This is a genomic window from Streptococcus sp. 1055 (assembly GCF_013276815.1).
Classification (GTDB): domain Bacteria; phylum Bacillota; class Bacilli; order Lactobacillales; family Streptococcaceae; genus Streptococcus; species Streptococcus pseudopneumoniae.
Genome location: NZ_VMLT01000065.1, coordinates 1 through 40,579, shown reverse-complemented (window position 1 = coordinate 40,579; position 40,579 = coordinate 1). Strand labels below are relative to the sequence as shown.

General features: G+C 40.9%; 33 protein-coding genes, 3 pseudogenes and 1 riboswitch. Of the genes and pseudogenes, 16 read left to right on the top strand and 20 right to left on the bottom strand.

Features of this window, described 5'->3' with window-relative positions:
- Positions 1–145: 145 nt before the first annotated feature.
- The 16 genes from HT699_RS06535 to HT699_RS06460 all read right to left on the bottom strand — a co-directional run bounded on the left by HT699_RS06535 (position 146) and on the right by HT699_RS06460 (position 15,038).
- Positions 146–961 carry an endonuclease/exonuclease/phosphatase family protein gene (locus HT699_RS06535; protein ID WP_000670821.1) on the bottom strand — a complete coding sequence of 272 codons (816 nt, stop codon included), beginning with the start codon at positions 959–961 and terminating at the stop codon, positions 146–148.
- A gap of 51 nt (positions 962–1,012) precedes the next feature.
- Positions 1,013–3,193, bottom strand: a complete 2,181-nt coding sequence (locus HT699_RS06530; protein WP_138702667.1) for a PTS transporter subunit IIBC — start codon at positions 3,191–3,193, stop codon at positions 1,013–1,015.
- Positions 3,194–3,599: 406 nt separating this feature from the next.
- Complete coding sequence (ftsX, locus tag HT699_RS06525) at positions 3,600–4,526, bottom strand: permease-like cell division protein FtsX (protein ID WP_000625541.1); 927 nt, start codon at positions 4,524–4,526, stop codon at positions 3,600–3,602.
- Positions 4,519–5,211, bottom strand: coding sequence for a cell division ATP-binding protein FtsE (ftsE, locus tag HT699_RS06520; protein ID WP_000022265.1), 693 nt, complete (start codon positions 5,209–5,211; stop codon positions 4,519–4,521). The genes ftsX and ftsE overlap by 8 nt, the downstream gene beginning before the upstream one ends.
- 17 nt (positions 5,212–5,228) lie before the next feature.
- Positions 5,229–6,324 (bottom strand): peptide chain release factor 2 gene (gene prfB / locus HT699_RS06515; protein ID WP_100127798.1). Its coding sequence is split into 2 segments (ribosomal slippage): positions 5,229–6,251 and positions 6,253–6,324, totalling 1,095 coding nucleotides; the frame shifts between segments, so codons are not numbered across the junction.
- Positions 6,325–6,431: 107 nt separating this feature from the next.
- Complete coding sequence (locus HT699_RS06510) at positions 6,432–7,088, bottom strand: CBS domain-containing protein (protein ID WP_000268665.1); 657 nt, start codon at positions 7,086–7,088, stop codon at positions 6,432–6,434.
- A 414-nt stretch (positions 7,089–7,502) separates the two neighbouring features.
- Positions 7,503–8,213: an ABC transporter ATP-binding protein gene (locus HT699_RS06505; RefSeq protein ID WP_000062201.1), complete on the bottom strand. Its 711-nt coding sequence runs from the start codon at positions 8,211–8,213 to the stop codon at positions 7,503–7,505.
- Positions 8,213–8,977 (bottom strand): ABC transporter ATP-binding protein, encoded by a 765-nt coding sequence (locus HT699_RS06500; RefSeq protein WP_001185994.1) that lies wholly within the window; start codon positions 8,975–8,977, stop codon positions 8,213–8,215. The genes HT699_RS06505 and HT699_RS06500 overlap by 1 nt, the downstream gene beginning before the upstream one ends.
- A 5-nt stretch (positions 8,978–8,982) precedes the next feature.
- Positions 8,983–9,933: a branched-chain amino acid ABC transporter permease gene (locus HT699_RS06495; protein ID WP_166730742.1), complete on the bottom strand. Its 951-nt coding sequence runs from the start codon at positions 9,931–9,933 to the stop codon at positions 8,983–8,985.
- Positions 9,934–9,936: 3 nt separating this feature from the next.
- Complete coding sequence (locus HT699_RS06490) at positions 9,937–10,806, bottom strand: branched-chain amino acid ABC transporter permease (RefSeq protein ID WP_000941427.1); 870 nt, start codon at positions 10,804–10,806, stop codon at positions 9,937–9,939.
- Positions 10,807–10,922: 116 nt separating this feature from the next.
- The gene (locus HT699_RS06485) at positions 10,923–12,083 is read right to left on the bottom strand and encodes an ABC transporter substrate-binding protein (protein ID WP_172934186.1); all 1,161 of its coding nucleotides are present in this window, start codon (positions 12,081–12,083) and stop codon (positions 10,923–10,925) included.
- Between the two features lie 102 nt (positions 12,084–12,185).
- Entirely contained in the window at positions 12,186–12,434 is a 249-nt protein-coding gene (locus HT699_RS06480; protein ID WP_050208016.1) for a YlbG family protein, read from the bottom strand.
- 78 nt (positions 12,435–12,512) lie between these two features.
- Positions 12,513–13,103: an ATP-dependent Clp protease proteolytic subunit ClpP gene (gene clpP, locus HT699_RS06475; RefSeq protein WP_000613465.1), complete on the bottom strand. Its 591-nt coding sequence runs from the start codon at positions 13,101–13,103 to the stop codon at positions 12,513–12,515.
- Between the two features lie 173 nt (positions 13,104–13,276).
- Positions 13,277–13,906, bottom strand: coding sequence for a uracil phosphoribosyltransferase (gene upp, locus HT699_RS06470; RefSeq protein ID WP_000515975.1), 630 nt, complete (start codon positions 13,904–13,906; stop codon positions 13,277–13,279).
- An 88-nt stretch (positions 13,907–13,994) separates the two neighbouring features.
- Positions 13,995–14,462, bottom strand: a complete 468-nt coding sequence (locus HT699_RS06465; RefSeq protein ID WP_000136976.1) for a cytidine/deoxycytidylate deaminase family protein — start codon at positions 14,460–14,462, stop codon at positions 13,995–13,997.
- An 18-nt stretch (positions 14,463–14,480) separates the two neighbouring features.
- Complete coding sequence (locus HT699_RS06460; RefSeq protein ID WP_000004146.1) at positions 14,481–15,038, bottom strand: TetR/AcrR family transcriptional regulator; 558 nt, start codon at positions 15,036–15,038, stop codon at positions 14,481–14,483.
- Positions 15,039–15,162: 124 nt separating this feature from the next.
- Between HT699_RS06460 and HT699_RS06455 the strand changes: the two genes are divergently transcribed.
- Together HT699_RS06455 and HT699_RS06450 are read left to right on the top strand one after the other, a co-directional pair.
- Positions 15,163–16,008 (top strand): DegV family protein, encoded by an 846-nt coding sequence (locus tag HT699_RS06455; protein WP_172934185.1) that lies wholly within the window; start codon positions 15,163–15,165, stop codon positions 16,006–16,008.
- A gap of 58 nt (positions 16,009–16,066) precedes the next feature.
- Positions 16,067–17,243 (top strand): annotated as a pseudogene (locus tag HT699_RS06450) (NAD(P)/FAD-dependent oxidoreductase).
- A gap of 42 nt (positions 17,244–17,285) precedes the next feature.
- On the opposite strand, the pseudogene HT699_RS06445 reads toward HT699_RS06450, so the two are convergent.
- Positions 17,286–17,648, bottom strand: a pseudogene (locus HT699_RS06445) (TipAS antibiotic-recognition domain-containing protein); the annotation flags it as partial.
- A 130-nt stretch (positions 17,649–17,778) separates the two neighbouring features.
- Here HT699_RS06445 and tnpA point away from each other — a divergent pair.
- Entirely contained in the window at positions 17,779–18,252 is a 474-nt protein-coding gene (gene tnpA, locus HT699_RS06440; RefSeq protein WP_001206386.1) for an IS200/IS605-like element ISSpn6 family transposase, read from the top strand.
- 192 nt (positions 18,253–18,444) lie between these two features.
- Here tnpA and HT699_RS06435 read toward each other — a convergent pair whose 3' ends face one another.
- Positions 18,445–19,884, bottom strand: coding sequence for a TrkH family potassium uptake protein (locus tag HT699_RS06435; RefSeq protein WP_016397104.1), 1,440 nt, complete (start codon positions 19,882–19,884; stop codon positions 18,445–18,447).
- 3 nt (positions 19,885–19,887) lie between these two features.
- Positions 19,888–21,237, bottom strand: a complete 1,350-nt coding sequence (trkA, locus tag HT699_RS06430; RefSeq protein ID WP_041171449.1) for a Trk system potassium transporter TrkA — start codon at positions 21,235–21,237, stop codon at positions 19,888–19,890.
- Positions 21,238–21,425: 188 nt separating this feature from the next.
- Here trkA and HT699_RS06425 point away from each other — a divergent pair, with 188 nt between their 5' ends.
- From HT699_RS06425 to HT699_RS06375, 11 genes are all read left to right on the top strand, one after another.
- Positions 21,426–22,274 carry an S-adenosyl-l-methionine hydroxide adenosyltransferase family protein gene (locus tag HT699_RS06425; RefSeq protein WP_016399015.1) on the top strand — a complete coding sequence of 283 codons (849 nt, stop codon included), beginning with the start codon at positions 21,426–21,428 and terminating at the stop codon, positions 22,272–22,274.
- 14 nt (positions 22,275–22,288) lie between these two features.
- Entirely contained in the window at positions 22,289–22,837 is a 549-nt protein-coding gene (locus HT699_RS06420; RefSeq protein WP_000403170.1) for an ECF-type riboflavin transporter substrate-binding protein, read from the top strand.
- A gap of 312 nt (positions 22,838–23,149) precedes the next feature.
- Positions 23,150–24,832 carry an ABC transporter ATP-binding protein gene (locus tag HT699_RS06415; protein WP_000656547.1) on the top strand — a complete coding sequence of 561 codons (1,683 nt, stop codon included), beginning with the start codon at positions 23,150–23,152 and terminating at the stop codon, positions 24,830–24,832.
- The gene (locus tag HT699_RS06410) at positions 24,817–25,647 is read left to right on the top strand and encodes an energy-coupling factor transporter transmembrane component T (protein ID WP_001148101.1); all 831 of its coding nucleotides are present in this window, start codon (positions 24,817–24,819) and stop codon (positions 25,645–25,647) included. Before HT699_RS06415 ends, HT699_RS06410 begins: the two co-directional genes overlap by 16 nt.
- Positions 25,648–25,839: 192 nt before the next feature.
- Complete coding sequence (locus tag HT699_RS06405) at positions 25,840–26,343, top strand: tRNA (cytidine(34)-2'-O)-methyltransferase (RefSeq protein ID WP_016399012.1); 504 nt, start codon at positions 25,840–25,842, stop codon at positions 26,341–26,343.
- A 53-nt stretch (positions 26,344–26,396) separates the two neighbouring features.
- Positions 26,397–26,615, top strand: a riboswitch (FMN riboswitch).
- 164 nt (positions 26,616–26,779) lie between these two features.
- Entirely contained in the window at positions 26,780–27,343 is a 564-nt protein-coding gene (locus HT699_RS06400; RefSeq protein ID WP_000185835.1) for an ECF transporter S component, read from the top strand.
- On the top strand, positions 27,333–27,983 hold the full coding sequence (locus tag HT699_RS06395; RefSeq protein ID WP_000653440.1) for a phosphatase PAP2 family protein: 651 nt from the start codon (positions 27,333–27,335) through the stop codon (positions 27,981–27,983). The genes HT699_RS06400 and HT699_RS06395 overlap by 11 nt, the downstream gene beginning before the upstream one ends.
- A gap of 27 nt (positions 27,984–28,010) precedes the next feature.
- On the top strand, positions 28,011–28,400 hold the full coding sequence (locus HT699_RS06390) for a chromosome partitioning protein ParB (protein ID WP_044791853.1): 390 nt from the start codon (positions 28,011–28,013) through the stop codon (positions 28,398–28,400).
- Positions 28,401–28,404: 4 nt separating this feature from the next.
- Entirely contained in the window at positions 28,405–28,854 is a 450-nt protein-coding gene (locus HT699_RS06385) for a GNAT family N-acetyltransferase (protein WP_000333653.1), read from the top strand.
- Positions 28,855–28,981: 127 nt separating this feature from the next.
- Complete coding sequence (gene rpoE, locus HT699_RS06380; protein WP_000418402.1) at positions 28,982–29,569, top strand: DNA-directed RNA polymerase subunit delta; 588 nt, start codon at positions 28,982–28,984, stop codon at positions 29,567–29,569.
- A gap of 366 nt (positions 29,570–29,935) precedes the next feature.
- Positions 29,936–31,543, top strand: a complete 1,608-nt coding sequence (locus HT699_RS06375; protein ID WP_054392558.1) for a CTP synthase — start codon at positions 29,936–29,938, stop codon at positions 31,541–31,543.
- 542 nt (positions 31,544–32,085) lie between these two features.
- Here the strand turns inward: HT699_RS06375 and HT699_RS06370 are convergent.
- A pseudogene (locus HT699_RS06370) lies at positions 32,086–33,717 on the bottom strand (Na/Pi cotransporter family protein).
- A gap of 293 nt (positions 33,718–34,010) precedes the next feature.
- Between HT699_RS06370 and HT699_RS06365 the strand changes: the two are divergent.
- Positions 34,011–39,026: a bacterial Ig-like domain-containing protein gene (locus HT699_RS06365; protein ID WP_138701055.1), complete on the top strand. Its 5,016-nt coding sequence runs from the start codon at positions 34,011–34,013 to the stop codon at positions 39,024–39,026.
- A gap of 89 nt (positions 39,027–39,115) precedes the next feature.
- Positions 39,116–40,312: a phosphoglycerate kinase gene (locus HT699_RS06360; RefSeq protein ID WP_001096743.1), complete on the top strand. Its 1,197-nt coding sequence runs from the start codon at positions 39,116–39,118 to the stop codon at positions 40,310–40,312.
- Positions 40,313–40,579: the final 267 nt, after the last annotated feature.

Sequence of the window (40,579 nt, the reverse complement as noted above, 5' to 3'; positions counted from 1 at the left end):
AATCAAAGAGCAAACTAGGAAACTAGCCGCAGGCTGCTCAAAACACTGTTTTGAGGTTGTAGATAGGACTGACGAAGTCAGTCACATATATACGGCAAGGCGACGTTGACGTGGTTTGAATTTGATTTTCGAAGAGTATCAGTTATTATTTCCAGTTTAAAATAGCACTCAAGCCATAGTGATCACTGACTTGTGGACTCTTGTTACCATCAAATACGACATGTAAATTTTCCACCGCTAACTCTTTGGTAGTAAAGACATAATCGATTCGAAGGGGTTCAGTGTTCCCTTTCCAGCCATCAATTTCTGGTGGAACGGTATAGCTACCGCTTTTCTCTTGAGCAACTTCAAAAGCGTCTTGTAAGCCTAATGGACTAGCCAAAATAGCTTGGTAGCCTTCCTGTCCAGCTGGGTTGTTGAAATCTCCAGCTAGTAAAAGTGGCTTGTTCAATTCTTTCAAGACATTCTCAAATCGTGCCCATTCTTCTTGGAAACCTTTATCCCACCAAGAAAGGTGGACACTTGCAACTGCAAGCTCCTTACCATCAACTACAGTTTCAGCCAAGGCAACACGACGAGTATGATAGTCTGTTGGATCATCCACATCTGAAACCAAAATTTCTCTGGCTTCAATAGGTTTTTTAGACAAGATAGCTACACCTTCATGGTAGCGATCATAACCGATATGGTTATAGGCCCAAGTCCAGTAGTAATTTTTCCCTTGCTCAGACAACTTTTCAACCAAGAGTCTAACATAGTGATCTTGGTGAATAGGCTCAGCTGCTGGCAAAGCTTGATAAAGGTCATTAACCTCCACCTCTGGCGAAGTGATCTCCTGATTGATTTCTTGGAAACAAATCAAATCATAGTCTTTTTCAAGAATATCCTCAAGCAAAATCTGGAATTTTTCCTCAGCTTCTTTTTCCATCCAACTATGAGTATTGAGTGTTAAAAATTTCATTCTTTTCTCCCAAAATAAGAGGTTGGAATACAGCTTCCAACCTCAAGTATATTACAATTCTACTTTAGCAACTGCTGTTTTAGCTGCAAGAGAACCTGTTTTTTCTAATTTAACTGATTTAATTGCATCACCATTTGTGAAGACAACTACTGTTGAAGTTTCACGTCCTGCTGCACGGATAGCATCCAAGTCAGCTGTGACAAGGAGATCTCCTGCTGCAACTTTTTGTCCTTCAGCAACATGAACTGTAAATGGTTTACCTTCAAGACTTACTGTGTCCAAACCAATGTGAACCAATACTTCAAGACCTGATTCAGTCACAATACCAAGAGCATGTTTTGTTGGGAAGATGCTTGATACAGTACCTGAAACTGGAGATACAATGTTTCCATTTGCAGGTTCTACTGCAAATCCATCACCCATCATTTTTTGAGCAAATACTGGATCTTTTACTTGTTCCAAAGCAATAACTTGACCGTCTGCTACTGAGTAAACTTCCTCAGTAAGACCTTTGAAGTGAACAGTGTTTTGTTGTGCTTCAGTCATTTGGCTTGGAAGAGTTTCAGGAATGATTTCACCTGAATCAAGGATATCTTGGATATCAGATTTCAATACGTCAGCTTTTGGTCCGTAGATAGCTTGAACCCCTTGTCCTTTCATGACAAGACCCATAGCTCCTTCTGCTTTCCATTGCTCTGCATTTCCTACTTTATCTGCATCTTTAACAGTTACACGAAGACGAGTCATACATGCGTCAACATCAACGATATTTGCACGTCCACCAAGAAGGTTGATGATGTTTACAGCTTGAGAGCCTGCTGCAACTTTCACTTCGCTACTAGATTCTTCTGAACCTTCAGCAATTTCGTAGTTTCCGTTACGCCCTGGAGTTGCGTAGTTGAATTTTTGAATCATGAAGTTTGCGATAAAATACATGATTACGGCAAAGAGAACAGTTACCCAAACGAAGTTAATGATATCCATACCGATACCAGCACTGATTGCAATAGGTGTACGAGTCAAGAACTCGATTGAACCGAATGAGTGCATACGTAGGTTTACAACGTCAGCCATAGCGAAGGCAGCACCTTGAACAAGTGAGTAAACAAGATACATAGGTGTTGCAACGAACATGAACATGTATTCGATTGGTTCAGTAACCCCTGTCAAGAATGTTGCAAGAGCTGTCGCAATCATCATACCTTTGTATTTATGTTTCTTGTCAGTATCAACATTACGGTAGATAGACACGATTACACCCATCAAGATACCGAATGACCCGATCATTTGTCCAACTTTGAAACGAGCTGGGTGAACAGTATCTAACAATTGTTGGTAGTGACTTGCATCTGTACCTTTAAGATTAACAAGGTCTGTTACCCATGCAAGCCATAGTGGGTCTTGACCAAATACTTGAGTACCTTTAGCTGCACCAGTTAAAATGTCATAAGTACCACCAAGAGCTGTGTAGTTCATTGGGATAGTCAACATATGGTGAAGACCAAATGGCAAGAGCAAACGTTCCAAAGTACCATACAAGAATGGTGCAAGGATTGGTGCAGTTTCTTGTGAGTTGGCAATCCAAATACCAAAGCTATTGATACCAGTTTGCACAAGTGGCCAGAAAGCTGAAAGTAGAATTGCAGCAATTACTGAACGAAGAATAACTACAAATGGTACAAAACGTTTTCCGTTAAAGAATGAAAGTGCATCAGGAAGCTTACGGAAGTTATAGTATTTATTGTAAGCAGTTGCTCCAATAAAACCAGAAATAATCCCTACGAATACACCCATGTTAAGTGCTGGAGCTTCCATAACACTAATGAAGTAATCAGCAACTTTGATTGATCCACCAAAGAGAGTTGTTACCATAGCTTCTGGATTCTTCAACATGTCTCCTGATACACCAAAGATTGTACCAGTGATACGGTTGATTAGGATAAAGGCAAGACCTGCCGCAAACGCACCACCAGCACGTTCCTTAGCCCAGCTTCCTCCAATAGCGAGGGCAAACAAGATATGAAGGTTAACGATAACCCCCCAACCGATTTGCTCTAGGACACCACCAGTAATAACGAGTGGAGCAAAGTTAGGGTTAATCATCACGATAGACTTACCGATTGAAATCATCAAACCAGCAGCCGGCATAACCGCGATAACCACCATCAAAGCCTTACCGAATTTTTGCCAAAATTCGAAAGACAAGACATTTTTGAATGTATCTTTCATCATTCAAATCTCCTTTATTTTTATTTAGGCAAACGTTTTACGAAAACGTTTGCACCTTTTATGATTTAATTATACCACTTTAATTTTTTTTGTAAAGGCTTTTATTCAAAAAAATCCTCTTTTTTCAAAAATTTTCTAGGTTCTAAATTTCAAGTTCAAATTATCCATCAAGAATCTTCTCTGAGCAACTTCTTTATACTCTTCGAAAATCTCTTCAAACCACGTCAGCGTCGTCTTACCGTATATATGTGACTGACTTTCTACAACCTCAAATCAGTATTTTGAGCATCCTGTGGCGAGCTACCTAGTTTGCTCTTTGATTTTCATTGAGTATTAGAAGTCCCTTTTCTAAAATTTTTGTAGCAAAAAAGGAGATTTTACAACCTCCTCATAAAAGTAATTATTTTACCTAAATTTTCAAGAATCGACGCATGGATATTCCTGATCCCAGTGAACCAATAAAAATTCCAATCACAAATAGTAGGGCAATCATCAACGGACTAAATAAATCTGGACTAATCATAGATAGATTTTGTCCTACCAACGATTTGTTAACAGATTGGTAAACCATTTGATAAACAATAAAGACCAAAACAGATGGTGCGATAGCTCCCAATAAACCGATAAAGGCTCCTTCTAACAAGAACGGTCCACGAATATAACTGTTTTTAGCTCCGACCAAGCGCATGATTTGAATTTCGCGACTGCGGGAAATAATAGTAATACGAATGGTATTTGAAATCAAGAAAACTGCGACAAAAATTAACAAGGCAGCAATCCCTAGTCCCCAAACACGGATAAATGAAGCTAACTTGAAGAGTCTTTCTGTATTGGCACCGCCATCTTGAACCTCAGAGACACCTTCAATTTTTTTAGCATCTTCGGCTATAGTTTTTACATCATTTGGAGTGTTTGCCTCTACAATATAGGCATCATAGAGAGGATTGGCATCTCCTTCAAAGATTTTCCAGTTATCTCCCATTGTCTCGGTTAATTTTTCATATTGTTCTTCCTTACTCGAAAACGTAACACTCTTAACCGTAGACATGTTCTTCAAAGAATCATATACCTTGTGGTAGTCATTATTTGTAACAGTTTGACCTTCTTTTTCAATTGTCTGACTGTTATCTTCCACATCCTTTCGGATATAAACTACTACACGGACATTATTTTCAATATCTGTAGCTAGTTTCGCTGTATTGAAAATAACAGAAGCAAATATTGCCACCAAGGTCAAAGTAATCATGACTGAACTGACAGCAGCTACTGTCATCCAACCATTTCGTTTCAAACTTTTTAAGGCTTCAAATAAATGGCGAAAAAATCTACTAATCATCGTATCCATACTCTCCTTTTGATTCGTCACGAACGACACGGCCATTTTCAATGGCAATGACACGGTGGCGCAAGGTATTTACAATCTGGCTATTATGAGTCGCCATCAAAATAGTTGTCCCTTGTAGGTTAATCCGTTCCAAGAGATTCATAATTTCCCATGAATTATCAGGGTCCAGGTTTCCTGTTGGTTCATCGGCTATCAATACTTTGGGATTATTTACAATGGCACGCGCAATCGCAATCCGCTGTTGCTCTCCACCTGAGAGCTCATTTGGGAAAGAACGAACCTTGTGCTTCAAGCCAACCAAGTCCAAAACTTCCATCACTCGTTTTTTGATATTACGGCGATTTTCTCCGATTACTTCCATAGCGTAAGCAATATTTTCATATACCGTTTTCTTTGGCAACAATTTATAATCCTGGAAGACAACCCCAACACTACGACGTAGAAGTGGGACATCTTTCTTTTTAATCTTAACTAGATTAAAACCAGCAACTGATAGGCTTCCTTTATCGATTTTTACTTCACGATACAGAGAACGAATAAAAGTTGACTTCCCTGCTCCTGAAGGTCCTACGATGTAAGCAAATTCTCCCGGTTGAACGCTGACCGAAACACCGCGTAGGGCAGTCGTTCCGTTGTCGTATTTTTTAACGACATCTCTCATTTCAATGATTGACATGTGAGTTCCTTTCTATCTTAGCTGATTCGCCACTTGAGATAGGCATCGATAAAACCATCTAGGTCTCCGTCCATAACCTTATCTACCTGAGCAACCTCAAAGCTAGTTCGGTGATCTTTTACCATAGTATAAGGAGTGAAGACATAAGAACGGATTTGGCTTCCCCATGTGATTTCTTTTTTCTCACCCTTGAGGGAATCTACCTCCGCAGCTTTCTTTTCTTGCTCCATTTGATAGAGCTTAGCCTGCAACATCTTCATGGCACGATCTCTATTTCCATACTGGGTACGATCCACTGTTGATTGAACAACAATTCCAGTTGGAATGTGGGTTAAACGTACACCTGTTGAAACCTTATTGACATTTTGTCCACCGGCACCACCTGAACGGAAGGTATCCATCTTGATGTCATCTTCCCGGATTTCCACTTCAATGGTATCGTCCAACTCAGGCATCACTTCTACGGATGTGAAAGATGTATGGCGACGTTTGGCAGAGTCAAATGGTGAAATTCGCACCAAACGGTGTACCCCCATTTCTGACTTGAGAAGACCATAGGCATTAGGCCCTTCAAATGATAAGGTTACTGACTTGATACCAGCTTCATCCCCTGCTTGGTAATCCAATACTTCCACTTTAAAGCCTTTAGCATTACCATAACGAGTATACATACGAAGCAACATATCACCCCAGTCCTGAGCCTCAGTACCACCAGAACCTGGATGGATTTCCAAGATGGCATTGTTGTGGTCATAAGGTTCTGACAAGAGTAGAGTCATCTCATAGCTGGTCATCATCTTATCAAGTTCGGCTAACTGCTCTACCAGTTCTTCTTGAACTGACTCGTCTTCAGCTAAAAAGTCCAATAAAATTTCGACTTCATCCTGCAACTCTTCCATTTTGTGGAAGGTGTTATAGGTGTTTTTTAATTCATTTAATTCTTGCGACGTTTTTTGGGCCGCAATATTATCATTCCAAAAATCAGGTTCTGTCATCTTGTTTTCCAAGATGGCAATCTCTTCCTCTAGCCCTTCGAGGTCAAAGAGACCCCCTGAAAGAAGCTAATTTTTCACGATTTGCGTCAATTTTTTGACGGATTACTGAAATGTCCATAAATACTCCTTTTTTACATCATTTCATTATAGCATATTTTATCATTTCTTTCCATCTTTTGCTATAATCCCTTTTTTATGAAAAAAGAAGCCTTTCGGCTTCCCTTCTTACAAGACTTTTGCTGAAGTGCGAGTGATTTCTTCCACTTGAATACCATTTGCTTCAAATTTTTCTTTCAAGGCTGGTAAATCAATTGATCCATCGATTTGCACTTCGATAATGACCTTACCATCCTTACGCGGAATATTGACTGTATGGGAGATATTCAAATTTTCTTCAACGATTAGAGAAACAATCTTACCAAGAACGCCAACTTCATCTTCTGTAACAAAGCGCACACGAATTCCTTCTTCTCCATAACCAGCAATTTCAAGAAAGGCTTGGAAAACGTCACGGTCCGTAATAACCCCATAGACTTGATGGTTATCTACTACAGGAAGAATACCAATCTTGTTTTTCAACATCAGATAAGTTGCATCTTCTAGACTCGCATAGCCTGAAACAGTGACAACATCGCGAATCATGACATCTTTTACTTTTGTCTTATTTAGAAGATAATTCATCTCATAGATAGAAAGACTGGTTGCTTTTGATGGGCTAGCTTGGGCAATGGTTCCCTCAGTTACCAAACCAACCAATTGATCATTTTCGATAACAGGCAAGCGGTGCAACCCTTGCTCTCTCATCAAATCTGCTGCATGAGATACTGTTGTATCTGGACTAATATAAACTACCTTGCGGGTCATAAAATCTTTAACTGCCATGAGACTTCTCCTTTTCTATTCTTATCCCTATTATACAATCTTTTTGCAAATCTATCAAACGCTTACATTTCTTTTTCAAAATTCAGAAAAGTATGAATAACCTAGCAAAAAGAGCTCTGAAATCGAGCTCTGTGAATGAAGGTAAGATACGTTTCATTCGATTTTTTCAATTATTAGAAATTTATCTTTCAGTGTAGATGTAGATTTGTTTGCAATCTAAATATGCCGACTAAAACAATCCCTCGGATTCGGATGATTGCTTCGCAATCTCTATTCAGCGACTAAAAAGGTCCCCAGGACTATAATGATGATTACTTCGTAATCTTTATCTGCCGACTAAAAAGGTCCCCAGGACTATATTGATGATTACTTCGTAATCTTCATCTGCCGACTAAAACAATCCACTGGATTGTTTTAGCCACCTAGATATGCTTTTCTGACTTCTTCTGATGAAGCGAGTTCTTTTCCTGTTCCTGATAGGACGATTTTTCCTGTTTCCAATACATAGCCTCGGTCAGAGATTGCAAGTGCTTTATTGGCATTTTGTTCAATCAAGAGGACGGTTGTTCCTTGTTGCTGGATATCTTGAATGATATCAAAAATCTCTTGGATAAAGATTGGGGCAAGTCCCATTGATGGTTCATCTAAAAGAAGAAGTTTTGGTGTTGACATAAGAGCGCGTCCCATGGCAAGCATTTGTTGTTCCCCCCCTGAAAGAGTAGCTGCATCTTGGTTCTTCCGTTCTTCAAGACGTGGGAAGCGTGAAAAGACCTTCTTCAAGTTAGCTTGATTTTCTTCACGATTTTTCTTCAAAAAAGCTCCCATTTCAAGATTTTCCATAACAGTCAAGCCAGGAAAGACGTGGCGTCCTTCTGGAACTTGTGAAAGACCACCTGCCACGATTTTCTGAGCCGGCATTTTTTGGATTTCTTGACCTAAAAATTCAATCTTTCCAGAGCTTGGTCTAACCAAACCTGACAAGGTACGGAGAATGGTTGTTTTACCAGCACCATTGGCACCGATAAGGGAAACAACTTCTCCTTCATTAACTTCAAAGCTTACATCACGGACTGCTTGAATCATACCATAATGCACAGAAAGATTATCAACTTTTAACATAGACATTAGGCTTCACCTCCTAGATAAGCTTCGATAACGCGTTTATTGGTCTTAATTTCGTCTGGAGTTCCTTGAGCAATCAAACGGCCATATTCAAGTACGTAGATACGTTCTGTTACTTCCATGACCAGATTCATATCGTGTTCAATCAGCATAATCGTAATCTTAAATTCATCTTTGATACGACGAATTAACTCAGTCAATTCAGCTGTTTCCTGAGGGTTCATACCTGCTGCTGGTTCATCTAAAAAGAGAATTTTAGGTTCCGTAGCGAGGGCACGAACAATTTCCAAACGACGTTGTTGTCCGTAGGCGAGGTTTTTAGCAAGAGTCTCTGCATCACCATCTAAATCAAAGATTTTCAGCAATTCTAAAGCTTTAGATTTTAATTCTTTTTCACTCTTGTAAAAAGCTGGTAAGCGTAAGAAACTAGCAAAAACATGTTGTTTGTGATGGTTGGCAAAGGCAATCAAAACATTGTCCAAAACGGTTAAATCTTTAAAGAGACGGATATTTTGGAAAGTACGTCCAAGTCCTAAAGAAGCAATCTTATAAGGTGCCTTTCCATTCAAAAGGTGACCATCTAGGGTTACTGTTCCCTCGCTTGGTTCATAAACACCCGTCAAGAGGTTGAAAAGAGTGGTTTTCCCAGCTCCGTTTGGACCGATTAGTCCAACCAGTTCCCCTTCGTTCAATTCAAGAGTCACATCTCCAACAGCTGTTAGACCGCCAAAATGTTTGGTTAACTGTTTTACTTCAAGTAATGCCATTAGTTTTATTCCTCCTTCTTAGATTTTTTAAAGAAACGTGATAGGCTCAATTCCCATGTTCCAAGGAGTCCACCTGGTCTGAAAATCATTACCAAGACCAAGGCCAAAGCGTAAATAATCATACGCACACTAGCTACGTCTTGGAGAAGCATATTCAAAATTCCCAGAACAATAGCCGATACAATGGCACCTGTAATGGAACCAAGTCCACCAAAGACAACAATAATCAAAACGTTGATTGAGTTGATGAAAGTGTAATCTTTCGGTACAACTGAACCGATAAATCCTGCCTGAAGTGACCCTGCAATACTCGCAGTAATGGCACCAAAGACAAAAGCGATGATTTTAATTTTAGTCGTATTAACCCCAACTGACTCAGCAGCGATTTCATCCTCACGAACAGAGAGGGTTGAACGACCAATTGGACTACGCAAGAAGTTCAAGGTTGCAATGGTTGTAATCACAACAAAGAAGTAAACCATTTGCCAAGTTGTAAAGTTTGGAATTCCCAAGATACCTGCTGCACCATTTGTAAGGCTTCCACCATTGATGATAAAGATACGGATAATTTCAGAAACACCTAGAGTCGCTACTGCAAGATAGTCCCCCTTCAAGCGCAAGGTTGGAATTCCGACAAGCAAGGCAACTGCTCCTGAAAGCAAAGCCCCTACAAGCATAGCTCCAAAGAAGGCTCCGTAGGTTGGTGATTTAGAACCAATAATAGCAGCGGCATAGGCACCAATCGCCATGAAACCAGCATGCCCAAGTGAAAATTGTCCTGAAAAACCAACGATTAAGTTGAGACCAACAGCCAGAATAATATTAATTCCGATTTGTTGTAAAATCTGTACATAGAATAGGTTGAGTACTCCGACTGAAACCAGTACACTAATCAAGCCATAGCCAGCTAATAAAAGGAGTAACCATAGAATATTAACTTTTAAATTTTCCTTCATCGCTTACACCTTCTCTTTCACATTTTTACCAAGGATACCAGCTGGGCGGACAATCAAGATCAACAACAAGATTCCATAAACAATGGCATCACGGAAGTCTGACATCCCAAAGGCTGTCGCAAAAGTTTCTAATAGACCAATCACAAAGCCACCAAGAGCCGCACCAGGAATGATTCCGATACCACCAAGTACCGCGGCAACGAAAGACTTAAGACCTGGAGTAACCCCCATCAAAGGCTCAAGAGAGTTATAATAGAGGGCAATCAGAACACCAGCCGCACCCGCAAGAGCTGAACCCAAAGCGAAGGTAAAGCTGATCGTACGGTTTACATTGATCCCCATCAATTGTGCCGCATCGCTATCTACAGATACAGCACGCATGGCTTTCCCCATCTTAGTCTTTTGGACAATGACCTGTAACAAAATCATCAAAATCAAGGAAATGGCCAAGATCATTAACTGCACATTTGTTAGGCTAACTGGTCCCAAATCATAGCGAACTGTTTGAATCGCTTGAGGAAAGGCACGAGTATTGGCACCAACCAGATAGACCATGCCATACTCCAGTAGGAAAGAAACCCCAATAGCTGTAATCAAAACAGCAATACGAGTAGAGTGACGCAAAGGTCGGTAAGCAAGGAACTCAATCACGACACCAAGGATGGCTGTCGCTAGCATCGCTACAATAAGCGCTACAAAAAAATTCATTTGGAAAGAATTGATCAAGAAATAACCGATAAAGGCTCCCATCATATAAATATCACCGTGGGCGAAATTGATGAGCTTGATAATTCCGTAAACCATGGTATATCCTAGGGCTAACAGCGCATAAACACTACCTAGAATCAAACCATTTACTAGTTGTTGGAGCATAAGATTCACTCTTTCTATATATAATTCCGAGGTTTTTCCCTCACTTTTTGATAGGTTCTTAAACATCGAAACAGGGAGTGAGTCAAAGGCTCATTCCCTATTTCAACATTTTTCTATTATGGTTTTACAACTTCTGCTGCTTCAACCTTACCATTGTTCATGGTCATCATGTAAGCAGTTTTAACTGTGTTGTGGTCCGCATCGAAGCTTGTTTTACCAGTTACACCTTCAAAGTCTTTTGTTTTAGCAAGATTATCCTTGATTTCACCTGAGTTTTTAGCACCTTTTGCTGCGTTTGCTACAAGGTGAACTGAGTCATAAGCCAAGGCTGCAAATGTTGAAGGCTCTTCATTGTACTTAGCGCGGTAAGCGTCAAGGAAGGCTTTGGCTTTAGCTGAAACTTCTACAGTAGGTGAGAAACCTGAGATAAAGTAGATGTTTGATGCTTTTTCAGCAGTTGCTTGTTGTACAAACTCTTCACCGTTAAATCCATCACCACCAACGATTGGTTTGTCAATTCCCATACCACGCGCTTGGTTTACAATCTTACCAGCCTCATTATAGTAACCAGGAACAACGATAGCATCAAAGTCTTTCCCTTTCATTTTTGTAAGGGCTGCTTGGAAGTCTGTGTCACCTGCTACGAAAGTTTCATCTGCAACGATTTCACCCTTGTATGACTCGCGGAAAGATTTGGCAATCCCTTTAGCATAGTCACTGGCATTGTCAGTGTAAAGAACAACTTTCTTAGCATTTAATTTTTCAGAAACATAGTTTGAGATAATTTTTCCTTGGAAGCTATCTTGGAAAGTTCCGATAAAGAGGTAATCTTGACCTTTAGTCAATCCATCTTGAGTCGCACTTGGTGAGATCAATGGAACACCTGCTTTTGTAGCGTTCGCTACCGCAGCTGCAGTCGCACCAGATGTCGCAGGTCCTACGACTGCTGATACTTTAGATTGGGTTACAAGGTTAGTTGTAACTGAAGCAGCCTCAGCTGTTTCAGACTTATTATCTTTATCGACTACTTCGATTTGTTTTCCATCGATACCACCTGCGGCATTGATTTCATCAACAGCCAATTGGGCACCTTTTTGTTCAGCTGTTCCGTATGCAGCTAAAGAACCTGATTCTTCAAAGTTAAACCCGATTTTAATTGTCTTTTCCTCTACTGAGTTACCAGCAGTGTTGACTGCTCCAGACTTCACTTCTCCACAGGCTGCAAGAAGTGCTACACTTGCAAGCGCCACAAAGGATAGGGCAAATTTTTTCTTCATCTTTTTTTGTCTCCTTATTTCTTAAATAGTCTGTTAAGAATATATCGAATTATCAGAAAATTGTCAACACTTTTCTTTAAATTTTTATCTGATAACGTTTTCCTATCGATAAAGATTGCCCACAAAGGGTGTTTCCAACTCTTGGATATGACAAACCCTAACTTTTTTAATAAATTTTTCCTTGCTCAAGCGTCCGGCCAATTGCTCCACTTCTTGAGTTGGAACATAGAGTTGTAAGTAACGATGTTTCTTGGAATGATAGGTAATATCTCCATAATCCTGCAGTTTTTTGGCATCACGATTATAGTAAAGATAGATAATCAATCCAGATCGATTGACTTTTTCAAACATGATAAATCCTCTTTCTAAGAAATCTCCCTCTATTATACCAAAAAAAGCAAACTCAGTCGAGTTTGCCTTCTTTCATCATTAGTTCAATGAATTGTTGGCCATGATTTCATCAATAAAGCCATATTCAAGTGTTTCTTGGGCACTCATCCAGTTATCACGTTCTGCATCTGCGTGAACTTTTTCGATTGACTGACCTGAATTTTCAGCCAAGATTTTTTCCAAGGTTTTACGAGTTTTAAGCAAATGTTCTGCAGCAATCGCCATATCGGTTTGTTGAGTACCACCACCTGTACCGCCCATTGGTTGGTGAATCATGTATTCAGCATTTGGAAGCATGAAACGTTTGCCTTTTGCTCCACTTGATGCGATGACTGTTCCCATAGATGCAGCCATTCCCATAACGATGGTTTGGACATCTGCCTTGATAAAGTTCATGGTATCTACGATTGCCAAACCAGCTGAAACAGAACCACCTGGTGTATTGACATAAAGGTAAATATCTTTTGTACTATCTTGGGCATCCAAGAAAAGCAATTGGGCAATAACAGAGTTAGCCATATTGTCTTCAACTGGACCAGTCAGCATAATGATGCGGTCTTTGAGAAGACGTGAGTATATATCGTAGGAACGTTCTCCACGGCTTGTTTGTTCAATAACTACAGGAATCATTTATTTCTCCTTTTGAATTTTAATTTTGTTGGTCAGATGACTGAAGATAAGACTATTATAATATCTTGGTCAAAAAAGGTCAAATTTTTGCTCTGTTTTCATTAGACAGAAACAAAAACTCAACCCCCTTTCACAACAGGAAATTCTTTTCCAAGTCAATCTTCTTTTCGATCTTATTTCGTACCGAACAAGCGGTCCCCAGCATCTCCAAGACCTGGGACGATATAACCGTGTTCGTTCAAGCGTTCATCCAAGGCTGCTGTAAAGATTTCTACATCTGGATGAGCTTCTTGAAGGGCTTTTACACCTTCTGGTGCTGATACAAGGCAGACAAATTTAATATTTGATGCGCCACGTTTTTTAAGTGAGTCAACGGCCAAGATTGCTGAGCCACCTGTTGCCAACATTGGATCTACTACAAAAATTTGACGTTGGTTAATGTCCTCAGGCAATTTCACCAAATACTCAACTGGTTGAAGTGTTTCTTCATCACGGTACATACCGATGTGACCAACCTTAGCAGCTGGAACCAAGCTCAAGAGACCATCAACCATCCCGATACCTGCACGCAAGATTGGAACGATAGCCAATTTCTTACCTGCCAATTGTTTTTGAACTGTTTTTGTAATTGGTGTTTCGATTTCCACATCTTCTAGTGGAAGATCACGAAGTACTTCATACCCCATCAACATTGCAATCTCATCTACTAGCTCACGAAAAGCTTTTGTAGAAGTATCTGTACGACGCAAAATTGACAATTTGTGTTGAATCAGCGGGTGATTAATAACTTCAATTTTTCCCATTTTTGGAATTCCTTCTTTCAATTTATTCTTCTTATTATACCAAAAAACGGTTTAAAAATCTTTCTAAACCATTTATTTTTGATAATTTTTACATTAGATCAGCCTCTTTAAGAGCTGTCTGTACTGTCTCAAGTGGTAAATGGGTCAATTCTGTCCCTTTTTCTTGATAAAGGTATTGGGCATAGTCGTCCATTCGGTACTGGTTGATATAAACCACGCGCTTGCAACCAACCTGCAATAATTGTTTGGTACAGTTGAGACAAGGAAAATGGGTCACATAGGCTGTAAAGCCTTTGGGAACACCACGCTCAGCACCTTGAAGGATAGCATTGACCTCAGCGTGAAGGGTGCGAACACAGTGGCCTTCAATGACCAAACATTCGTGATCAATACAATGCTCAGTTCCTGACACCGAACCATTGTAACCAGTGGAAATAACCTTATTATCTTTTACCAGAATCGCGCCCACTTTAGCACGTTTACAAGTGGAACGATTGGCAATTAGTAGGGCTTGGGCTGCAAAATACTCATCCCAGGCCAGTCTTTTTTCAGTCATCTCTTTTCTCCTATTTCTCTATTTTTTAAAAAATGGTAAACCTAAATCTGCAATCTTTTCAGCTGGTACCTTCATGCCATCCTTGATCCATTTTAGAAGGACAGAGACGATGGCTGAGCTCCAGAAGGAATGAAGATAAGAGCTGACACCTTTTGATTTCCCATGGTATTTTTCTAGAAATTCCTGCATGGCTTGGACAAAGATTTTTTCCAGATGGTAATCCAAGGCCAATTGAATCACTCTAACTTCCTTTCTGGCCTCCCGGAAAAGGTGAACCCAAACCAAATAAAGGTCTGTCTTTAAATCGTAATGATGCAGCTGTTCCATAATATTGTGGACAGTTCGTTTAAAGACGCTTTCTAAAATTTCCTCTTTGGAGTCATAATTGCGATAAAAGGCCGCACGCGAAACACCTGCACGTTTGACCAATTCAGAAATACTAATCTTGGTCAGTTCCTTTTTTTCCAAGAGTTGCAAGAGGGCTGTTTCAATGGCTTCTCTGGTTAATAAATTGGATTCTTGGTTTGATTTTCTGAGATTTTCAAGAGACTTTTCAGAGATTCTACGTTCAGACATAACATTTTCTTTCTACTTGTCACAACAGACGGATGATGCTTTTGTTTCAAGGGTTTTCATGATATAATTGTAAAAAAAGACAGAACCTTTGTCAATGTATAACTGACAAAGATGGAGAATTTCTATGACTTGGAAGATTATTGCTGACTCTGGTTGTGATTATCGTCAACTGCCAACACCAGCTATTAACACAACCTTTGTAAGTGTCCCCTTAACCATTCAAGTAGCTGATCAGGTCTTTGTTGATGATGCCAGTCTTGATATTGACCATATGATGAAAACCATGTATGCAACCGCAGAAGCTTCAAAATCAGCTTGTCCAAGCCCAGATGATTATTTGCGAGCATTTGAAGGTGCCAAAAACATTTTCCTAGTAACCATCACTGGTACTCTTTCTGGTAGTCACAATAGTGCGCAACTGGCCAAGAATATTTATCTGGAAGACCATCCTGACACTAAGATTCATGTAATTGATAGTTTGTCTGCTGGTGGAGAAGTTGACTTGCTCGTAGAAAAATTAAATGACTTGATTGACCAGGGCTTATCTTTTGAAGAAGTGGTTGAAGCTATCACCGCCTATCAAGAAAAAACTAAGTTGCTCTTTGTCCTAGCCAAAGTCGATAACTTGGTGAAGAACGGCCGTTTGAGCAAGCTTATCGGTACGGTCGTTGGCCTTCTAAATATCCGTATGGTTGGGGAAGCTAGTGAAACTGGAACCCTCGAATTGCTACAAAAAGCAAGAGGAGCAAAGAAGTCAGTTCAAGCAGCCTATGAAGAGTTAGTGAAAGCAGGATATGCTGGTGGCCGTATTGTTATGGCCCAACGCAATAACGAGAAATGTTGCCAACAGCTTTCAGACCTAATCCGTGAAACCTTCCCACAGGCGGATATTAAAATTCTCCCAACATCTGGTCTCTGCAGTTTCTATGCAGAAGATGGCGGTCTGCTGATGGGCTATGAAATTGATTAATTGCATTCTTGACAAGAGGTAACCATCATCTCTTGTTTTTTTGTGGTACAATAGAGCTATGAAACATTTTGATACTATTGTCATCGGTGGAGGACCTGCTGGTATGATGGCTACGATTTCCAGTAGCTTTTATGGACAGAAAACCCTCCTCATCGAAAAAAATCGGAAACTTGGAAAAAAAGTTAGCTGGGACTGGTGGGGGACGTTGCAATGTGACCAACAATGGTAGCTTGGACGACCTACTAGCTGGAATTCCTGGAAACGGACGCTTTCTTTACAGTGTTTTCTCCCAGTTCGATAATCATGACATCATCAACTTTTTTACAGAAAATGGTGTTAAACTTAAGGTCGAAGACCACGGACGCGTCTTTCCAGCTAGTGACAAGTCTCGGACTATTATCGAAGCTTTGGAAAAGAAAATCACTGAACTAGGTGGTCAAGTTGCTACTCAAACCGAAATTGTTTCGGTTAAAAAAGTAGATGAGCAATTTGTCCTGAAGTCAGCTAACCAAGTCTTCACTTGTGAGAAACTCATTGTCACAACTGGTGGAAAATCCTATCCTTCGACTGGTTCGACTGGTTTTGGTCACGAGATTGCTCGCCATTTTAAACACACCATCACCGAGCTTGAAGCTGCTGAAAGTCCTTTATTAACAGATTTTCCACATAAGGCCTTGCAGGGGATTTCGCTGGATGATGTGACTCTAAGTTATGGCAAGCGTGTCATCACTCACGATTTGCTTTTTACCCACTTTGGTTTGTCAGGCCCTGCTGCCCTACGTATGTCTAGCTTTGTCAAGGGTGGGGAGATTCTCTCACTGGATGTTTTGCCTCAGCTTTCTGAGAAGGACTTGGCTAAATTCCTAGAAGAAAATCGAGAAAAAGCTCTAAAAAATGCCTTAAAAACCTTGTTACCAGAACGCTTGGCAGAGTTTTTTGTGCAAGGCTATCCTGACAAAGTCAAACAACTGACTGAAAAGGAACGTGAACAACTTGTCCAGTCCATTAAAGGACTTAAAATTCCTGTAACTGGAAAAATGTCTCTTGCCAAGTCCTTTGTCACCAAAGGTGGTGTCAGTCTCAAGGAAATCAATCCTAAAACCCTTGAAAGTAAGCTGGTACCTGGCCTCCACTTTGCAGGCGAAGTTATGGATATAAATGCCCACACGGGTGGCTTTAACATCACTTCTGCCCTCTGTACCGGCTGGGTGGCGGGAAGTCTGCATTATGATTAAAGAACTTTTAATAGAAAAAATCGGAAGATTACTCCTCCGATTTTATTTTGCTTGAGTTTGGACATAGTGGGCAATGACATCTGATGTGTACTGGGCTGTTCCAGTACCAAATTTGTCAATATTTTCCTTAAACTCTGGGTTATAGACGTAGCCTTTACCGATATGACCGAATACTTCAATAGTACAATCAAATCCATAAGTACGAATGGCTTGCAAGAGCTTGGCTGTTTGCTCTTGGTTTTCAGTTGCTGTTACAGGCAGACCAGCTTGAAGATTTTGTGCTAAGGCTTGAAAAACTTGGTTGAAGGCAGCCGTAGCCTCGTCTTCGTGACCTTTCTGGCGCTCCAGCGCTTGGTCCATGACTTCTTGTCCATATTTCTCTACCGCCTCTTGGTGGTATTTTTGTCTCCCGAAAACCACTAGCTATGCTAGTGGTTCCATAGAGCTTTTAGCGTGGTAACAAAAAGAACCTCCTAAAATGATAAGATAGAAGTGGTTTCTCCGCCACTACAACATATCATACAGGAGGTACCTCATGAGAGAGGATAATCAAAGTTTATCACATACCACATGGAATTGTAAATATCATATTGTTTTTGCACCCAAATATCGTCGTCAAATCATTTATGGCAGATACAAAGCTAGTATCGGAAGAATCATACGTGACTTATGTGAGCGTAAGGGTGTAATAATCCATGAAGCGAATGCTTGTTCAGACCATATTCACATGCTTATCAGTATTCCTCCGAAACTTAGTGTTTCGTCCTTTATGGGCTATTTAAAGGGCAAGAGCAGTTTGATGATTTTTGATAAGCATGCGAATTTAAAATACAAATATGGCAATCGCAAGTTTTGGTGTAGAGGCTATTATGTAGATACGGTAGGCCGTAATCAGAAAGTGATAGCTGAATATATTCAGAATCAATTACAAGAAGACAGAGTAGCAGACCAGCTCACGTTATTCGAGTCAGTAGATCCGTTTACTGGCGAAATAAATAAGAGGAAGTAACTAAGGTGCTTTAGCACCTGCTCGGGAAAGTGGTGCGCGAGGAAGCTATTTCGGTGGGCCTTTGGCCCTGGCCGGTAGAAGCGGCTTATAGCCGCAGAACAAACCACCAGTTCACACTGGTGGTTTTGATTNNTAAGACTGACAAAGTCAGTCACATATATACGGCAAGGCGAAGCTGATGTGGTTTGAATTTTATCTCTTAGACCAAGTTCTTTTCATAAAGAGAAGTAGGATTGGGTAAATCTCCAAGCGCCCTGCAATCATTGCAAAGGATAGGAGAATTTTTGAGATGGGACTAAAGATTGAGAAACTAGAAGTGGTTCCTAGAATAGGCCCGATATTATTGAAACAGCTAAAGACAGCGCTGGTCACGACCAGAAAATCATTGCTATCTAGGCTGACAATAAAGATAAGCGCTAGCAAAATCATAGCATAGATGACAAAGTACTTGAGAATCTTATGCTGGGTATCCTTATCAATCACCGTTTGATTCACATGGAGGGTCAAAACACGGTGGGGCGATAGGATTGACAAAATTTGGTTTTTGGCAATTTTTGAAAGGATGAGGCCTCGAATAATCTTGAGTCCACCTGCAGTTGATCCAGCAGAGCCACCGATTGCCATGAGGAAAAGGAGGATAAATTGGGAGAAGAGGGGCCAGTTGGTAATATCTCCATATCCAAAACCAGTTGTTGTAATGATGTTGGAAACCTGGAAGAAGGTCATTTCAAAGCTCTTTGAAAACCCTGGGTAGAGGTAGAGGGTGTTGAGGCTAATCAAGCCTGTAGAAACCAGTACAATGACCAAGTAAGCCCTAAGCTCTTCATCTCCAAAGAAGGCCTTGATGCGACGGAGCATGAGGTAGTAGTAGAGGTTGAAATTTACCCCAAAAACCAGAACTCCGATACTGACCAGATAGGTAATTAGTGAGCTGCCATAGTGGGCAATTCCGTCGTTATAGACGGTAAAGCCTCCAGTTCCCGCTGTCCCCATAGCAATGACAAAACTATCGTAGAGAGGCATACCAGCTAGATAATAGATGATGACAAAGAGGGAGAAGAGAGCTAGATAAAGGAGATAGAGAATCTGGGCAGTGTTTTTTAGTTTGGATACAACCTTGCCAAAAACAGGACCTGGAACCTCAGCCTTCATCACCTCTAGGTGGCTATTTTTGGCATTGTCCATAATAGCAAGTGCAAAAACAAGCACTCCCATCCCTCCAATCAAGTGGGTAAAACTTCGCCAGAAGAGGAGGGAACGACTGAGAACTGAAACGTCGTTCAAAATACTTGCTCCAGTAGTCGTAAAGCCGGAACTAATCTCAAAAAAGGCATCAATAAGGCTGGGGATTTGCCCAGCAAAGACAAAGGGGAGACCACCAAAGAAAGACCAAAGGATCCAACAGAGGGCAACAATCAAGACTCCCTCCTTGGCATAAATCCGTTGATTTTTTGGCTTTTGTAAAATTCCTGAACCGCCTAACAATACGAGAATCCCTATGGTCGAAAAGAGGGCTGTAAAGACTTGGCTCGATTCACGGTAATAGACAGCAATCGCAACAGGAACCAAAAGAAGAACAGTTTCAATCAAAAGTAACTTTGAAAGGAGGTAACGAATCATACTTTTATTCATTTCTTACCTCGCAATCAAGTCATAAATCTTGGTGATGTTTGGCAACAAGGTTGTTACTAGGAGCTTGTCTCCAACTTCCAACATATCCTCCCCAGTTGGGAAAATAGTCTTGCCCTTTCGAATAATGGCTGCAATAAGAACCCCTTTTTTCAATTTCAGTTGAGAAAGAGGTTTGGCAGTCATTTTATTGGCTTCCTTGATATGGAATTGCAGGGTTTCAATTTGGCCATTGGCTAGATGGTGCATGGCTTGAAGGTCTGAATACTGGGCATTAACTCGACCACGAATAAAGTGCATAATCGTATCTACAGCGATGCTTTTAGGTGTGATGATACTTGAAAAATCAGGCGCATTGATAATCTCGAGGAGACTGGTACGATTGACCTTAGTAATATTTTTCTGTACACCTACCCTGTCAAGGAACATAGATGTAATCAGATTTTCCTCATCGACTCCTGTTAGAGTCGCAACGGCATCATAGTGTTGAGCACTTTCTTCCAGCAGGATATCTTTTGCGGTTCCATCTCCTTGAACGATGTAGAGATTTGGGAATTTCTCGCTAAAGAAGCTGGCGATTTCAGGATTGATTTCAATGACTTTTGTATCGATACGACTATCTTTGAGAATACCAAGTAGATAATAGGCAATTCTACCTGCCCCAACGATGAGAAGGCTCTTCACGGCGCGTGATTTAAAATAATTATGGAAGAGTATCATATCGACACGGTTACCAGTGACAAAGATTCTATCTTTATCCTGTACAGTCATGTCACCGCTTGGAATGATAATTTGATGATCCCTCTCTATCGCACAGACAATGACATTACCAAATTTTTTACGAAAATCAGAAATGGGCATTTGGCAAAGACCGCTGGTGGACTTGACGACAAATTCCATGAGGCTAACGCGTCCACCAGCAAAGCGTTCGACAGACAGGGCGTTGGGGAAGTCAATGATATTCGCGATAGCGCGGGAAGCCAAGAGCTCAGGATTAACGATAAGAGAAAAACCGAGAATATTCTTTTCCTTGAAATAAGAGTTAGAATATTCAGGGTTCCGCACCCGAACGATAGTTTCTTTAGCTCCCATTTTCTTGGCTAGAACTGCTGCAATCATGTTGACTTCATCGTGCTCAGTCAGGGCGATAAAGATATCACAATCTTGGACGCTGGCTTGCTCAAGAATGGCAAAATCGGCCCCGTTACCAAGGATACCAATGATATCAAAGCGACTGACAATATGATTGAGAACAGCTTCGTCTTGCTCAATCAGCAAAACATCATGCTTTTCTGCAACCAAGGAGCGACAGAGGGCAAAACCAACTTTTCCCCCTCCGACAAGGATAATTTTCATAATAAAACCTACTTTTTCATGATGTAACTATCATACCCTTTTTCAAGAAAAAATGCACCTACTAGCTAATAACAAGAACTTTTAGTAGGAAATTTGCTATAAGGTAAAACTATACCCTAACCAATTGAAATAGCTATTAGCGACTTTCTCTGAAATATGGTATGATAAAGGATATACAAGGAGATAAAATGAATAATAATTTACTGGTATTACAATCAGACTTTGGTCTGGTTGATGGTGCGGTATCGGCTATGATTGGAGTGGCTTTAGAAGAGTCTCCAACCTTAAAAATCCATCACTTGACGCACGATATCACGCCTTATAATATTTTTGAGGGGAGCTATCGTCTCTTTCAGACGGTGGATTACTGGCCTGAGGGAACGACGTTTGTATCGGTTGTCGATCCAGGTGTCGGTTCGAAACGTAAGAGTGTAGTTGCCAAGACTGCAAAAAATCAATACATTGTCACGCCAGATAATGGGACGCTTTCCTTTATCAAGAAACACGTTGGCATTGTAGCCATTCGTGAGATTTCTGAGGTGGCCAATAGGCGTCAAAACACAGAGCATTCTTATACCTTCCACGGTCGTGATGTCTATGCCTATACTGGTGCTAAACTGGCCAGTGGTCACATTACTTTTGAGGAAGTAGGGCCAGAGCTCAGTGTGGAACAGATTGTAGAGCTTCCAGTCGTAGCGACCATCATAGAAGATCATCTGGTGAAGGGAGCCATTGATATTCTGGATGTGCGTTTCGGTTCGCTTTGGACCTCTATCACACGGGAAGAATTTTACAAGCTGGAACCAGAATTTGGTGATCGTTTTGAAGTGACCATCTATCATGCTGATATGCTGGTCTATCAAAATCAGCTTGTCTATGGCAAATCATTTGCAGATGTGAGAATTGGGCAACCCATCCTTTACATCAACTCTCTCTATCGTTTAGGTTTGGCTATCAACCAAGGTTCCTTTGCCAAGGCCTATAATGTAGGTGTCGGTTCATCTTGGACCATTGAAATAAAGAAAATAGAAGGATAAAATAGGAGAATAGTATGGAAATCAAATTTACAATTAAACAAGTTGTTGCTGTCGGAATTGGCGCTGCCCTCTTTGTCGTCATCGGGATGATCAACATTCCAACCCCTGTTCCAAATACAAGCATCCAGCTTCAGTATGCGGTACAAGCGCTACTTTCTATTATTTTTGGACCGATTATCGGTTTGCTTGTCGGGTTGATTGGTCATGCAATCAAGGACTCTCTTGTTGGTTATGGTCTATGGTGGACTTGGATTATCGCTAGCGGACTCTTTGGTTTAGTTGTGGGACTTTTTAGAAAGTACGTTCGCGTGATCAATAGTGTTTTTGACTGGAAAGATATTCTTATTTTTAATCTCATTCAACTACTTGCAAATGCCCTTGTTTGGGGTGTCTTGGCACCACTTGGAGATGTTGTGATTTATCAAGAAGCGGCAGAAAAAGTATTTGCACAAGGGATTGTTGCGGGAATTGCCAATGGTGTATCTGTAGCTATTGCAGGAACTCTTCTCTTACTTGCCTATGCAGGAACCCAAACTCGTGCAGGAAGTTTGAAAAAGGACTAATACTCAATGAAAATCAAAGAGAAAACTAGGAAGCAAGTCGCAGGTTGCTCAAAACAGTGTTTTGAAATTGTGGATAGAACTGACGANNCATACCTACGGCAAGGCGAAGCTGACGTGGTTTGAAGAGATTTTCGAAGAGTATAAAATGATGGGGAAGGCTGGGCAACTAGTCTTTTTCGATGTTTATAGATTAGTTAGGCAAGTAAGCTAGGATAGGAATCTTTTTGGCGCTAAGATTTTAAGAGGAGAGACTGCAAGAAGGGCTTGATTTATGATAAAATAGAAGTCTAAGAAGCGAATGAAGAGAGTAAGATGAAAGAAGCTATAATTGAGTGGAAGGATTTCTCTTTCCGGTATGAAACACAACAAGAACCGACCTTGCAAGGGATAGACTTGACCATTTACAAGGGAGAGAAAGTCTTAATTGTTGGACCATCTGGGTCAGGTAAATCTACCTTGGGTCAGTGTTTGAATGGGATTATTCCCAATATTTACAAGGGTCAGACATATGGAGAATTTTTGATAAAGGGTCAAGTAGCCTTTGATATGAGCATTTATGATAAGTCTCATCTGGTTAGCACAGTTTTGCAGGATACAGATGGGCAGTTTATTGGCTTGTCTGTGGCAGAAGATTTGGCGTTTGCTCTGGAAAATGATGTGACAGCCCTAGATGAGATGAAAGGTCGTGTTTATAAATGGGCTGAAAAGTTGGACCTTCTTCCTTTACTGGATCAGCGTCCTCAGGATTTGTCAGGTGGACAAAAGCAGCGAGTCAGTCTGGCTGGTGTCTTGATTGATGAAAGTCCGATTCTCTTGTTTGATGAGCCACTCGCCAATCTAGATCCCAAGTCAGGTCAGGATATTATCGAATTGATTGACCAGATTCATAAGGAAGAGGGGACGACGACTCTGATTATCGAGCACCGTTTGGAGGACGTTCTGCATCGCCCTGTGGATCGGATTGTCTTGATAAACGATGGTCGTATCCTTTTTAATGGGAGCCCTGACCAGTTGCTTGCGACTGATTTATTGACTCAAAATGGAATTCGAGAACCCCTTTATCTAACCACTCTCCGTCAATTAGGTGTGGACTTAGTCAAGGAAGAACAATTAGCAGATCTGGATAACTTGTCTATCTCAAAAGGGCAAGTCCAGTTACAGACGGAACTGGTAAAAGAAACCTCAGAATTGCAGTCACTCTTTAGACTAGAGGAAGTATCTTTTTCTTATGATGATAGGCCGATTTTAAAATCCCTACATTTAGATATTAAAAAGGGTGAAAAGATTGCTATTGTCGGAAAAAATGGAGCAGGGAAATCAACTCTAGCCAAGGCTATAAGTAGCTTTATTCAGACGGAAGGACGCTATCTTTGGGAAAAACAGGATATAAAAGGCGATTCTGTTGCAGAGCGGGCGGAACGAGTAGGATATGTGCTACAAAATCCTAATCAAATGATTTCAACCAATATGATTTTTGATGAGGTGGCTCTAGGGCTCCGTTTGCGAGGTGTGGATGAGAAGGAAATTGAAACGAGAGTCTATGAAACCTTGAAAATCTGTGGACTTTATGAATTCCGTAATTGGCCTATTTCTGCCCTGTCATTTGGTCAGAAAAAACGTGTCACCATTGCTTCAATTTTGGTCTTAGGAGCTGAAATTATTCTCCTAGATGAACCGACTGCAGGTCAAGATCAGAAGAACTATACTGAGATTATGGAATTTCTCGAAGAGTTACATCAAAAAGGGCATACCATTGTCATGATTACCCATGATATGCAATTGATGCTGGATTATTCAGACCGGGTCCTTGTCATGGTGGATGGAGAATTGATTGCCGATACTGTTCCAGCCAGTCTGTTGAGCGATCCTGAGCTGTTAGTAAAAGCCAATCTAAAAGAAACCTCCATCTTTAACTTGGCTAAGAAACTAGATGTGGATCCACTGGATTTAACGGCATTTTACAAAGAAAGGAGAGAGGGATGCAAGCTAAATTAATCGGTTACCAGCATAGAGATACTGTGATTCATCGCTTGTCAGGAGCTGGGAAACTTCTCTTTTTCATTCTGGTATCATTGGCGGCCATGATTAGCTATGATACCAGAATGCTCTTGCTGATTGCCATCTTTTCAGTCTTTCTCCTCTATTTATCAGAAATCCGCTTTAAAGATGTCTCCTTTGTAGCCGTTTTTGCGACGGTATTTGCCGTTTTAAACGTTTTGATGGTCTATCTCTTTTCTCCCGAGTATGGGGTTGGACTTTATGGAGAGAGAAGTGTGATTTGGCAGGGAATCGGTGTCTACACTCTAACCAGCCAGGAGCTCTTTTATCTGCTAAATTTGGCCATTAAGTATCTTTGCACCATTCCTCTGGCTATTATCTTTTTGATGACAACCCATCCTAGTCAGTTTGCTTCCAGTTTAAATCAAATTGGTGTGCCCTATAAGATTGCTTATTCTGTCAGCCTGACCTTGCGCTATATTCCAGATTTGCAGGAAGAATTCTTTACTATCAAGATGTCTCAGGAGGCGCGTGGGATGGAATTATCCAAGAAAGCTTCTCTTATGCAACGAATCAAAGGCAATCTGCTCATTATTACGCCCTTGATTTTTAGCTCGCTAGAACGCATTGATACCATTGCGACTGCCATGGAGCTTCGCCGCTTTGGGAAAGAGAAAAAACGCACATGGTATAGTTATCAGGCCTTGAAAAAAGGAGACTATATTACCTTGCTCTTGGCAACCTTGTTTTTAGTAGCTAGTTTACTACTTATCTTGCAGAATCAGGGACGATTTTACAACCCTTGGAAATAGCTTGAAAAAATTTAAAAAATCAAGTCGTTTCTATTGACAATGATTCTGAAAGTGTTATACTAAGAAAGTAGTTTCGCTGATTTACTTCAAACCTGTTGTGAGGTAAGTTAACGATGCCTTAACCACGCTGTTTGCTGAGCTTGACTCCGGGCAGTGTGGCTATTTTTTTGCAATGGTGAAAGGAAGCAAGTCATGACAAATCACATTGTATTATTTGAACCTCAAATTCCACAAAATACGGGCAATATCGCGCGTACTTGCGCTGCGACCAATTCTCCCCTCCACATCATCAAGCCTATGGGCTTTCCTATTGATGACCGCAAGATGAAGCGGGCTGGATTGGATTACTGGGATAAGCTAGAGATTTATTTTTACGAGAGTTTGGAAGATTTCATGTCTCGGATGAAGGGAAAACTCTATCTGATTTCGAAATTCGCGGAAAAAGTCTATTCTGAGGTGGATTTATCGACTGACGAGGACCATTATTTTCTCTTTGGACGTGAAGACAAGGGCTTACCTGAAGATTTTATGCGAGAACATCCTGAGAAGGCTCTTCGTATTCCCATGAATGATGAACATGTCCGCAGTCTCAATGTGTCTAATACCGTCTGCATGATTGTCTATGAGGCTCTTCGCCAGCAGAACTTTGCAGGTCTTGAGCTCGTCCATACCTATGAAGTGGATAAATTGAAATAAAAAATGAAAATGAACAAAATGCTTGCGCTTGCAAGCGTTTTTTGTTATGATAAAAGAGTCTTCAGGGCAGGGTGAAATTCCCGACCGGCGGTAAATTTGACTAGCTATTTTAGCTTTCTCGTCGTTGTTTTGTCTCGATATACCTTAAGTATTATCTTCGACTGCGACGCCTAGATAAATCTAAAATATCTTAGCAAAATAAGTCCGCGAGCGCAAGCTGATGTGGTGAGATTCCACAACCGACAGTATAGTCTGGATGGGAGAAGACGAAAGAATAGCTTTGTCTGTTTTGATAGATTTATAGCCGGATTGTAACCACTTGCTTTGTTTTTCTTTAATAGAGTAAGAGGGAACTTTTGGGATATAAAAAGTGAGAATAGATAGAGGAATCCTTTCCAACTTCTTCTGATTTTATAGAAAATTGGAGGAACCTGTTATGACAAACACACGTCGACTTTCGACCATTGCAATTCTATCAGCCATCTCATTTGTGCTGATGTACTTTGACTTTCCGCTTTTACCAGCGGCATCTTTCCTCAAGATCGAATTTAGTATCTTGCCAGTCCTTGTGGGTCTGGTGGTCATGGATTTGCCTGCTGCTCTAGGAGTGCTCTTGCTTCGCTCACTATTGAAATTGCTTCTTAACAGCCAAGGAGTGAATACTTACATTGGTTTGCCGATGAATATCGTAGCTTTGGGAGTTTTTGTCATCGTATTTGCTTTGATTTGGAAAAAGGAACGGACAACCCTTCGTTTCCTACTAGGCTCTCTAGCTGGAACTGTTGGTTTAACCTTGGCCATGTTGGTTCTCAACTATGTTTATGCTGTTCCTTTGTACGCTAAGTTTGCTAACTTTGATATTGGAAAAATTTTGGGACTTTCCAACTACCTAATGACCATGGTATTACCTTTTAACTTGATTGAGGGTGTAATCTTTTCCGTTTCATTCTGGTTGTTGTACGTCCTTTTGAAACCAACCTTAAAACACTATGAAAGATAAACAAACATTTTTAATGAAGGGCAGTTTTGCCCTTTTACTTTTCGTTATTCTTGGCTACATGGTCAAATTTTACCCTGAAACGCTGGTCGGTTTTGACCAATCGATTCAGACTGCCATTCGAGGAGACTTACCAGATTATTTGACTATTCTTTTTCGATCCCTCACACATCTGATTGATATTCCAGTGATTATCACTTGGGTTGTCATTATAGCTTTTGTCTTTTATCGTAAGCGATGGAAGATAGAAAGTTTCTTCATGCTGGGAAATCTGGCTTTGGCAGGTCTTTTAATCGTGACCTTTAAAAATATCTACCAGCGCCCACGACCAGCTATCTTACATCTGGTGGAGGAGAAGGGATTTTCCTTCCCAAGTGGGCATTCTCTAGCTGTAACGCTGATGGTAGGGACTTTGATTGTTATTCTTAGTCAGCGGATTAAAGATCAGGTCTGGAGAAAAATCGTACAAATCGTCCTTGGCCTCTACCTAGTCAGTGTGCTGGTATCAAGAGTCTATCTGGGAGTTCACTACCCATCAGATGTTCTTGCCAGTTTCTGTGTGGGTTTGGGAGTCTTGTTTATCGAGTTTCCCTTCTATGACAAGCTCCGCTTCCAATGGCGATTTAAAGGCAAACAGAAGTGAGTATCGAATTCCCTTGAGGAGAAAGAAATGAAAGTCAATATAGTAGATCTTCATCCGACTCAACTATATTTATCAGAAAAGAAGTTGCAAGATATTCAGATGATTTACCAGTCGGCAGAAACAAACCAAGTCGATCCAATCAGTATTCTTGCCTTTGGAGATTGTTTGCTGATTACAGATGGGCATCACAGGGCTTATCAGGCTTTATTGGCAGGTCGGGATACGATTTCTGCTGAGTGGGATAGAGATGGTGGTGATGAACTATATCATCTCTATGCGCAAGCTTGCGAGGAAAGAAAGATTTACTCTGTTTTTGATTTAGAAGATCGTATCCTAGCTCAAGATGGGTATGAAGCAAAATGGTATAACTGGTGTGATGGTTTTAATCAAGCAGCAACTCTTTTGTTGAAAAGGTAGTGCATTGTGTTTTGTTCCTTATTATAAGGTCAATTATTGTGAGGAAGCTTTTGCTTGGTATCAGGATGTGAACTTGGTTTACCTCGTAGATGGGGTGAAGCTTCCTTACAGTCAAGCGACCTTGGAAGCCATGTATTCCTATTTGGATCGGCATGGTGAGCTTTTTTGGATTGAAGTCAAGGAGAAGGGAGAATGGTTTCCAATTGGGGATATTACACTATCTCAGGATAATCTCCCCATTGTGATTGGGAATTCCGCTTACCAACATCGAGGACTTGGAAAAAAGATTCTAAGTGCTTTGATTGAATTGGCTCGAGTAAAAGGATGGAAAGAATTGAGAGTCAAGGAAATCTACACCTACAATCATGCTTCTAGGAGGTGTTTCAAGTCGCTTGGATTTGTGGAAAATGGAGCAACAGAAAAAGGAAGGAGTTTTATATTGGAATTAGTCTAATCCTGCCACTTTCTCCCGCTTAACCTTTGACTATTCCGCAAAATTATCGTAAAATAAAGAGTAAATGATAAAATGAGGTCAGAGTCTGTTTGCTCTGGCGATAGTAGTATAAATGAGGAGAAACGCTTTGGAATTAGAAGTATTTGCTGGGCAAGAAAAAAGTGAACTATCTATGATTGAGGTAGCGCGTGCTATCTTGGAACTTCGTGGTCGCGATCATGAGATGCATTTTAGCGATCTTGTAAATGAAATTCAAAACTACCTTGGAACATCAAACAGCGATATCCGCGAAGCTTTGCCTTTGTTCTACACAGAGTTGAACTTTGACGGTAGCTTCATCTCACTTGGGGACAACAAATGGGGTCTTCGTTCATGGTATGGTGTGGACGAAATCGACGAAGAAATCATCGCTCTTGAAGAAAATGACGACGATGAAGTAGCACCAAAAGCTAAGAAAAAACGTGTCAATGCCTTTATGGATGGTGATTCAGATGCCATTGACTACAATGCAGATGATCCAGAAGACGAAGATGCATACGAAGCAGATCCAGCTCTTTCATACGATGATGAAAATCCAGATGATGAAAAAAATGAAGTGGAAGCTTATGATGCAGAAATCAACGAAATCGCTCCAGATGACTTGGGAGAAGATGTGGATCTCAACGAAGACGACGACGAGTTTTCAGATGACGACGCTGAAACCAGCGAGGAATAAGAGTTAGCTATTGACAATTATCCTATTTTTAGGTATCATATTGTTTGGGCACCTCTTTTAGAGGTCGGGGCTCCCTAGTTCTTAGGGAGCTATTTTTGTTTTTTCAAGAAGTTATCTTCTTGTATTTTATACTCAATGAAAATCAAAGAGCAAGCTAGGAAACTAGCCGTAGGCTGCTCAAANNACTGACAAAGTCAGGAACACATATCTACGGCAAGGCGACGTTGACGCGGTTTGAAGAGATTTTCGAAGAGTATTAGTTGTGAATCTGGTGCAGTCGTCCCAGATTATTCTTATTAGTAGGGTCTTGTTTTCTATATCCCCTCGTAGTTAACAAGACCTTGAGCATTTTAGAAAGAGGAATCTATGTCTACGAAATATATTTTTGTAACTGGTGGTGTGGTATCGTCTATTGGGAAAGGGATTGTGGCAGCGAGTCTAGGCCGTCTCTTGAAAAATCGTGGTCTCAAAGTAACCATTCAAAAGTTTGACCCTTATATCAATATTGATCCGGGAACCATGAGTCCTTACCAGCACGGGGAAGTTTTTGTGACAGATGACGGAGCTGAGACAGATTTGGACTTGGGTCACTATGAACGTTTCATCGATATCAATCTTAACAAATATTCCAACGTGACAACTGGTAAAATTTACAGTGAAGTTCTTCGTAAAGAACGCCGTGGAGAATACCTTGGGGCAACTGTTCAGGTCATTCCTCATATCACAGATGCTTTGAAAGAAAAAATCAAGCGTGCAGCTGTAACGACAGACTCTGATGTCATTATCACAGAGGTCGGTGGAACCGTTGGAGATATCGAATCTTTGCCATTCCTAGAGGCCCTTCGTCAGATGAAGGCAGATGTGGGGGCGGATAATGTTATGTACATCCATACAACCCTACTTCCTTACCTCAAGGCCGCTGGTGAAATGAAGACCAAACCAACTCAGCACTCTGTAAAAGAATTGCGTGGATTGGGAATCCAACCAAATATGTTGGTGATTCGTACAGAAGAGCCAGCTGGTCAAGGAATTAAAAATAAACTGGCCCAGTTCTGTGATGTGGCACCAGAAGCCGTTATCGAATCGTTGGATGTCGAACATCTTTACCAAATTCCACTGAACTTGCAGGCACAAGGTATGGACCAAATTGTCTGTGACCATTTGAAATTAGACGCACCAGCAGCGGATATGACAGAATGGTCAGCCATGGTGGACAAGGTCATGAACCTCAAGAAACAAGTTAAGATTTCCCTTGTTGGTAAGTATGTGGAGTTGCAAGATGCCTATATCTCAGTGGTCGAAGCCTTGAAACACTCTGGCTATGTCAATGATGTAGAAGTTAAAATCAATTGGGTCAATGCCAATGATGTGACAGCAGAGAATGTAGCAGAACTCTTGTCTGATGCGGACGGGATCATCGTACCAGGTGGTTTTGGTCAACGTGGTACAGAAGGGAAAATCCAAGCCATCCGCTATGCGCGTGAAAATGATGTTCCAATGTTGGGAGTCTGCTTGGGAATGCAGTTGACATGTATCGAATTTGCTCGTCACGTTTTAGGACTCGAAGGTGCCAATTCTGCAGAGCTTGCACCAGAAACAAAATACCCTATCATTGATATCATGCGTGATCAGATTGATGTTGAGGATATGGGGGGAACCCTTCGCTTGGGGCTTTATCCGTCTAAGTTGAAACGTGGCTCTAAGGCAGCAGCTGCTTATCATAATCAAGAAGTGGTGCAACGCCGTCACCGTCACCGTTATGAGTTTAATAATGCCTTCCGTGAGCAGTTTGAGGCAGCAGGTTTTGTCTTTTCAGGAGTTTCTCCAGACAATCGTTTGGTAGAAATCGTGGAAATTCCTGAAAATAAATTCTTTGTAGCGTGTCAGTATCACCCTGAACTGTCAAGCCGTCCAAACCGACCAGAAGAACTCTACACTGCCTTTGTTACTGCAGCGGTTGAGAATAGCAATTAGCAAAATCAGAACCTTTGAGAAAAATCTCAGAGGTTTTTTTGCATACGATGGATATTGCAGTATATCTGAGGTAGGAGTCCTCTGTGTGTACCTGCTACCGTTGAAATCAATAGCGACTCCCTCTTGCCCTGTGCTAGTGAATGGATTTATCAGTATATTGAAATGAAATAAAATCTGAACAAATTAATTCGGAAAGCCAAATTAATTTCTAGCAAAGTTTTAGGAACTGGATTGTATCATGAATTGAAATAAGATGTGAACATCTCTATCAGAAAAGTCAAATTAATTTATAGAAATATTTTAGCAGTCAAGATGGACTGTTATAGATTCAATACACTATACTTTTTTAATTTAATCCATTATAGTAAAATGAAATAATAACAGGACAAATCGATTTCTAACAATGTTTTAGAAATAGAGGTGTACTATTCTAGTTTCAATATACTATATATCTGCAGAATACTCTTTCAGTTTCATTCAGCCTAGTCTTGCTTAGGAAAAAGTAAGAAGCCATCCAATTATGATGGATAGCTTCTTGGTTATTAGATTTGTTCTGCAAAAACCTTTTCAGCAAGGTTCATAGCGTGGTCTGATACACGAGTGTAGTGTGAGATGATGTCGATAAAGTTGACCCCAGCTTGTGTTGAACATTCGCCCTTGTTGAGGCGTTTGATGTGGGTTTTTCTGAGAACACGTTCTATCTTATTGATTGCTTCATGACGTTCTACAAGACTGCGTGCTTTTTCAATATCATTGTTTTCCACACTATCCAGAGCATCTTTGATAAAGTCACTAGTTTGACGATAAACTTCCTCTAATTCTTTCAAGGCGGCATCAGAAAATTCAACATTTTTACGTTGAAGATAGTCAGTCAGATTGAGTAGAGCCTCCGCGTGGTCTCCAATCCGTTCCAAATCACGGGAGGAATCAAGGATATTGGTGAGCACTTCGCTTTCTTTTTGACTGAGAGCTTCGCTTGAAAGGGCAATGAGATAACGTGTTAATTGCTCATCGATGGTGTTAATGGCTTCTTCGGTTTTATGCCCTTTTTCAGCAACTTTTTCATCCAAGTCAATGATATACTTATAGGAAAGGTCAAAGGCTTTGGCAGCGTAGTTTCCTAAATGCAAGAGCTCTTTCTTAGCATTTCCGAGAGCGATAGATGGGGCTTGTTTGATGAAATGCTCATCAAGATATAAGGGTTCATATTTGACAACCTCGTCCTCTCCAGGAATAATCTTGGTTACAAAGTAAGCCAGAGCTCCGATAAATGGAAATTGGACAATGGTATTGGTAATATTAAAGGTTCCGTGAGCAAAGGCGATGGTCATTTCTGGTGCTAGATTTAGCGTAGCTTCAAACCAATGAATCAGGGCTGTAAAAGGAACTAGAAAAATAACGCAGACGACTGTTCCGATAACGTTGAAGGCAACATGAGCTCCTGCTACCCGTTTAGCTGCAATATTAGCACCTAAAGAGGCAATGATGGCTGTAATGGTTGTCCCGATATTGTCACCAAATAGAACTGGCAAAGCTCCTTGCAGGTCAATGAGATTGCTGGCGTAGAGGTTTTGTAAAATCCCGATGGTAGCCGAGGAAGCTTGAATCAGTAAGGTCAAGCCGGTACCGACAAAGACACCCAAAACAGGATTCTTACTTAGCTCAATCATATAGTCCTTAAAGACCTGTAAATCCTTGAGTGGAGCCATTGCACCGCTCATAAGATTGAGGGCAAAAAAGATACCACCGACACCAAAGAGGATGCGTCCGATATTATTGACTGTCCGATTTTTCGTAAAAAAGAGACAGACAGCACCGATAAAGAGCATAGGTAGGGCATAGTCACCTAGTTTAAACCCAATAAGAAAGGATGTGACTGTTGTCCCGATATTAGCCCCCATGACAATTCCGATAGCCTGACGTAAGGTTAGGAGACCGGCACTGACCAGGCCGACTGTGATAACTGTTACACCAGAACTAGACTGAATTAGAGCAGTCATCCCAATACCAACCAGAACTCAAAAGAAAGGATTACTAGTATATTTGTCAAGGTAAAAACGAAGGCGATCTCCAGCAGCTTGTTGCAAACCGTCTCCCATGGTCTTGATACTATATAAGAATAGTCCCAGACCACCTAAAAAGTGAAATAAAATTTCCTGCCAATTAATGGACATTTCTTTTTCCTCCGAAAAATAATCGCGGAATATCTCCTATTCTATTTTAAAGGATAAAAGTAAATCTAACAAGTGTTAATGTCAAGTTTGTAAAAGAAAATTATAATTGATAAGTGTATTATTTTTAAGAGTTTTTAACCTTATTTTAGATTTGTGAAAACAGCTATTGTTTTTTGTCAAAAAATGCTTTAGGATAAAAATGTGATTATCATGGTTCTAGAGTTTGATAAAAAACTACAGAATATAAAGCGCTTTCTTAAAAAACAACAAAATCAATCTTTTAGGAGGAGAAAATGAAGAATCCATTTTTTGAAAGACGTTGTCGTTACAGTATTCGTAAGTTATCAGTAGGAGCCTGCTCGCTGATGATTGGTGCTGTTTTATTTGCTAGTCCAGCCTTGGCAGAAGAAACTGCAGTTCCTGAAAATAGCGGAACCAATACAGAGCTTGTTTCAGGAGAGAGTGAGCATCCAACTAATGAAGCTGACAAGCAGCATGAAGGAGAACATGCTAGAGAAAATAAGGCAGAAGAGGCAGAAGGAGTAGCGACAGCATCTGAAACTGCTTCGCCAGCAAGCAATGAAGCTGCTACTACTGAAACCGCAGAAGCAGCTAGCACAGCTAAACAAGAGGAAAAAGCAAGTGAGGTGGCTGCAGAAACACCATCTGCAGAAGCAAAACCTAAGTCTGAAAAGGAAATAGAAGCAAAGCCCGAAGCAACTAGCCAAGGGGATGAGTCTAAGCCAGCAGCAGAAGCTAATAAGACTGAAAAAGAAGTCCAGCCAGATGTCCCTAAAAATACGGAAAAAACATTAAAACCAAAGGAAATCAAATTTAATTCTTGGGATGAATTGTTGAAATGGGAACCAGGAGCTCGTGAAGATGACGCTATTAACCGCGGATCTGTTGCCCTCGCTTCACGTCGGACAGGTCATTTGGTCAATGAAAAAGCTAGTAAGGAAGCAAAAGTACAAGCCCTATCTAACACCAATTCTAAAGCAAAAGACCACGCTTCTGTTGGTGGAGAAGAGTTCAAGGCCTATGCTTTTGACTATTGGCAATATCTAGATTCAATGGTCTTCTGGGAAGGTCTTGTACCAACGCCTGACGTTATTGATGCAGGTCACCGTAACGGGGTTCCTGTATATGGTACACTCTTCTTCAACTGGTCAAATAGTATTGCTGATCAAGAAAAATTTGCTGAAGCTTTGAAGCAAGACGCAGATGGTAGCTTTCCAATTGCCCGTAAATTGGTAGATATGGCCAAGTATTATGGCTATGATGGCTATTTCATTAACCAAGAAACAACTGGGGATTTGGTTGAACCTCTTGGAGAAAAGATGCGCCAGTTTATGCTCTATACCAAGGAGTATGCTGCTAAGGTAAACCATCCAATCAAGTATTCTTGGTACGATGCCATGACTTATAACTATGGACGTTACCACCAAGATGGTTTGGGAGAATACAACTACCAATTCATGCAACCTGAAGGAGATAAGGTTCCAGCAGACAACTTCTTTGCTAACTTTAACTGGACCAAAGAGAAGAATGATTACTCTGTAGCTATGGCCAAATGGCTAGAGCGTAGCCAGTACGATGTCTTTGCAGGATTGGAATTGCAACAGGGTGGTTCTTATAAGACTAAAGTGAAATGGGATGCCCTTTTAGATGAAAATGGCAAACTTCGCTTGTCACTTGGTCTCTTTGCGCCAGATACTATTACAAGTCTTGGCAAGACAGGCGAAGACTATCATAAGAACGAAGATATATTCTTTACAGGTTACCAAGGTGATCCTACTGGCCAAAAACCAGGTGACAAAGATTGGTATGGTATTGCTAATCTAGTTGCGGACCGTACGCCAGCGGTAGGTAATACTTTTACTACTTCTTTTAATACAGGTCATGGTAAAAAATGGTTCGTAGATGGTAAGGTTTCTAAGGATTCTGAGTGGAATTATCGTTCAGTATCAGGTGTTCTTCCAACATGGCGCTGGTGGCAAAAATCAACTGGTGATAAGTTGAAAGCAAGCTATGATTTTGAAGATGCTTATAATGGTGGAACTTCTCTTAAATTTGCAGGGGATCTTTCAGGTGCGACCAAGCAAGATGTGAATTTGTACTCTACTCGCTTGAAGGTGACAGATACAACCAAATTGCATGTTGCCCACAAAGGAGGCAAAGGGACCAAGGTTTATGTAGAATTTGCAACCAAGAAAGATTATACCTATGGTGATGAAGCTGCCCGTAAAGAATTGACAGTTTCAGATAACTGGACTACCGATGATTTTGATTTGAGTGCCTTGGCAGGTAAAACAATTTACGGTATTAAACTCTATTTTGAAAATGACAAAGACTTAAAAGGTTATCAATTTAACCTGGGGCAATTGACCATCAGCAATAATCAAGATGCTCCTCAGGCACCAACCACAGTAGCTGTAGCCAAACAAGTCCTTAAAAATGCCCAAGAAGCGGAAGCAGTTGTACAATTTACTGGTCATAAAGATGCTGATTTCTATGAAGTCTATGAAAAGGATGGCGATGCTTGGCGCCTATTGACAGGTTCATCTGCAACTACGATCTACCTACCAAAAGTTAGCCGCTCAGCTAGTGCGACTGGTACTAGTCAGGAGTTGAAGGTTGTTGCAGTTGGTAAGAATGGCCTTCGTTCTGAAGCAGCAACTACAAACTTTGAGTGGGGGATGACTGTCCAAGACACAAGTCTTCCAAGACCTCTAGCAGAAAACATCGTTCCAGGGGCTACTGTTATCGGAAGTACCTTCCCAGATACAGAAGGTGGAGAAGGTATCGAAGGTATGTTGAATGGGACCATCACCAGTCTATCTGACAAATGGTCTTCTTCTCAATTAAGTGGTAGCGTTGATATTCGTTTGACACAACCACGCCGTGTTGTGAGATGGGTCATGGATCATGCTGGAGCTGGTGGTGAGTCTGTTAACGATGGCTTGATGAACACCAAAGACTTTGACCTTTATTATAAAGATGCAGATGGTGAGTGGAAGCTAGCTAAGGAAGTCCGTGGTAACAAAGCACACGTGACAGATATCACTCTTGATAAACCAATCACTGCTCAAGACTGGCGCTTGAATGTTGTCACTTCTGACAATGGAACTCCATGGAAGGCTATTCGTATCTATAACTGGAAAATGTATGAAAAGCTTGATACTGAGAGTGTCAATATTCCGATGGCCAAGGCTGCAGCCCGTTCTCTAGGCAATAACAAGGTACAGGTTGGTTTTGCGGATGTACCAGCTGGAGCAACCATTACCGTTTATGACAATCCAAATTCTCAAACTCCGCTTGCAACCTTGAAGAGCGAAGTTGGAGGAGACCTAGCAAGTGCACCATTGGATTTGACAAATCAATCTGGTCTTCTGTACTATCGTACCCAGTTTCCAGGCAAGGAAATTAGTAATGTCCTAGCAGTTTCCGTTCCAAAAGATGACAGAAAAATCAAGTCAGTCAGCCTAGAGACAGGACCTAAGAAAACAAGCTACGCCGAAGGGGAGGATTTGAACCTTAGAGGTGGTGTTCTTCGAGTTCGGTATGAAGGGGGAGCTGAGGACGAACTCATTCGCCTAACTCACGCAGGTGTATCAGTATCAGGATTTGACACGCATCATAAGGGAGAACAAAATCTTACTCTCCAATACTTGGGACAACCAGTAAATGCGAATTTGTCAGTGACTGTTACTAGTCAAGATGAAGCAAGTCCGAAAACTATTTTGAGAATTGAAGTAAGTCAGGAACCGAAAAAAGATTACCTAGTTGGTGATAGCTTAGACTTGTCTGAAGGACGCTTTGCAGTGGCTTATAGCAATGACACCATGGAAGAACATTCCTTTACTGATGAGGGAGTTGAAATTACTGGTTACCATGCTCAAAAGACTGGTCGTCAAACCTTGACGCTTCGTTACCAAGGTCATGAAGTCAACTTTGATGTTTTGGTATCTCCAAAAGCAGCATTGAACGATGAGTACCTTAAACAAAAATTAGCAGAAGTTGAAGTGGCTAAGAACAAGGTGGTCTATAACTTTGCTTCACCAGAAGTAAAAGAAGCCTTCTTGAAAGCAATTGAAGCGGCTGAACAAGTGTTGAAAGACCATGAAACTAGTACCCAAGATCAGGTTAATGACCGTCTTAATAAATTGACAGAAGCTCATAAAGCTCTGAATGGTCAAGAGAAATTTACGGAAGAAAAGACAGAGCTTGATCGCTTAACAGGTGAGGCTCAAGAACTCTTGGCTGCCAAACCAAACCATCCTTCAGGTTCTGCCCTAGCTCCTCTTCTTGAGAAAAACAAGGCCTTGGTTGAAAAAGTAGATTTGAGTCCAGAAGAGCTTGCAACAGCGAAACAGAGTTTGAAAGATCTGGTTGCCTTATTGAAAGAAGACAAGCCAGCAGTCTTTTCTGATAGTAAAACAGGTGTTGAAGTACACTTCTCAAATAAAGAGAAGACTGTCATCAAGGGCTTGAAAGTAGAGCGTGTTCAAGCAAGTGCTGAAGAGAAGAAATACTTTGCTGGAGAAGATGCTCATGTCTTTGAAATAGAAGGTCTAGATGAAAAAGGTCAAGACGTTGATCTCTCTTACGCTTCTATTGTGAAAATTCCAATTGAAAAAGATAAGAAAGTGAAGAGAGTATTCTTCTTACCTGAAGGCAAAGAGGCAGTGGAATTGGCTTTTGAACAAACGGATAGTCATGTTATCTTTACAGCACCACACTTTACTCATTATGCCTTTGTTTATGAATCTGCTGAGAAACCACGAGTAGAATCTAATGGTGCAAATGACCTTGTTACTATCTCAACTAAACCAGAACAACAAAACACAGTCCTTCCAAAAACTACTAATCAACCGGCTTCTGATCAACAAAAGGCTCCTAAATTGGAAGTTCAAGAGGAAAAGGTTGCCTTTGACCGTCAAGAGCATGAAAATGCTGATATGCTAGTTGGGGAACAACGAGTCATCATACAGGGACGAGATGGTCTATTAAGACATGTCTTTGAAGTTGATGAAAACGGTCAGCGTCGTCTTCGTTCAACAGAAGTCATCCAAGAGGCGATTCCAGAAATTGTTGAAATTGGAACAAAAGTAAAAACAGAACCAGCAGTAGCGCCTACACAAGAAAAACCAGCCCAAAATACAGCAGTTAAATCAGAAGAAGCAGGCACCCAATTGCCAAATACAGGAACTGCTGATGCCAATGAAGCCCTAATAGCAGGATTGGCAAGCCTTGGTCTTGCTAGTTTAGCCTTGACATTGAAACAGAAAAAAGAAGATGAAGATTAAATATCGAAAAATCTTGTGAAATCTTTCCTTATATTTCCAAAGTGTGATATAATAGTTTCGAATAAAATAAATAAAGGGGTTTTTGTAACATGGCAAAACTTACTGTTAAAGACGTTGACTTGAAAGGTAAAAAAGTCCTCGTTCGTGTTGACTTCAACGTACCATTGAAAGATGGCGTAATCACTAACGACAACCGTATCACAGCAGCTCTTCCAACTATTAAGTACATCATCGAACAAGGTGGACGTGCAATTCTTTTCTCTCACCTTGGACGTGTGAAAGAAGAAGCTGATAAAGCTGGTAAATCACTTGCTCCTGTAGCAGCAGACTTGGCAGCTAAATTGGGCCAAGACGTTGTTTTCCCAGGTGTAACTCGTGGTGCTGAATTGGAAGCAGCGATCAACGCTCTTGAAGATGGACAAGTTCTTTTGGTTGAAAACACTCGTTACGAAGATGTTGACGGCAAGAAAGAATCTAAAAACGATCCTGAACTTGGTAAATACTGGGCATCACTTGGAGATGGTATCTTCGTAAATGATGCATTCGGTACAGCTCACCGTGCACACGCATCTAACGTTGGTATCTCAGCAAACGTTGAAAAAGCAGTTGCTGGTTTCCTTCTTGAAAACGAAATTGCCTATATCCAAGAAGCAGTTGAAACTCCAGAACGTCCATTCGTAGCGATCCTTGGTGGTTCAAAAGTTTCAGACAAGATCGGTGTTATCGAAAACTTGCTTGAAAAAGCTGATAAAGTCCTTATCGGTGGTGGTATGACTTACACATTCTACAAAGCACAAGGTATCGAAATCGGTAACTCACTTGTAGAAGAAGACAAATTGGATGTTGCGAAAGCTCTTCTTGAAAAAGCAAACGGTAAATTGATCTTGCCAGTTGACTCAAAAGAAGCTAACGCATTTGCTGGTTACACTGAAGTGCGTGACACTGAAGGTGAAGCAGTTTCTGAAGGCTTCCTTGGTCTTGACATCGGTCCAAAATCTATCGCTAAATTTGACGAAGCTTTGACTGGTGCCAAAACAGTTGTATGGAACGGACCTATGGGTGTATTTGAAAACCCAGACTTCCAAGCTGGTACAATCGGTGTGATGGACGCTATCGTGAAACAACCAGGCGTTAAATCAATCATCGGTGGTGGTGACTCAGCTGCCGCAGCAATCAACCTTGGTCGTGCAGACAAGTTCTCATGGATCTCTACTGGTGGTGGAGCATCAATGGAACTTCTTGAAGGTAAAGTATTGCCAGGTTTGGCTGCACTTACAGAAAAATAATTTCAGCCCGTTAGTCTCTACAAAATCCTGATTTTGTAGAAAAGGAAGAAAACTGAAACGTTAACAAAAAGGTGGCTATGTCACCTTTTTGTGTTAGTGTAGGTATTTGTGACGCGGTGGTGGGGCATCAATGGAGCTTCTTGAAGGTAATACTCTTCGAAAATCTCTTCAAACCACGTCAACGTCGCCTTGCCGTATATATGTTACTGACTTCGTCAGTTCTATCTACAACCTCAAAGCAGTGTTTTGCGCTGCCTTTGTCAGTTC

Bases quoted from the DNA above. Each gene is read 5' to 3' on its own strand.
- HT699_RS06535 (WP_000670821.1), bottom strand. From the start codon at position 961: ATGAAATTTTTAACACTCAATACTCATAGTTGGATGGAAAAAGAAGCT.
- HT699_RS06530 (WP_138702667.1), bottom strand. From the start codon at position 3,193: ATGATGAAAGATACATTCAAAAATGTCTTGTCTTTCGAATTTTGGCAA.
- ftsX (WP_000625541.1), bottom strand. From the start codon at position 4,526: ATGATTAGTAGATTTTTTCGCCATTTATTTGAAGCCTTAAAAAGTTTG.
- ftsE (WP_000022265.1), bottom strand. From the start codon at position 5,211: ATGTCAATCATTGAAATGAGAGATGTCGTTAAAAAATACGACAACGGA.
- HT699_RS06510 (WP_000268665.1), bottom strand. From the start codon at position 7,088: ATGGCAGTTAAAGATTTTATGACCCGCAAGGTAGTTTATATTAGTCCA.
- HT699_RS06505 (WP_000062201.1), bottom strand. From the start codon at position 8,213: ATGTCTATGTTAAAAGTTGATAATCTTTCTGTGCATTATGGTATGATT.
- HT699_RS06500 (WP_001185994.1), bottom strand. From the start codon at position 8,977: ATGGCATTACTTGAAGTAAAACAGTTAACCAAACATTTTGGCGGTCTA.
- HT699_RS06495 (WP_166730742.1), bottom strand. From the start codon at position 9,933: ATGAAGGAAAATTTAAAAGTTAATATTCTATGGTTACTCCTTTTATTA.
- HT699_RS06490 (WP_000941427.1), bottom strand. From the start codon at position 10,806: ATGCTCCAACAACTAGTAAATGGTTTGATTCTAGGTAGTGTTTATGCG.
- HT699_RS06485 (WP_172934186.1), bottom strand. From the start codon at position 12,083: ATGAAGAAAAAATTTGCCCTATCCTTTGTGGCGCTTGCAAGTGTAGCA.
- HT699_RS06480 (WP_050208016.1), bottom strand. From the start codon at position 12,434: ATGTTTGAAAAAGTCAATCGATCTGGATTGATTATCTATCTTTACTAT.
- clpP (WP_000613465.1), bottom strand. From the start codon at position 13,103: ATGATTCCTGTAGTTATTGAACAAACAAGCCGTGGAGAACGTTCCTAC.
- upp (WP_000515975.1), bottom strand. From the start codon at position 13,906: ATGGGAAAAATTGAAGTTATTAATCACCCGCTGATTCAACACAAATTG.
- HT699_RS06465 (WP_000136976.1), bottom strand. From the start codon at position 14,462: ATGACTGAAAAAAGACTGGCCTGGGATGAGTATTTTGCAGCCCAAGCC.
- HT699_RS06460 (WP_000004146.1), bottom strand. From the start codon at position 15,038: ATGTCTGAACGTAGAATCTCTGAAAAGTCTCTTGAAAATCTCAGAAAA.
- HT699_RS06455 (WP_172934185.1), top strand. From the start codon at position 15,163: ATGACTTGGAAGATTATTGCTGACTCTGGTTGTGATTATCGTCAACTG.
- tnpA (WP_001206386.1), top strand. From the start codon at position 17,779: ATGAGAGAGGATAATCAAAGTTTATCACATACCACATGGAATTGTAAA.
- HT699_RS06435 (WP_016397104.1), bottom strand. From the start codon at position 19,884: ATGAATAAAAGTATGATTCGTTACCTCCTTTCAAAGTTACTTTTGATT.
- trkA (WP_041171449.1), bottom strand. From the start codon at position 21,237: ATGAAAATTATCCTTGTCGGAGGGGGAAAAGTTGGTTTTGCCCTCTGT.
- HT699_RS06425 (WP_016399015.1), top strand. From the start codon at position 21,426: ATGAATAATAATTTACTGGTATTACAATCAGACTTTGGTCTGGTTGAT.
- HT699_RS06420 (WP_000403170.1), top strand. From the start codon at position 22,289: ATGGAAATCAAATTTACAATTAAACAAGTTGTTGCTGTCGGAATTGGC.
- HT699_RS06415 (WP_000656547.1), top strand. From the start codon at position 23,150: ATGAAAGAAGCTATAATTGAGTGGAAGGATTTCTCTTTCCGGTATGAA.
- HT699_RS06410 (WP_001148101.1), top strand. From the start codon at position 24,817: ATGCAAGCTAAATTAATCGGTTACCAGCATAGAGATACTGTGATTCAT.
- HT699_RS06405 (WP_016399012.1), top strand. From the start codon at position 25,840: ATGACAAATCACATTGTATTATTTGAACCTCAAATTCCACAAAATACG.
- HT699_RS06400 (WP_000185835.1), top strand. From the start codon at position 26,780: ATGACAAACACACGTCGACTTTCGACCATTGCAATTCTATCAGCCATC.
- HT699_RS06395 (WP_000653440.1), top strand. From the start codon at position 27,333: ATGAAAGATAAACAAACATTTTTAATGAAGGGCAGTTTTGCCCTTTTA.
- HT699_RS06390 (WP_044791853.1), top strand. From the start codon at position 28,011: ATGAAAGTCAATATAGTAGATCTTCATCCGACTCAACTATATTTATCA.
- HT699_RS06375 (WP_054392558.1), top strand. From the start codon at position 29,936: ATGTCTACGAAATATATTTTTGTAACTGGTGGTGTGGTATCGTCTATT.
- HT699_RS06365 (WP_138701055.1), top strand. From the start codon at position 34,011: ATGAAGAATCCATTTTTTGAAAGACGTTGTCGTTACAGTATTCGTAAG.
- HT699_RS06360 (WP_001096743.1), top strand. From the start codon at position 39,116: ATGGCAAAACTTACTGTTAAAGACGTTGACTTGAAAGGTAAAAAAGTC.